The 55,033-nt window shown below is 69.7% G+C and carries 53 protein-coding genes (2 of these 53 only partly in view); 21 read left to right on the top strand and 32 right to left on the bottom strand.

Annotated elements, in window-relative coordinates; genetic code table 11:
* On the bottom strand, window positions 1-534 hold the 5' portion of the coding sequence (locus AC07NB_RS09460; RefSeq protein ID WP_291832224.1) for a LysR substrate-binding domain-containing protein. It extends 420 nt beyond the left edge of the window; only the first 534 of its 954 coding nucleotides appear in the window; the start codon lies at window positions 532-534; its stop codon lies beyond the left edge, outside the window.
* Between the two features lie 108 nt (window positions 535-642).
* On the opposite strand from AC07NB_RS09460, the gene AC07NB_RS09465 reads away from it, so the two are divergent.
* Window positions 643-765: a hypothetical protein gene (locus AC07NB_RS09465; RefSeq protein WP_291832223.1), complete on the top strand. Its 123-nt coding sequence runs from the start codon at window positions 643-645 to the stop codon at window positions 763-765.
* Between the two features lie 124 nt (window positions 766-889).
* Here the strand turns inward: AC07NB_RS09465 and AC07NB_RS09470 are convergent, their stop codons facing one another.
* A complete protein-coding gene (locus tag AC07NB_RS09470; protein ID WP_494570681.1) occupies window positions 890-1,801 on the bottom strand; it encodes an NAD(P)/FAD-dependent oxidoreductase in 912 nt (303 codons plus the stop codon).
* Window positions 1,798-2,952 carry a DUF1176 domain-containing protein gene (locus tag AC07NB_RS09475; protein ID WP_494570682.1) on the bottom strand — a complete coding sequence of 385 codons (1,155 nt, stop codon included), beginning with the start codon at window positions 2,950-2,952 and terminating at the stop codon, window positions 1,798-1,800. Before AC07NB_RS09475 ends, AC07NB_RS09470 begins: the two co-directional genes overlap by 4 nt.
* Window positions 2,953-3,183: 231 nt before the next feature.
* Between AC07NB_RS09475 and AC07NB_RS09480 the strand changes: the two genes are divergently transcribed.
* The 4 genes from AC07NB_RS09480 (at window position 3,184) to AC07NB_RS09495 (ending at window position 6,591) form a co-directional block, all read left to right on the top strand.
* Window positions 3,184-4,398: an NADP-dependent isocitrate dehydrogenase gene (locus AC07NB_RS09480; protein ID WP_494570683.1), complete on the top strand. Its 1,215-nt coding sequence runs from the start codon at window positions 3,184-3,186 to the stop codon at window positions 4,396-4,398.
* Between the two features lie 206 nt (window positions 4,399-4,604).
* Entirely contained in the window at window positions 4,605-5,219 is a 615-nt protein-coding gene (locus tag AC07NB_RS09485; protein ID WP_291839699.1) for a DUF2939 domain-containing protein, read from the top strand.
* A gap of 77 nt (window positions 5,220-5,296) precedes the next feature.
* Window positions 5,297-5,848: a DUF2939 domain-containing protein gene (locus tag AC07NB_RS09490; protein ID WP_494570684.1), complete on the top strand. Its 552-nt coding sequence runs from the start codon at window positions 5,297-5,299 to the stop codon at window positions 5,846-5,848.
* Between the two features lie 35 nt (window positions 5,849-5,883).
* Window positions 5,884-6,591 (top strand): hypothetical protein, encoded by a 708-nt coding sequence (locus AC07NB_RS09495; RefSeq protein ID WP_291839693.1) that lies wholly within the window; start codon window positions 5,884-5,886, stop codon window positions 6,589-6,591.
* Window positions 6,592-6,593: 2 nt separating this feature from the next.
* On the opposite strand, the gene alaS is transcribed toward AC07NB_RS09495, so the two are convergent.
* Window positions 6,594-9,245, bottom strand: a complete 2,652-nt coding sequence (gene alaS / locus AC07NB_RS09500) for an alanine--tRNA ligase (RefSeq protein WP_494570685.1) — start codon at window positions 9,243-9,245, stop codon at window positions 6,594-6,596.
* Window positions 9,246-9,472: 227 nt separating this feature from the next.
* Here alaS and AC07NB_RS09505 point away from each other — a divergent pair, with 227 nt between their 5' ends.
* Window positions 9,473-9,811 (top strand): hypothetical protein, encoded by a 339-nt coding sequence (locus AC07NB_RS09505; protein ID WP_291838410.1) that lies wholly within the window; start codon window positions 9,473-9,475, stop codon window positions 9,809-9,811.
* Between the two features lie 60 nt (window positions 9,812-9,871).
* Here the strand turns inward: AC07NB_RS09505 and AC07NB_RS09510 are convergent, their stop codons facing one another.
* The 6 genes from AC07NB_RS09510 to chpT form a co-directional block, all read right to left on the bottom strand.
* Window positions 9,872-10,333, bottom strand: coding sequence for a hypothetical protein (locus tag AC07NB_RS09510; RefSeq protein WP_494570686.1), 462 nt, complete (start codon window positions 10,331-10,333; stop codon window positions 9,872-9,874).
* A 316-nt stretch (window positions 10,334-10,649) separates the two neighbouring features.
* The gene (gene recA / locus AC07NB_RS09515) at window positions 10,650-11,750 is read right to left on the bottom strand and encodes a recombinase RecA (protein WP_291838405.1); all 1,101 of its coding nucleotides are present in this window, start codon (window positions 11,748-11,750) and stop codon (window positions 10,650-10,652) included.
* Between the two features lie 152 nt (window positions 11,751-11,902).
* Entirely contained in the window at window positions 11,903-13,798 is a 1,896-nt protein-coding gene (locus AC07NB_RS09520) for a M20/M25/M40 family metallo-hydrolase (protein ID WP_494570687.1), read from the bottom strand.
* A 62-nt stretch (window positions 13,799-13,860) separates the two neighbouring features.
* Window positions 13,861-14,676, bottom strand: coding sequence for a CheR family methyltransferase (locus AC07NB_RS09525; RefSeq protein ID WP_291838399.1), 816 nt, complete (start codon window positions 14,674-14,676; stop codon window positions 13,861-13,863).
* Window positions 14,677-14,680: 4 nt separating this feature from the next.
* Window positions 14,681-15,058: a response regulator gene (locus AC07NB_RS09530; RefSeq protein ID WP_291838395.1), complete on the bottom strand. Its 378-nt coding sequence runs from the start codon at window positions 15,056-15,058 to the stop codon at window positions 14,681-14,683.
* 98 nt (window positions 15,059-15,156) lie between these two features.
* Window positions 15,157-15,813 (bottom strand): histidine phosphotransferase ChpT, encoded by a 657-nt coding sequence (gene chpT / locus AC07NB_RS09535; protein ID WP_492312346.1) that lies wholly within the window; start codon window positions 15,811-15,813, stop codon window positions 15,157-15,159.
* Window positions 15,814-15,902: 89 nt separating this feature from the next.
* Here chpT and cysQ point away from each other — a divergent pair, with 89 nt between their 5' ends.
* On the top strand, window positions 15,903-16,688 hold the full coding sequence (cysQ, locus tag AC07NB_RS09540; protein ID WP_291838389.1) for a 3'(2'),5'-bisphosphate nucleotidase CysQ: 786 nt from the start codon (window positions 15,903-15,905) through the stop codon (window positions 16,686-16,688).
* 7 nt (window positions 16,689-16,695) lie between these two features.
* Here cysQ and AC07NB_RS09545 read toward each other — a convergent pair whose 3' ends face one another.
* The 3 genes from AC07NB_RS09545 to yczR all read right to left on the bottom strand — a co-directional run bounded on the left by AC07NB_RS09545 (window position 16,696) and on the right by yczR (window position 20,001).
* Window positions 16,696-17,937, bottom strand: a complete 1,242-nt coding sequence (locus AC07NB_RS09545; RefSeq protein WP_494570688.1) for a hypothetical protein — start codon at window positions 17,935-17,937, stop codon at window positions 16,696-16,698.
* A 115-nt stretch (window positions 17,938-18,052) separates the two neighbouring features.
* On the bottom strand, window positions 18,053-18,397 hold the full coding sequence (locus AC07NB_RS09550; RefSeq protein ID WP_492312348.1) for a hypothetical protein: 345 nt from the start codon (window positions 18,395-18,397) through the stop codon (window positions 18,053-18,055).
* Between the two features lie 167 nt (window positions 18,398-18,564).
* Window positions 18,565-20,001 (bottom strand): MocR-like transcription factor YczR, encoded by a 1,437-nt coding sequence (gene yczR, locus AC07NB_RS09555; protein ID WP_494570689.1) that lies wholly within the window; start codon window positions 19,999-20,001, stop codon window positions 18,565-18,567.
* Between the two features lie 59 nt (window positions 20,002-20,060).
* Here yczR and yczE point away from each other — a divergent pair, with 59 nt between their 5' ends.
* On the top strand, window positions 20,061-20,678 hold the full coding sequence (yczE, locus tag AC07NB_RS09560) for a membrane protein YczE (RefSeq protein WP_494570690.1): 618 nt from the start codon (window positions 20,061-20,063) through the stop codon (window positions 20,676-20,678).
* On the opposite strand, the gene AC07NB_RS09565 is transcribed toward yczE, so the two are convergent.
* Window positions 20,653-22,296, bottom strand: coding sequence for a peptide chain release factor 3 (locus tag AC07NB_RS09565; RefSeq protein ID WP_494570691.1), 1,644 nt, complete (start codon window positions 22,294-22,296; stop codon window positions 20,653-20,655). The genes yczE and AC07NB_RS09565 overlap by 26 nt on opposite strands.
* A 181-nt stretch (window positions 22,297-22,477) precedes the next feature.
* Here AC07NB_RS09565 and AC07NB_RS09570 point away from each other — a divergent pair, with 181 nt between their 5' ends.
* Entirely contained in the window at window positions 22,478-22,618 is a 141-nt protein-coding gene (locus AC07NB_RS09570; RefSeq protein WP_291840675.1) for a hypothetical protein, read from the top strand.
* 9 nt (window positions 22,619-22,627) lie between these two features.
* Here AC07NB_RS09570 and AC07NB_RS09575 read toward each other — a convergent pair whose 3' ends face one another.
* The 4 genes from AC07NB_RS09575 to AC07NB_RS09590 all read right to left on the bottom strand — a co-directional run bounded on the left by AC07NB_RS09575 (window position 22,628) and on the right by AC07NB_RS09590 (window position 25,562).
* Window positions 22,628-24,187: a DUF1570 domain-containing protein gene (locus AC07NB_RS09575; RefSeq protein ID WP_494570692.1), complete on the bottom strand. Its 1,560-nt coding sequence runs from the start codon at window positions 24,185-24,187 to the stop codon at window positions 22,628-22,630.
* Window positions 24,188-24,272: 85 nt separating this feature from the next.
* Window positions 24,273-24,653 carry a hypothetical protein gene (locus AC07NB_RS09580; RefSeq protein WP_492312353.1) on the bottom strand — a complete coding sequence of 127 codons (381 nt, stop codon included), beginning with the start codon at window positions 24,651-24,653 and terminating at the stop codon, window positions 24,273-24,275.
* Between the two features lie 160 nt (window positions 24,654-24,813).
* On the bottom strand, window positions 24,814-25,188 hold the full coding sequence (locus AC07NB_RS09585; RefSeq protein WP_494570693.1) for a four helix bundle protein: 375 nt from the start codon (window positions 25,186-25,188) through the stop codon (window positions 24,814-24,816).
* Between the two features lie 41 nt (window positions 25,189-25,229).
* A complete protein-coding gene (locus AC07NB_RS09590; RefSeq protein ID WP_494570694.1) occupies window positions 25,230-25,562 on the bottom strand; it encodes a DUF1491 family protein in 333 nt (110 codons plus the stop codon).
* 56 nt (window positions 25,563-25,618) lie between these two features.
* Between AC07NB_RS09590 and AC07NB_RS09595 the strand changes: the two genes are divergently transcribed.
* Window positions 25,619-26,491, top strand: coding sequence for a hypothetical protein (locus AC07NB_RS09595; protein ID WP_492312355.1), 873 nt, complete (start codon window positions 25,619-25,621; stop codon window positions 26,489-26,491).
* Between the two features lie 13 nt (window positions 26,492-26,504).
* Here the strand turns inward: AC07NB_RS09595 and AC07NB_RS09600 are convergent, their stop codons facing one another.
* The 3 genes from AC07NB_RS09600 to AC07NB_RS09610 form a co-directional block, all read right to left on the bottom strand.
* Window positions 26,505-26,900: a hypothetical protein gene (locus AC07NB_RS09600; protein WP_494570695.1), complete on the bottom strand. Its 396-nt coding sequence runs from the start codon at window positions 26,898-26,900 to the stop codon at window positions 26,505-26,507.
* 42 nt (window positions 26,901-26,942) lie between these two features.
* Window positions 26,943-28,466, bottom strand: coding sequence for a tyrosinase family protein (locus tag AC07NB_RS09605; RefSeq protein ID WP_494570696.1), 1,524 nt, complete (start codon window positions 28,464-28,466; stop codon window positions 26,943-26,945).
* Window positions 28,467-28,528: 62 nt separating this feature from the next.
* Window positions 28,529-30,223, bottom strand: a complete 1,695-nt coding sequence (locus tag AC07NB_RS09610; RefSeq protein ID WP_492312358.1) for a sensor histidine kinase — start codon at window positions 30,221-30,223, stop codon at window positions 28,529-28,531.
* A gap of 173 nt (window positions 30,224-30,396) precedes the next feature.
* Between AC07NB_RS09610 and AC07NB_RS09615 the strand changes: the two genes are divergently transcribed.
* Window positions 30,397-30,828, top strand: a complete 432-nt coding sequence (locus tag AC07NB_RS09615; protein ID WP_492312720.1) for a SufE family protein — start codon at window positions 30,397-30,399, stop codon at window positions 30,826-30,828.
* Here AC07NB_RS09615 and AC07NB_RS09620 read toward each other — a convergent pair.
* From AC07NB_RS09620 to AC07NB_RS09630, 3 genes are all read right to left on the bottom strand, one after another.
* A complete protein-coding gene (locus tag AC07NB_RS09620) occupies window positions 30,819-31,358 on the bottom strand; it encodes a hypothetical protein (RefSeq protein WP_494570697.1) in 540 nt (179 codons plus the stop codon). The two genes, AC07NB_RS09615 and AC07NB_RS09620, sit on opposite strands and share 10 nt — an antisense overlap.
* 156 nt (window positions 31,359-31,514) lie before the next feature.
* Window positions 31,515-32,240 carry a DUF6456 domain-containing protein gene (locus AC07NB_RS09625; protein WP_494570698.1) on the bottom strand — a complete coding sequence of 242 codons (726 nt, stop codon included), beginning with the start codon at window positions 32,238-32,240 and terminating at the stop codon, window positions 31,515-31,517.
* Window positions 32,222-32,578, bottom strand: a complete 357-nt coding sequence (locus tag AC07NB_RS09630) for a helix-turn-helix domain-containing protein (RefSeq protein ID WP_492312361.1) — start codon at window positions 32,576-32,578, stop codon at window positions 32,222-32,224. The genes AC07NB_RS09625 and AC07NB_RS09630 overlap by 19 nt, the downstream gene beginning before the upstream one ends.
* Before the next feature lie 279 nt (window positions 32,579-32,857).
* Here AC07NB_RS09630 and ctrA point away from each other — a divergent pair, with 279 nt between their 5' ends.
* The 3 genes from ctrA (at window position 32,858) to AC07NB_RS09645 (ending at window position 36,029) form a co-directional block, all read left to right on the top strand.
* The gene (gene ctrA / locus AC07NB_RS09635; protein ID WP_492312362.1) at window positions 32,858-33,565 is read left to right on the top strand and encodes a response regulator transcription factor CtrA; all 708 of its coding nucleotides are present in this window, start codon (window positions 32,858-32,860) and stop codon (window positions 33,563-33,565) included.
* Between the two features lie 242 nt (window positions 33,566-33,807).
* Window positions 33,808-35,103, top strand: coding sequence for an OmpP1/FadL family transporter (locus AC07NB_RS09640; protein ID WP_492312363.1), 1,296 nt, complete (start codon window positions 33,808-33,810; stop codon window positions 35,101-35,103).
* A 197-nt stretch (window positions 35,104-35,300) separates the two neighbouring features.
* Window positions 35,301-36,029: a hypothetical protein gene (locus AC07NB_RS09645; protein ID WP_494572575.1), complete on the top strand. Its 729-nt coding sequence runs from the start codon at window positions 35,301-35,303 to the stop codon at window positions 36,027-36,029.
* A gap of 85 nt (window positions 36,030-36,114) precedes the next feature.
* Here the strand turns inward: AC07NB_RS09645 and AC07NB_RS09650 are convergent, their stop codons facing one another.
* Both AC07NB_RS09650 and AC07NB_RS09655 read right to left on the bottom strand, forming a co-directional pair.
* The gene (locus AC07NB_RS09650) at window positions 36,115-37,617 is read right to left on the bottom strand and encodes a DEAD/DEAH box helicase (RefSeq protein ID WP_494570700.1); all 1,503 of its coding nucleotides are present in this window, start codon (window positions 37,615-37,617) and stop codon (window positions 36,115-36,117) included.
* Window positions 37,618-37,901: 284 nt separating this feature from the next.
* The gene (locus AC07NB_RS09655) at window positions 37,902-38,534 is read right to left on the bottom strand and encodes a DUF1345 domain-containing protein (protein WP_494570701.1); all 633 of its coding nucleotides are present in this window, start codon (window positions 38,532-38,534) and stop codon (window positions 37,902-37,904) included.
* Window positions 38,535-38,788: 254 nt separating this feature from the next.
* Here AC07NB_RS09655 and AC07NB_RS09660 point away from each other — a divergent pair, with 254 nt between their 5' ends.
* Window positions 38,789-40,903, top strand: coding sequence for a malate synthase G (locus AC07NB_RS09660; RefSeq protein ID WP_494570702.1), 2,115 nt, complete (start codon window positions 38,789-38,791; stop codon window positions 40,901-40,903).
* A 75-nt stretch (window positions 40,904-40,978) separates the two neighbouring features.
* On the opposite strand, the gene AC07NB_RS09665 is transcribed toward AC07NB_RS09660, so the two are convergent.
* Window positions 40,979-42,382 carry an HlyD family type I secretion periplasmic adaptor subunit gene (locus AC07NB_RS09665; RefSeq protein ID WP_494570703.1) on the bottom strand — a complete coding sequence of 468 codons (1,404 nt, stop codon included), beginning with the start codon at window positions 42,380-42,382 and terminating at the stop codon, window positions 40,979-40,981.
* Window positions 42,379-44,193: a type I secretion system permease/ATPase gene (locus tag AC07NB_RS09670; protein ID WP_494570704.1), complete on the bottom strand. Its 1,815-nt coding sequence runs from the start codon at window positions 44,191-44,193 to the stop codon at window positions 42,379-42,381. The genes AC07NB_RS09665 and AC07NB_RS09670 overlap by 4 nt, the downstream gene beginning before the upstream one ends.
* 165 nt (window positions 44,194-44,358) lie before the next feature.
* On the opposite strand from AC07NB_RS09670, the gene AC07NB_RS09675 reads away from it, so the two are divergent.
* Complete coding sequence (locus AC07NB_RS09675) at window positions 44,359-45,237, top strand: ABC transporter ATP-binding protein (protein ID WP_291836451.1); 879 nt, start codon at window positions 44,359-44,361, stop codon at window positions 45,235-45,237.
* Window positions 45,238-45,242: 5 nt separating this feature from the next.
* Entirely contained in the window at window positions 45,243-48,818 is a 3,576-nt protein-coding gene (locus tag AC07NB_RS09680) for a M1 family aminopeptidase (RefSeq protein ID WP_494570705.1), read from the top strand.
* Between the two features lie 31 nt (window positions 48,819-48,849).
* Here the strand turns inward: AC07NB_RS09680 and AC07NB_RS09685 are convergent, their stop codons facing one another.
* From AC07NB_RS09685 to AC07NB_RS09700, 4 genes are read right to left on the bottom strand one after another with little or no spacing between them, the layout of a single operon-like run.
* Complete coding sequence (locus tag AC07NB_RS09685) at window positions 48,850-49,458, bottom strand: hypothetical protein (RefSeq protein WP_494570706.1); 609 nt, start codon at window positions 49,456-49,458, stop codon at window positions 48,850-48,852.
* Window positions 49,458-50,087, bottom strand: a complete 630-nt coding sequence (gene upp, locus AC07NB_RS09690) for a uracil phosphoribosyltransferase (RefSeq protein ID WP_291832219.1) — start codon at window positions 50,085-50,087, stop codon at window positions 49,458-49,460. The genes AC07NB_RS09685 and upp overlap by 1 nt, the downstream gene beginning before the upstream one ends.
* Window positions 50,088-50,107: 20 nt before the next feature.
* A complete protein-coding gene (locus AC07NB_RS09695) occupies window positions 50,108-51,346 on the bottom strand; it encodes a DUF1688 family protein (RefSeq protein ID WP_494570707.1) in 1,239 nt (412 codons plus the stop codon).
* Window positions 51,333-52,586, bottom strand: coding sequence for a GTP cyclohydrolase II (locus AC07NB_RS09700; RefSeq protein ID WP_494570708.1), 1,254 nt, complete (start codon window positions 52,584-52,586; stop codon window positions 51,333-51,335). The genes AC07NB_RS09695 and AC07NB_RS09700 overlap by 14 nt, the downstream gene beginning before the upstream one ends.
* 134 nt (window positions 52,587-52,720) lie before the next feature.
* On the opposite strand from AC07NB_RS09700, the gene ku reads away from it, so the two are divergent.
* The 4 genes from ku to AC07NB_RS09720 form a co-directional block, all read left to right on the top strand.
* Window positions 52,721-53,593, top strand: coding sequence for a non-homologous end joining protein Ku (gene ku, locus AC07NB_RS09705; RefSeq protein WP_494570709.1), 873 nt, complete (start codon window positions 52,721-52,723; stop codon window positions 53,591-53,593).
* A 91-nt stretch (window positions 53,594-53,684) separates the two neighbouring features.
* Window positions 53,685-54,380 carry an SDR family NAD(P)-dependent oxidoreductase gene (locus AC07NB_RS09710; protein WP_494570710.1) on the top strand — a complete coding sequence of 232 codons (696 nt, stop codon included), beginning with the start codon at window positions 53,685-53,687 and terminating at the stop codon, window positions 54,378-54,380.
* Between the two features lie 109 nt (window positions 54,381-54,489).
* Window positions 54,490-54,819, top strand: coding sequence for a PadR family transcriptional regulator (locus tag AC07NB_RS09715; protein ID WP_291832190.1), 330 nt, complete (start codon window positions 54,490-54,492; stop codon window positions 54,817-54,819).
* 26 nt (window positions 54,820-54,845) lie between these two features.
* Window positions 54,846-55,033, top strand: partial view of an HAAS signaling domain-containing protein gene (locus AC07NB_RS09720; protein ID WP_494570711.1) — the 5' portion only. 910 nt of this gene lie beyond the right edge of the window; only the first 188 of its 1,098 coding nucleotides appear in the window; its start codon is at window positions 54,846-54,848; the stop codon falls past the right edge of the window.

The raw sequence follows: 55,033 nt of genomic DNA on the forward strand, positions 1-55,033 counted from the left end.
CAGCTTCTGCGCCATCGCCGGACCGCATACGGGGGTGAAGACGCTGGGCATCAGCATCTGGCTTTCCATGCCGGGCCAGTCGCCGTGCCCGGACCGGATGCCGACGTCGAAGCCCTCGCGCGCGAGGTCCAGCAGGGCGGGATTGGTGTCCATCCGCACCGCCAGCCCGGGGTTGGCCAGCTGGAAGGCCCCCAGCCGCGGGGCCAGCCACTGGGTCGCCAGCGTGGCCAGGGTGGTGATCGACAGGATGTGCTCGTCCGCCTCGGTCAGGTCGCTGATCGCGCGGCGCAGCAGGCTCATGGCCTCGGTGGCGGCGCGCGACAGCCGGTCGCCGGCTTCCGTCGGCTGCACCTCGCGCGGCAGGCGGCGGAATAGGCTCTGGCCCAGCCGGCCCTCCAGCGCCTTGATCTGCCAGCTGACCGCGGCCTGGGTCATGCCCAGCTCCTCGGCGGCGCGCGTGAAGCTCTTCAGCCGCGCGGCCGCCTCGAACACGCGGATCGAGGCCAGGGGGATGCCGGAAAGAGGGTCGGCCATAAGCGAACCTTATGTGGGGGTCGCACAATCTGGTTTGTCCGCTTCCCGTGTCAAGCCGATAGTGCCGCCTATCACCCACGCCGACCAGAGGAGGCCGAGATGGAAGAGATGCACCACACGCATAAGGAGCCCGCATGGGGCTGGGTTGCGGTCCTGGAAGAGTGGCGGCGTAGCCGCACGCGCCGCATCGTGCGCGCCCAGGCCGGTTCGCCCGCCGCAACCCGGCGCTGATTTCCCCCCGATCCGGTACGCTGCCGGGGCGCCTCCGCACCCCGTTCCTACCGTCGGCCCTTGCCTCCTCCAAGGGCCGTGGCCCGAACTCCGGACCCCACCCAATCCCGGAGTTCGGGCTGATTCAATTCGGCGGCACGACCAGGCCGTCGGCCTCGCGCAGCCGGTTGTGGATCGCGGTTGCGGCCACGGCGGCCTCGGCGCTCGCCACGGCGATCTGGTTCAGGCCGCGCACCACGTCCCCGGCGGCGTAGAGGCCGGGCGTGCCGGTCTGTTGGTGGGCGTCGACGAACAGACGTCCGTCATCGCCGGTGCGCGCGCCGACCCCTTCGGCCAGCGCCGCGTTCGGCGAGGTCCCCAAGGCCGAATAGACCAGATCGAAGCTGCGCAACGTCCCGCCCCAGCTCAGGGCCGTGACCCGGTCGCCTTCCAGGCGGACATCGTCGATCCGCGCACAGACCAGCTCGATGCCCAGCCGCGTCAGCGCGTCCCGGCAGGTCAGGTCCTCAGGGGCGCCCACATGGATCAGCGCCACCCGTTCCGAATAGGTGCGCAGGAAGGCGGCTTCGCGCGCGCCCCGGTCGTCCGTCCCGATCACCGCCACAGCCCGGTCGATGGCCTCGTAGCCGTCGCAGATCGGGCAGATGCGCACCAGCGAGCGTTCGATGGCCCGCTCCACGCCCGGCAGATCGGGATGATGGTCGGTGACGCCGGTGGCCAGGAGCACGGCCCGCACCCGGAGGGTCCTCCCGTTCAGTCGGGCTGCGAAGCCGTCGCCGTCCCGCGCCAGCGTCTCGACGCGGCCCGCCTCGATCCCGGCTCCATATTCGGTCGCCTGCTCGGTCATGCGCCGCAAGATGGCGTCGCCGGTGATCCCCTGCGGAAAGCCGGGCATGTTGTGGCTGACCGGAATCCAGCAGGCGCGCGACGCGCCCCCGTCGGCCACCAGCACCCGTCGGCGGAACCGCGCCAGATAGGTGGCGGCGGTCAGTCCGGCGGGGCCGGCTCCGACGACGAGGACCTCGGGGTCCGTCATCTCCGTGAACGCCATACGGTCGGCCAGAGGTCGGAGTTCATGCCCCAGCAATCCCCCATGCTGCGTTCCTCGGACAGGGCGAAGCCCTGCGCGGTCCACGTCCAGGTGGTGATGGTCCCGCAGTCGCCCAGGCCCCGTCCGCGCGGGAAGACCGTCAGGGTCTGGCGCCGGGGATCGTAGATCGGATTGACCAGCCACGGCCCCTCGCCGCCGATATCGCCCTCGGTGCGCGGGGTGTGTTCGGGCAGGACCGCGGGCCGGACCCCGGAGCCGTCCGGACGGGCCAGGTAGAAGACGTAGGTCGCGTTATAGGCTCCGCTGCCGCACGGGACGCCCCACAGCACCGTCGATGCGTCCAACCGCGCCGCCAGCACGGCCTTGTTCAGATATTCGTTGTTCTCCGCCCGGCAGGCCTTCACCGTCTTCAGCGCCTCGATCTCCGCCGGGACCGCCGGGGCGCGGGCCTCGTCCTCCATCGGATTTGCCGCGCCCTCGAAGCCGGCCTGCGAGACCGGCGGCGCGGGGATCACGCGGGGCAGGGCGGGGGCGGACGGCACCATCGCGTCCGGACGGTCCCCACGCCGGATCAGGGCGGTCGCCGTGTCCAGCCGTCCCTGACGTTCGTCGATCCACAGCAGGGCGGCCTTCAGGCCCGAGGCGGGGACCGCGCCCTTCTGCCCGCCGCCCTCCATCGTCAGGGCCTGGGCGTCCGCCGCCGCGATGAGCGCGGTCGCCGGGGAGCCGGCCAGCCCGTCCGCGCAATACAGGCCGTCGGTTCCCTGCATGCGCAGCAGCGGACGGCCGTCCGCCGAGAGGGTGACCGGGTTGGGCGTATCGTCCTGTCCGGTGAAGCCCAGGCCGAAGCCGACGCACGGACCGTCCGTGGACGCGCCGGCGGACCGGGTGATCCGGATCCAGCTGGTGGCGTCCGAGCCGCTGTAGGCCATGCACTGGTTGCCGTTGTCGCAGACGGCGCGCCAGTCGCGGAACGTCCGCGTCTCGCTGGGCATCGCCGCCGCGGCCGTGGCGGCCGGGTCCGGCGCCGTCGCGGGCGCCGGGGCCTGCGGCGCCCCGCCGGTTTGCGCCGGCTCGTCCCGCCCGCAGGCGGTCAGGCTGACGGCGGCCAGGGCCGTCACGATCAAGGCTCGCATCCTGTCTCTCCCCACAAGGTCGGTTTCGATCGCCATCCCGACCGTCGCCATATCCGCATTCCTAGTCAGCGGGCGTCCGGCGCATCGGTTCCGCATCATGCGAGGGCGTTTTTCGGGCCGGGGTGAACGGCGGTAATCTGTGTCGCGGCGTCCCGGGCTTTGCGCCCCGCCGCGCGGCGGCTATACCCCCGGCCAACCCATCCTATCTCCCAAGGCAAAGGCAGCACGCGCATGGCCAAGATCAAGGTCGCCAATCCCATCGTGGACATCGACGGCGACGAGATGACCCGGATCATCTGGCAGATGATCAAGGACAAGCTGGTCTTCCCCTACCTCGACCTCGAGCTGGACTACTACGACCTGGGCATGGAGCACCGCGACGCCACCGACGACCAGGTGACGATCGACGCGGCCCACGCGATCCAGAAGCACGGCGTCGGCGTGAAGTGCGCCACCATCACCCCGGACGAGGCCCGGGTGAAGGAGTTCGGCCTGAAGAAGATGTGGAAGTCGCCGAACGGCACCATCCGCAACATCCTGGGCGGCGTCGTCTTCCGCGAGCCGATCATCTGCTCGAACGTGCCGCGCCTGGTGCCGGGCTGGACCCAGCCCATCGTCGTCGGCCGTCACGCCTTCGGCGACCAGTACAAGGCCACCGACTTCCTGATGCCGGGACCGGGCGTCCTGACCATCAAGTTCGTCGGCGACGACGGCCAGGTGATCGAGCATGAGGTCTTCAAGTCGCCGGGCGCCGGCGTGGCCATGGGCATGTACAACCTGGACGACTCGATCCGCGACTTCGCCCACGCCTCGTTCAGCTACGGCCTGAACCGCAACTATCCGGTCTATCTTTCGACCAAGAACACGATCCTGAAAGCCTACGACGGCCGCTTCAAGGACATCTTCCAGGAGGTGTTCGACGCCGAGTACGCCGACAAGTTCAAGGCCGCCGGCCTGACCTATGAGCACCGCCTGATCGACGACATGGTGGCCGCGGCCATCAAGTGGTCGGGCGGCTTCGTCTGGGCGTGCAAGAACTACGACGGCGACGTGCAGTCGGACGTCGTGGCGCAGGGCTTCGGCTCGCTGGGTCTGATGACCTCGGTCCTGATGACCCCGGACGGCCGCGTGATGGAAACGGAAGCCGCCCACGGCACCGTGACCCGCCACTACCGCCAGCACCAGAAGGGCGAGGCCACCTCGACCAACTCGATCGCCTCGATCTTCGCCTGGACCCGCGGCTTCAAGCACCGCGCCAAGCTGGACGACAACGCCGAACTGGCCAAGTTCGCCGAGACCCTGGAAACCGTCGTCGTCGACACCGTCGAGGCCGGCTTCATGACCAAGGACCTGGCGCTGCTGGTCGGCGATCAGCAGGGCTGGCTGTCGACCGAAGGCTTCCTCGACAAGGTCGCCGAGAACCTCGACAAGGCCATGGCTTCCTAAGAAGGGGGCTATCGCTCGGCTCGCGAAGCCTCGCGGCTTGAGCGCGAGCCCTGCGCGAAGCGCCAGGCCGCGTCGGGTCGGGAGGTCCCGCAGGGCCGACGACCGCGGCCCAGAAACAAAGGCCCGCCGGATTCGCGTCCGGCGGGCCTTTCGTTTGAGCGGGCCGCGGGTTCGTGCATTGATAACGGCGTTGACGGAGGGCGGACGTGAAACTCATCGGCAGACTCATCCTGGCGGCGATCGTGATCGCGGCGATCAGCTTCTTCGCCGCGCCGGGGGTGGCCTTCTTCGCCATCCGGTCGGCGGCGGACGCCAATGACGCGGCGGCCCTGTCGCGGCTGATCGACTACACCGCCGTGCGTCAGTCGCTGCGGCCCCAGCTGAACGGCAACCCGGCCGCCCAGGCCCCGGCGGCGTCCTTCCTCGAAGACCCCATCGGCGCCGTCCGCCGCCAGTTCGAGCAGGCCGCGCCCGCGCTGGGTCCGCAGCCGGACATCTATCTGACCCCCGCCGCCGTCGCCGCCCTGACCCGGGGCGAAGGCCGCTACGCCGCCCAGCGCACCGCGCCCGCGCCGGAGGGCGAACGCCAGGACCTGTTCCCGGAGCCGGTCTTCTGGGGCGTCAACCGCGCCCGCATGGCGGTCACGGACGAGGGCGGCTCCAAGACGATCTTCACCTTCGAGCGCAAGGGGCCGTTCGAGTGGCGGCTGGTGCATATCGCCCTGCCTGACGGGGCCGTCCCGACGGTCCGTTCGCTGCGGACCACCCCGCCGCTGCTGGAGGAAGTCCCGGCCGGCAAGAGCGGCAAGACCGGCGGCTGATACCGGTCCCACTGGCGCGCCGCCTCGACTCGGGCAACCGTGAAGGTGGGAAGGCGTTACGACGCCAGAGGGATGACATGACCAAGAGACTGCTGACCGGCGCCGCGCTGGCGGCGGTGGCGTTGTTCGCCGCCGCCTGGGCCGCGGCGCCCATCTTCGCCGGGCAGGCGCTGATCCGCGCGGCCAAGGCTGGAGACGCCCGCACGCTGGAGCGGCTGGTCGATTTCCCGGCCCTGCGCGCCAGTATGAAGGATGAGCTCAACAAGGAGCTGGTGGCGCGCATGGGCCGTGACCCGCGCGTGGTCGAAAGCGGCCTGGGCGGGCTGGGCATGATGCTGGCGCCGATGATCCTGTCGGGCGCGATCGACACCGCCGTCACGCCCGAGGTGCTGGCGCAGATGGTCACCACGGCCGAGGCGCCGGATCCCAGCCGTCGCGCACCGTCGGACCCCGCGGACAGGAAGAGCGACAAGGACATCCATCAGGCCTGGGGCTACCGCGACCTGAACCATTTCGCCGTGACCCTGACCGACCGCGACCATCCGGATCAGCACCTGGCCCTGATCCTGGAACGCCGCGGTTTGTTCAGTTGGAAGCTGGCCGCCGTGGACCTGCAGAACGAGGCGTGAGTAGGAAGGAGGATCGTCCCGTTCGGAGTCCTCCCATGTCCCGCCGCCCGTCCTTCCTGGTCGTCTATTCCGCCATCGCCACCACCATCCTGGGCGCCTTCGTGGTCACCGAGGCCGTCAGCGGGCCCGAGCGCACCGCCTTCGAGGAGATCGACGTCAAGCGGATCAACATCCGCGAGGACGACGGCACCCTGCGGATGACCATCTCCAACACCGCCCGTTTCCCGGGACTGATCATCCGCGGGCAGGAGCATCCGCACCCGAACCGCACCACCGCGGGCATGCTGTTCTTCAATGACGAGGGCACCGAAAACGGCGGGCTGATCTTCGGCGGTGCGCGCAAGGCCGACGGGTCGGTCGAGGGATACGGCCACCTGAGCTTCGACCAGTTCGAGCAGGACCAGGTCGTCGCCCTGAACCAGATCGAGGAGGGCGGCGAGCGCACGGCCGGGCTGACGATCTCGGACCGGCCGGACCAGTCGATCGAGGTCGCCACAACCCGGCTGCAGGGCCTGACGGGGGACGCCCGGACGGCCGAGCTGGCGCGCCTGAGGGCCGAGGGCGCGTTTGGAAACCAGCGCGCCTACTTCGGCAAGGACGCGGAGCGGGCCTCGAAGATGGAGCTGCGCGACGCCCAGGGACGGACGCGGCTGCGCCTGCACGTGGCGGCCGACGGCCAGGCCTCGATCCAGTTCCTGGACGAGGCCGGCCGGGTGACGCGCACCGTCACGCCCGAGAGCTAGCCTTAGGCCTGCAGCGCGGCCCGGATCGCGGCCAGGCCGTCCTCGGCCTTGCCGCCTTCGGGAGCGCCGCCCTGGGCGAAGTCGGGCTTGCCGCCCGCGCCCTGGCCGCCCATCGCCAGCACCGCCGCGCGGGCGAGATCCGCCGCGTTGACCGTGCCGGTGATGTCCGAGGTCACGGCGACGGTGATCGCCGCCTTGCCCTCGGTCACGCCGATCAGGGCGACGACGCCCGAACCGACCTGTTTGCGGAAGTCTTCGGCCACGCCGCGCAGGCCCTTGCCGTCCACGCCGTCCAGCACGCGGGCGATCAGCTTGACGCCGTTGATCTCCTCCGGCGCGGCGTTGGCCGACGCCCCGCCGCCGCCCAGGGCCAGTTGCTTCTTCAGCTCGGCGACCTGCTTCTCCAGCGCCTTGACCGAACCACTCAGGGCCTCGACCCGCGCGGGCACGTCGCCCGTCTGGACCTTGAAGCTCTGGGCCAGACCCTTGGCCACGCCGGCCTGGGCCAGCAGGTACTGGCGCGCGGCCTCGCCGGTCAGGGCCTCGATGCGGCGCACGCCGGCGGCGATGCCGGTTTCCTGCACCACCTTGAACAGGGCGATGTCGCCGGTGCGGGCCACGTGGGTGCCGCCGCACAGCTCGACCGAATAGGGGGCGTTGTCGCCGGTCAGCGACCGGCCGAGCGTCAGCACCCGGACCTCGTCGCCGTACTTCTCGCCGAACAGGGCGATGGCCCCGGCCTCGATCGCCGCTTCGGGCGCCATCAGCTTCGTCTCCGTCGGGACGTTCTGGCGGATCACGGCGTTGACCTCGGTCTCGATGGCCGACAGCTCGGCATCGGTCAGCGGGGCGTTGTGGCTGAAGTCGAAGCGCGCGCGCTCGGCGTCGACCAGCTGGCCCTTCTGCGCCACCGCCGGGCCGAGGATGTTCTTCAGCGCCGTGTGCAGCAGGTGGGCGGCCGAGTGGTTGGCGCGCGTGGTGCGGCGCTTCTCGGCGTCGACCAGCTGGGCCGCGCGGGTTCCGATCTCCAGCTTGCCCGCCGTGACCTGGACCGACAGCACGTGCAGGTCGCCCGCGTGCTTCTTGACGTCGATGACCTCGGCCTCGCCGCCCGGCCACTCGAACGTGCCGTGGTCGCCCGCCTGGCCGCCGCTCTCGGCGTAGAAGGGGGTGGTGTCGAACAGGACCTCGACGATGTCGCCGGCCTCGGCAGACTCGACCGGCGCGCCGCCGCTCATGATGGCCAGGACCTCGCCCGAACCCTCGATGGCGTCATAGCCGGTGAAGACGGTCGGCCCCAGGCGGTCGCGGATGGTCAGCCACTCGCCGGCGTTGGCGGTCTGGCCCGAGCCCTTCCAGTGCTCGCGCGAGCGCTGGCGCTGCTCGGCCATGGCGGCCTCGAAGCCGTCGACATTGACCGAATAGCCGCGCCGGCGGGCCTCGTCCTGGGTCAGGTCCAGCGGGAAGCCGTAGGTGTCGGACAGGGTAAAGGCCGTCTGGCCGTCCAGCATATCGCCGGGCCGGAAGCCCTGCACCGCCGTGTCGAACAGAGCCATGCCCTTGGACAGGGTCGTGCGGAAGCGGACCTCTTCCTGCTTCAGCGTGTCCTCGATGAAGGGCTGGGCGCGTTTCAGCTCGGGATAGGCTTCGCCCATCTCGCTGACCAGCGTCGGCACCAGGCGGTGCATCAGGGGGTCGCTCGCGCCCAGCAGGTGGGCGTGGCGCATGGCGCGGCGCATGATGCGGCGCAGGACATAGCCCCGGCCCTCGTTCGAGGGCGTCACGCCGTCGGCGATCAGGAAGGACGACGAGCGCAGGTGGTCGGCGATGACCCGGTGGCTGGACGCCCGCTCACCCTCGGACCGGGTCGAGGTGGCCTCTTCCGAGGCGGCGATCAGGGTCTTGAACAGGTCGGTGTCGAACACCGAGTTGACGCCCTGCAGCACCGAGGCGATGCGCTCCAGGCCCATGCCGGTGTCCACCGAGGGCTTGGGGAGCTGGCGAACGATCTGGTCGTTCTCCTTCTCGAACTGCATGAAGACGTTGTTCCAGATCTCCACATAGCGGTCGCCGTCCTCGTCCGGCGAACCGGGAGGGCCGCCGGGGACGTGGTCGCCGTAGTCCCAGAAGATCTCGGTGCACGGACCGCAGGGACCGTTATCGCCCATGGCCCAGAAATTGTCCGAGCCGGCGATGCGGATGATCTTGTCGTCGCTGAAGCCGGTGACCTTCTTCCAGATGTCGAAGGCCTCGTCGTCGTCGATGTAGACGGTGACCAGCAGGCGCTTGGGGTCCAGGCCGAAGTCCTTGGTGACCAACTGCCAGGCGCGGTCGATCGCGTGTTCCTTGAAGTAGTCGCCGAACGAGAAATTGCCGAGCATCTCGAAGAAGGTGAGGTGCCGGGCGGTGTAGCCGACGTTGTCCAGGTCGTTGTGCTTGCCGCCCGCGCGGACGCATTTCTGCGAGCTGGTGGCGCGCGGCCAGGGCGGGGTCGCGGCGCCCGTGAAGTAGTCCTTGAACGGCACCATGCCCGCGTTGACGAACATCAGCGTCGGGTCGTTCTGCGGCACCAGCGGAGCCGAGTGGACCTTCTCGTGGCCGTCGGCCGCGAAGTAGTCGAGGAAGGTCGAACGAATCTGTTTCAGGCTGGTCATGGGACGCGCATTCGAGAAGGGGGATCGGGCGTCATATAGGGGTTTTGGCCCCTTTGCATCACCCGGACGTGATGTCGGAGCCGGGGTGGCGGGACGGGCGCGGTCGAAGCCGGCTCGCGAGAGCGCCGACGCGGATTCGCCTTACACACGAACTTGTCATTTAGGGTTGTGTGAGTGGCGCCGCTTACTACCCCCGCGCCGGAGGGGCGCGTGTGAAGGAGGGTATCATGTCGATCAAGATGCTTGGCGCCGCCGTGGCGGGCCTGACCCTGTCGATGTCGCTCGGAGCGGCGGCGCCGGCGCCCGCGGCGTCGGTCCAGCAGTACTACCCCGGGCCGGGGATCTACTGCTTCAGCGGCCATAGCGATTGTTTCCCGATCGCCTATTCCTATGAGGTCTATTCGGACGCGGAGCACACCAACCTGATCGGCAGCGGGTCCGACAGCTGCGTCCAGTCGGGCCAGATGATCTTCGTCACCTCGCCGTGGCTGCCGGCCGGCTACGAGGTGAAGACCCCGATGTACGTCTGTTCGGGCTTCGGCCCCTACCTGCCGCCGGAGTGGTAGGCGGAAGCGTCCGTCTGGAGAAGGAAGCGGGGCGGTCCGGAAGGGCCGCCCCGTTCTGCGTCAGCGCTCCGCGCGCAGCAGGCGGGCGGCGGTGAAGGCCAGGGCCAGGCCGAACAGGCCGTGGGCCAGGAGGCCCAGCCCGATCATCTCGGCGGGCGGCGCGCCGCGCGGCGGTGCGGCCGACAGGGGGACGACGATGGCGTTCATCACCCCGTAGACGACCACGCCGAAGCCCAGGCCGGACAGGATGGGACGGCGCAGGACCGCGGGCGCCTGGCCGGTGGCGAGGATGAAGATGACGCCCCAGATGACGGCGAGGGCGAAGTGGGCGGCCAGGCCGATCGCCGCGGCGCCCCATCCGCCCTGGAAGGCCGCGGGACCCAGCAGTCCGGAAGCCACCGACTGCAGGATCTTCTCCGGCGAGGCAGGGCGGTAGATGACGAAGGCGGTCAGAATGTCGGCCGCGCCCCCGGCGAGGCCGGCGACGAAGGCGGCGCGCGCGCCGGAATCCGTTTTGATCATGTGAAGTCCTCCCGGCGCCGACGATCACCCCCTCCGGTCCATCCGGCAATCCCGTCGTCGTTCTCTCATGGACGTCCGCCTTGGCGCGGCGCCCGATCCGCCGTCGAAGGGGGAGGCCCGGACGAAAAAAGGCCGCCCGACCCGGCGGGGGTCGAGCGGCCGCTCCGTCCGGCCCGGCCCGGCGGGGTCGGATGGCGGGTCGGCGAACCCGGCCGGAGAAGTGTCGTGTCTGGAGTGGAAGGGGGCGAAGCGGCCCCCTACGCCATCCTTCGCCGTCGGCTCAGGATGGTCCCCCTCCCCCGATGGGGGAGGATAATCAGCCCTCGAGGTCCTGGCCCTCGTCCGGCTCGGGCGTGCCCAGAAGTTCGTCGGCGATCTTGTTGGTCGAGGCGCGCACGGCCTTCTCGATCGAGTCGGCGACATCCGGATTGGCCTTGAGGAAGGCGCGCACATTCTCGCGGCCCTGGCCGATGCGCTGGCTGTCGTAGGAGAACCAGCTGCCCGACTTCTCGACGACGCCGGCCTTCACGCCCAGGTCGATGATCTCGCCCAGCTTGGAGATGCCTTCGCCGTACATGATGTCGAAGATGACCTCGCGGAACGGCGGGGCGACCTTGTTCTTGACCACCTTCACGCGGGTGGTGTTGCCGACGACTTCGTCGCGATCCTTGATCGCGCCGGTGCGGCGGATGTCGAGACGGACCGAGGCGTAGAATTTCAGCGCATTGCCGCCGGTCGTGGTTTCCGGCGAGCCGTACATGACGCCGATCTTGTGGCGGATCTGGTTGATGAACAGGACGATGCACTGCGACTTGTTGATCGAGGCGGTCAGCTTGCGCAGGGCCTGGCTCATCAGACGGGCCTGCAGGCCGGGCAGGCTGTCGCCCATCTCGCCCTCGATCTCGGCGCGCGGCGTCAGGGCGGCGACGGAGTCGACCACCACGATGTCCACGGCGCCCGAGCGCACCAGGGTGTCGACGATCTCCAGCGCCTGCTCGCCCGTGTCGGGCTGCGAGACCAGCAGGTCGTCCAGGTTCACGCCCAGCTTCTGGGCGTAGCCGGGGTCGAGCGCATGTTCGGCGTCGACGAAGGCGGCCACGCCGCCGGCCTTCTGGATTTCCGCCACGGTATGCAGGGCCAGGGTCGTCTTGCCCGAGCTTTCGGGACCGAACACCTCGATGACCCGGCCGCGCGGCAGGCCGCCGATGCCGAGCGCCATGTCGAGACCCAGCGAGCCGGTCGAGACGCTGGCGATCTCGGCGACGACGCCGCCCTTGCCCAGCTTCATCACCGAGCCCTTGCCGAAGGCGCGATCGATCTGCGCGATCGCGGCCTCAAGGGCGCGTTGCTTGTCGCCGTCTTCCTTGCCCACCAATTTCAAAGCCGCCTGTGACACTGCCTTCGTCTCCCTTGCCATGATTCCCATCTGGTTTCGGGAGAGACCCGCCATGGACCCGCCCCCTCGTTGTGTGAGGCGGACTATGTGCATGGTTTGTTCTGGTTCACAAGATGTTCTCTTTCTGTCCCCGTCCAGTTCCGGTTTCGTACGTCCAAATTTGACGTATGGGGTCAGCTCGTCTGCGACGACGCCAGCGGATCGCGAGCCATCGGCTCGGCGACCTGGGCATAGGCCGACAGGCCCGCGCCGAGGATCAGCACGCCCAGCGCGACCATCAGCAACGGCCGCTCGGCCGCTAGCTCGGGGCTGAACGGCCGAACCAGCATCAGGCCCAGCAAACCGAGCAGGGCCAGCACTCCGGGCAGGTCCATGCCGATGCCGAGGAAGACCGGGTGGGCCATGCCGATCAGCCAGGCCCCGCCCAGGACGGCGGCGACCCCGACGGCGGCCAGCGACTTCGGCCGGGTCAGGCCCGGATCGAGCGCGGCGGCGGCGACCGCCGCCAGCCCGGCCAGCAGGGCCGGCCACAGGAACAGGAAGGCCGTCTCGGGCGCCGCCGCCTGGGCGCCCGCCGCGAACACGAGGACCAGGGCGATCAGCCCGGTCCAGCCGCCCCAGGCGCTGCGCGCGGCCAGGCCCGGCGCCAGCGACAGGCCGATGGCCGCGCCGCCCGCCACGAGGATCAGCGGATTGAACCCGCCCAGGACCTGGGTCAGGAGGGTCAACGCCGTGAGAGCGCCGGCGGTCACGCGACGGTCGGACCGCGTCCGGCCGCCCAGCACCGCCAGCATCAGGGCCAACACCGCCAGAGCCGCGCCCGCCTCCAGCCAGGGCAGCCGGGCCAGCAGGGTATAGTAGGCCTCCGCGCTCTCGGCCCGCTCCGACAGAGGTCCGCCGGCCAGCCGCACCGCGTGGGTCAGCACCAGTCCGCTGCTCAGGAACCACAGGCCGTCGATCATGCCGCGCCCGACGTCGGCGAAGGTCAGGCCCGCGCGGCGTCGGGCCAGCGCGGCGGCGGCGGCCAGCAGAGCGGCGGCGATGGCCCACAGCCCCCATCCGATCACCGGCGGATAGTGGACCACGAACCGGCCGAAGAGGTCGGCGTAGACGGCGTTGGCGGTGGCGGCGGGCAGGACGGGCGCGCGCACCAGGGCGTCGGCCGTCTCCAGCGCCTGAGCGCCGATGTGCTGCACGCTGCCCTGGTCCAGGGTTTCCGGGGTCGAGGCGGGGGCGTGATACTGTTCCGGCCGGCCGATGAAGGCGAAATTCACCCCCTGCACGCCGCGCGCCTTGGGCACGGTGAAGTCGGTGCCGTTGGGCATGGTCTCATAGACGAAGACGGCCAGGGAGTTGGAGGTCACCCCGCCCGTGGCCTTGACCGCCGCCTGGCCGAACAGGGCGATGGTCTGGGCGTTGCCGCGTCCGGTCTCGAACATCATGGCCCGGCCGCCGCCGCCGCGCGCCTCCAGATTGACCACGGCGCCGATGTGGTCGCGCAGGGGGTGGCCGCCCCAGAACACGCGCGCGCCGTCCAGATCCAGCTCCTCGCCGTCGGTGAACAGGACCACCAGCGTCCGCTCCGCCGGGCCCCGCGCGCGGATCGCCCGCACCGTCTCCAGCACCGCCGCCAGACCCGTGGTGTCGTCCGCCGCTCCCGGGGAGTGCGGAACGGTGTCGTAGTGGGCCATCAGGGCCACGGCGGGCAGACCGGGGTTCCGTCCCGGCAGCACGCCGATCAGGTTGGTCGCGCTGAAATCGGCCGCCGCCGGATCGCCGCCCTGCTGGCTCAGCCGCCGCGCCGAGCCCGGCGAGATCGGTCCGGTCTGGGTCGAGGTCTGCAGGCCCAGCGCGCCCATCCGCTGCAGCAGGTAGGCCCGCACCCGCGCATGGTCCTGCGAGCCGATGGGGTGGGGACGCTGGGCGATCTGGCGCACATCGGCCATGGCTCGTCCGGCGGAGAAGGCTGTCGCCGGGGCGTCCGCCGCGACGGGACGCGGGACCTGCAGGGTCAGCACCCCGATGGCCAGCGCCAGCGCCAGCGATCCGATCAGCCAGAACAGACGCATGTCGACATTCCCCCGAAGACCGAAGGCGACGCTAGACGATTTTCAGGATTAGCGAAGGGGGATCAGGCGGCCCGGCGCACGGCCGTCGGCGACTTGACGAACAGGCCCCGGCGTCCGGCGACGGCGCGGAAGGCGACGCTGTCGCCCTCGATCCGCTCGTCTGGGCCGAGGAACAGCACGCCGTCGTCGACCAGCCGCCGCTCCAGGTTGTCCAGCACCTGGGTCCGGCGCGCCGGGTCCATGTCGTCCAGCACGTTGCGGCAGAAGATGACGTCGAAGCGGGCGTCGTCGGTCGGGGCGTCCAGCAGGTTGGCGCGGGCGAAATGCACCGTCGCGCGCAGCTGGGGCTTGGCGATCCAGGCGTCATCGGCCTGTTCGAACCAGCGCAGCATGGTCTCGGCCTTCAGGCCCCGCTGGATCTCGAAGCCGGTGTAGGCGCCGGTGCGGGCCTTCTCCAGCGCGCGCTGCGACAGGTCGGTGCCGACGATCTCGACCGGGGCGCCGGCGTCCAGCGCGGCCATGGCGATCGACCACGGCTCCTGCCCGGTCGAGCAGCCCGCAGACCAGACGCGCACCGGCTGGCCGGTTCGTGCGCGGCTGAGAGCCGGCAGCAGTTCGCCGCCCAGGGTGTCGAAGGTCGGACGGTCGCGGCGGAACCAGGTCTCGGGGTTGAGCAGGGCCTCGATGATCGACCAGCCCAGGGTCGCCACCGGCTTGGCCCACAGCGAGCCCAGCATGGCGTCGACGGTCTCGAACCCCTCGCGCCGGGCCACGGGACCCAGGCGGTGCTCGGCCAGCTTCATCCGGTCGCGCGTCAGCCTGAACCCCGCGCGCGAGGCCATCAGCGATTGCAGGCGATCGAAGTCCTCGGGCGACATGGGGTCAGACGGCTCCCACCTCGGCGAATTTCGATGTCAGGATCTCACCGTCGAACGGCTTCATCACATAGTCGTCGGCGCCGGCGGACAGGGCCTCGGCGATGCGTTCGGCGCGGGTCTCGATGGTGCAGAACAGCACCTTGGGGACGGCTCCGTCCGGCAGGGTGCGCAGGCGGCGCAGGAAGGTCAGGCCGTCCATCACCGGCATGGACCAGTCCAGCAGGATCACCTCGGGCATCACCCCCGCGCAGAAGGCCAGCGCCTCCGAGCCGTCGGCGGCCTCGTCGACCTCGAATCCGAGCCCCTCGACGATGCGGCGCGCGACCTTCCGGATGATCCGGCTGTCGTCGACGATCAGACAGGTTCTGGGGGTCAATTTCATATCCTGGAGGGCGAAACAGGACGCAACGCCCGCGTGTGTATCTAGGCCTATGATCGGCTTGAGCCGGTTAACGAGTCCTTGGGAAACCGCCTTAAGCGTCAGTTAGGCATGCGGGCGATCAGGGCGACGCGGCCTTCCTCGGCCGAGACATCCAGGGTTCCTCCCGCATCGTGGGCGGTCAGCCACAGCCAGTAGGGCTGGATCCACTGGCCCGGGAGGCCTTCGGACAGGGGGCGGCCGGCCAGGCCGGACACCGCCTCGGCCTTCAGCCGGGCGCGGGCGCCCTCGGCGATCCCCTCGATCACAAGGCCGTCACCCTCGGCGCGCGTGCGCACGGTGGCCACGCCGCCGGAGGGCAGGGCCGCCACGGTCAGATAGGCCAGGTTCACCAGCGCCCGCGACTGCGGCTTGGAATAGGTCCCCTCGGTCACCGCCCATTGCAGGGTCGCGCGGCCGCCTTCGGTCAGGCCGGACACCAGCTCGCCCAGCTCCGCGCCCGAGAAGCGCTCGGCCGAGGTCGCGGCGCCGAAGGCGACGCGGGCGAAACTGACCAGGGCGATCATCTTCTTCGCGCTGGCCTCGATCAGGCCCATGGCGTCGTCGCGCATGTCCTGGGCCGACGGGTCCTTCAGCAGGTCCAGCCCCGAGCTGATCGCGCCCGCCGGGCTGATGAAGTCGTGGCAAAGCTTGCCCGCGACCAGGGTGGCGAGAGCCTGCCCGTCGGGCAGGGCGGGAGTCAGCACGGTGTCGGTCATCGGGTCCGGAGGCGGTTGGGCGGAGTATCCCCAAGGCTGACCTGATTTGCCGGTTCTTCAAACCGCGCGGATGCTCTATCGGATCGGCCATGAGCAACCGACTGATCGCCGACCTCGCGTCGGGCGCCCTGGCCGAGGCGCTGGCCGACATCACCGAGGAGGCCGCGCGGGTCATCCTTCCGTACTGGCGTTCGGGCGTCGTGGCCGAGAGCAAGAAGGACGACAGCCCCGTCACCCAGGCGGACCGCGAGGCCGAGGCCCTGATCCTCGACCGCCTCGCCGCCCTTTATCCCGAGGTGCAGGCCGTGGCCGAGGAGCAGGTCGCGGCGAACGGCGTCTCCGAGATCCTGGGCGAATGGTTCTGGCTGATCGATCCGCTGGACGGCACCCGCGGCTTCATCGAGGGCCGCGAGAGCTACACCGTCAACATCGCCCTCATTCACAAAGACACGCCGGTCGCCGGCGTGGTCACCGCCCCCGCGACCCAGGTCACCTGGCGCAGCGGGGCGCCGGGCAAGGGCGCCTTCCGCCGCCGCTTCGGCGAGGCGTGGACCACGATCAAGGTGCGCGAGCGCCCGGCCTCGCCGACCGCCCTGCTGAGCCACAGCATGACCGACGACGAGGCGGCGCGCCTCGCCTCGCGCCACGGCTGCGTCCAGTGGCAGGGCACGGACTCCTCGCTGAAATTCTGCCTGATCGCCGAGGGCCGTTTCGACGCCTATCCGCGCACCGGCCCGACGTCCGAATGGGACACCGCGGCGGGGCAGGCGGTGCTCGAGGCCGCGGGCGGGCGGGTCATGGCCGAAGACGGCCAGCCGCTGCGCTACGGCAAGCCGTGCCACGCCAACGGCGGCTTCGTCGCCCTGGGCGGCTGAGGCCTCTCTAGATCTCGACGGCTTCCGGCATCGCCAGCACGGCGCGGTCGGCCAGAGCCGGGGCGCCCATCTCGCGCGCGGTCTCCATCGCCTCGGCCAGCATCAGGCCGACGGACCGCGCCTCCACGCCGGTCAGGCGGGCGCGGGCGCGGAACAGCTGCGCCATGCCGATCTGGTCGGCCGCCCAGTCCAGCGGCTGCACCCGCAGGGGCTCCGACAGACGGCGGCGAACCACGGCTTCCAGTCCGTTCAGGGCGGTCACATCGCCCAGGGCCTCGGCCAGCGCGACCTCCGCGGACAGGCGCCGCTCACGCACCAGGGCGCCCAGCAGCAGGCCCGGCTCGCGGGTCAGGGCCTCGGCCTGCGCCAGCGTCAGCAGCGGGGTGTCCTTGCTGGTCCCGGCCAGCAGCACGGCGGCCCAGTCGAGCGGGCTGTGGTCGGGGGTGAACTGATCGGCGGCGGCGTCGAACAGGGCCCGGCCCTGGGCGGCCGCGGAGTCATCCCGGGCCAATACGGCCAGGGCGGCCATGCCGGCGCCGGCCAGCGCCAGGGCGCGGGCGCGGGTCAGGGGGCGGTGATCGGGCGAGGCCGCCTCCACCAGCGCGCGCAGGTCGCGCCCGGCCTGATCCAGCATGCGCGGATCGCGGCGCGTCACCCCGGCCTCCAGCGACAGGGCGGCGCGGTCCAGCCGCAGCTCGTCGGCCACGGTCGGCGGCAAGGCGCGGGCGTCGTGCACGGCGGCGTCCAGCAGGGCGCCGGCGTCGAGCAGGGCGTGGGTGTCGCCGCTCAACCGGGCGCGCCGGGCGCACAGGCGGGCGTGAAGGGCGGCGGCGGACGACCGGGTCGCCGGCCGCTCGCAGGTCAGGCTCTGGACGTCCGACAGGGCAGCGGTCAGGGCCGCCGGGCCGCCGAACAGGTCGAAGCGCAGAAGATGGATGGCCGCGGACTCGATCGCGGCGGCGGCGGTCTGGTCCGGGCTGGTGGTGTGACGGGCGGCGTCCGACGCGGCGGCGCCGGCGCGCTCCAGGCTGATCCGGCTGCCGGTGCGGCGCGCGTGCTCGCGCCAGAGGGTGGACGAGCGCATCCAGCCGTCGAACGGCCGGGCCGCCGACACCCGTCCCGCGTCGACGCCCTCGCGCCGGGCCTCGACCTGAACCAGATCCGCGCCGACCAGCTCCAGCCAGCCGAGGTCCTCGCTTTCGCGAGCCTTCTCGAACAGCTTTCTCAGATCGCGGCCGAATTCAAACATGCACGCAGCTCCGGTTCCGTCCCGCTTCGGGACGGACGAATGGTCCCCGGGCCGCACTCAAGCAAACGCAGCGCCGCGCCGGTGGTTCGGTCGAAAAAACTTCAACCCGGAAGCGTTAGCCGAGCCGGGGCGTTCGGGCGCGGCAGCGCTGCAGGCCAGCGCGGGCCTCGGCGTTGTTGGTGCTGAGTTCGCGCACGGCGCGGATCCGGGCCCGGGTCTGCTCGGCCTCGGCCACGGCGGTAGTGCGGCCCGCGGCGTTGGCGGACTGGGTCGCGTTCAACGACCAGTACAGGGCGGCGTCGTACAGGGTCCGGCCCTCGCCGGTCTCCCCGCCCTCGAGTTCGGACGCCGCCTGGGTCAGTCCCGCACAGCGCACCACCTCGTCATAAGGCAGGGGCTGTTCGGGCGCGCTTTGCGCACCCGTCAGGGACAGCACGGCCAGGAAGGCCATCGCGAACATCAGATCCTCCACGGCACGCCCGGGCCGTTTTGCCGGAACAGAGAACCACGCGGGAGTGACAGAAGAAAGTCCGTGATTCACCCCAGATGCGCCTGTCCACCGGTGGCTGGAGCCTGATTCACGCTTCAGCCGGAACCGCGACGCGGTCCTCCTCGCCGGATCAGGCTCTAGAGCACAACGCCCTCGTCGCGCCGCGCCGCGCGGGGCCGTTTCCGGTCCAGCGTCGCCCAGGCCTCGGCCAGCCGGTCCACCGCCTGCTCCAGATCGGCTTCCGGCAGGGTGAAGGGCAGGCGCACGAAGCGCTGGAAGGCCCCGCCGACGCCGAACCGCGTGCCCGGCGCGATCCGCACGCCCAGCCGCCCCGCCGCCTCGGCCAGGGCTTCACTGGCGGGGCGGGGCAGCCCCACCCACAGCGACAGGCCTCCGGCCGGCCGATGCGCCTCCCAGTCGGGAGATACGGCCGCCAGCCGGGTCCGCAAATGGGCTTCGCGCGCCGCCAGCTGCCCGCGCCGCTCGGCCAGCGGCGCCCGATCCCCGCTCAGCAGCGTCGCCGCCGCCAGCTGTTCGATGATGGGCACGCCCAGGTCCATGGAGGCCCGGCTGCGGACCACCGCCTCGACCACCGTCGGCGCGGCCCGAAGCCAGCCGATCCGCAGGCCGCCCCACCAGCTCTTGCTGGCCGAACCCAGCCGGATCACGTGGTCCCCGAGGTCACGCGGCGGGGGCGGCGGCGCGTCGAAGCCCAACTCCCGCAGCGTCTCGTCCAGGATCAGGGTCGAACCGGCGCGCCGCGCGGCGGCGGCGATGGCCGCCTCCTGCTCCGCCGTCATGACCCGGCCCGTCGGATTGTGGTGGGTCCCGATCAGATAGATGAGGCGCGGCCTCGCCCGCTCGATCGCCGCGGTCAGGGCGTCGATGTCCCACCCTTCCGCCGGCAGGGCGACCGGCGCGGGCCGCAGCCCGGCCCGGACGATGGCGTCGATCGCGTGATGGAAGGTCGGATGGTCGATCAGCACCGCGTCTCCGGGCCGCGCCAGCGACCGCAGCAGCAGCGCCAGCGCGTTCTGGGCGCCCGCCGTGACCACGATCTGGTCCGCCGTCGTCTGAAGCCCCATCCGCTCATAGTCCCGCGCCACGGCGTCGCGCAGGGACCGGACGCCGACCGGGCCGTAGCCGTGGCCGGGCAGATGGAGGGGCAGGGACGCCAGCGCCTGGGCGTAGGCGGCGTGCAGGTGGGCGCCCGCGGGCATCACCGCCGTGGCCATGTCGATCAGGCCCGAGGCCTCGCGGTGGTGCAACGGGTCGCGACGGCCGGCCGGTCCCGGCGGCAGTGCGGTGAAGCTGCCCGACCCGACCCGGCTGACCACGAAGCCGTCGGCCCGCAGGCGGTCCAGGGCGGCGCTGATCGTGATCCGGCTCAGCCCCAGGGCCTCGGCCAGCCGCCGCTCGCCGGGCAGTTTGGCGTCGAGTGGCAGGCGGCCGTCCAGCACCAGCCGCTTCAGCGCCTCGGCCAGGCTGCGGTAGGCGGCGTCGTCGCCATGCGCGGCGCGCCATTCGTTCAGCTGGCGGGTCAGGGCGACGGGATTGACGATGGGGGCGTTCACAGGGCCACACTCGAACAAGTGGCTCTATAAAACAAGGCCGGTTGAGCTAGGTCTGCGGGATGTTCCTGCGCCGCTTCATCCAGCTTCAGATCGGTCTGTTCGTGTACGGACTGTCGCTCGCCCTCATGGTCCGGGCCGATCTCGGCCTGAATCCGTGGAGCGTGTTCCATCAGGGCCTGTCGGACGTGACGGGCCTGAGCCTGGGCATGATCGTCAACGGCGTCGGCCTTTTGGTGCTGCTGCTGTGGATCCCGCTGCGCCAGAAGCCGGGGATCGGCACCATCTGCAACGTCCTGCTGATCGGGACGGCGGCGGATCTCTGCCTGTGGCTGCTGCCGCCCCTTGAGGGGCTGTGGCTTCGGGCCGCGTGCATGGTCGTCGCGGTGGTGCTGAACGCCGCCGCCACCGGGGCCTATATCGGCGCCGGCCTGGGCCCGGGTCCGCGCGACGGCATCACCACCGGCCTGCTCAAGGTCACGGATTGGCCCATTCGCTGGATCCGCACGGGCGTCGAGGCCACGGTGCTGGGGCTGGGCTGGCTGATGGGCGGCACGGTCGGGGTCGGCACGATCCTGTTCGTGCTGACCACCGGTCCGCTGCTTCAGATCTTCCTGCCGATGTTCACCCGGCCCGAAGCGGCCGCGCCCCGGGTCAGCCCCGTTCCTTCGTCTTCGTGAAGGCCACTTTCGGGAAGCGTTCGCCGACGTAGCCGGTCTCCCAGCTCGACTTGGCCAGGAAGACCGGATCGCTGTCGATGTCCGTGGCCATCTGGCCGCGGTACTTGCCCATGAAGTCCTCGAGGTCGGCCTTGGCTCCCCCCTCGACTTGGGCGATCCAGCGCGCCTCGGCGTAGGGGCTCGGTTCGAAGATGACCTCCAGCCCGTATTCCTCGCCCAGACGGTCGGCCATGACCTCGAACTGCAGCTGGCCGACGGCGCCGACGATGAAGTCCGAGCCCAGTTCCGGGCGGAACAACTGAGTCACGCCTTCCTCGGCCAGACCCTCCAGCGCCTTCTTCAGGTGCTTGGCCTTCAGCGGATCCTTGACCCGGACGCGCTGCAGGATTTCCGGGGCGAAGTTCGGCAGCCCGGCGAAGCGGATCATGCCGCTTTCCGACAGGCTGTCCCCCACACGGAGCACGCCGTGGTTCGGGATGCCGATCACATCGCCGGCGAAGGCGTCCTCGGCCAGTTCGCGGTCCGATGCGAAGAACATGATAGGGGCGTTCACGCTCAGCTGCTTGCCGGTGTTCTGGACCTTCAGCTTCATGCCGCGCTTGAAGCTGCCCGACGCCATACGGAACATCGCGATCCGGTCGCGGTGGTTGGGGTCCATGTTGGCCTGGACCTTGAAGACGAAGCCGGTGACCTCGGCCGAGCCGGGCTCGACGGTCAGATCGACCGGGGCGGGGGCGTTGCGGGTCTCGGGCGGGGCGGCCTTCTGGGCCTTCATCACCTTGGGCGCGGGCGCCCACTCGCCGATGGCCTTCAGCAGTTCGTCGATGCCGAAGTGGCGCAGGGCCGAGCCCCACAGCACCGGGGTCATGTGGCCTTCCAGGAAGGACTGTCGGTCGAAGGCGGGATAGCCGGCCTCGACCAGTTCCTGCGCCTCCAGCAGGGCCTCATGCTCGCCCGCCTCGAAATACCGGGCGGCGTCCGCCAGCGGCAGGGCCTCGGGGTGGGGCACGTCCTCGGTCGAACCGGCGGGCTTGCGGGCGTAGGGCTGGAACCGGCCGGTGCCCATCTCGACCATGCCGCGCAGGCGGTTGCCGCTCTCGGCCGGCCACCAGATCGGCGCGGGGTCCAGCTGCAGGCGGCTGGCGATTTCGTCCAGCAGGGCCATCGGGTCCTGGGCCTCGCGGTCCAGCTTGTTGATGAAGGTGATGATCGGGATGTCGCGCAGGCGGCAGACCTCGAACAGCTTCAGCGTCTGCGGCTCGATGCCCTTGGCGGCGTCCAGCACCATGATGGCGCAGTCGGCGGCGGTCAGGGTGCGATAGGTGTCTTCCGAAAAGTCCTCGTGCCCGGGGGTGTCGAGCAGGTTGAACATCTTGCCGTCGTGCTCGAACGTCATGACCGAGGCGGAGACGGAGATGCCGCGTTCCTTCTCGATCTTCATCCAGTCGGATTGCGTCCGCCGGTTCTCGCCCCGCGCCCGCACGGCGCCCGCCGCGCGGATGGCGCCGCCCGACAGCAGGATGTGCTCGGTCAGCGTCGTCTTGCCGGCGTCAGGGTGGGCGATGATGGCGAAGGTCCGGCGGCGGCCGGCTTCTTCGGGGAGAGTGAGCTTTGACATTGGACGCGCGACCTAGCGCGGACCGGGCCGAAAGTCACCCGATGCGGGGCTTTCCGCGGGTCTGGTCTGTCACCGAAAGTGATTATCCCTTGGCAACGAAGGGATATTGGGATCATTGTCCTGTCAGGCGAGACGTCCGGTCACGCAATCGGGCGCCGCCTTTGGAAACGAAGGAACGGACATGGCCCTGCATCACCCCCTCGACGACCGTCCCGCCGCTCGCGAAGGCGGCCCGCATCCCGCCCTCTGCCTGACGCTCGGCTTCGCGGTCATCGTCGTCGGCGCGATCGTGGTGCACATCGTCTTCAACACCCTGGTCTGAGACCGGGCGTCAGTCTTCCGAAGCCGGCGGCGCCTCGGGGGCTTCCGGCTCGCCCGCGTCCGGCAGAGCATCGGTCGAGATGACCGAGAGGCCTGCCTTTTCCCGCGCCTCGGCCAACAGCTGGCGGACCGCCACGAGACTCTCGCCGCCGTGCGGATTGTTGGCCAACGGGCCCAGCACATAGGCCGCGTCCAGATACCGCCCCTTGGACATCAGCGCCTGGCCCGCCTCGAAAGCGGTCGTTCCCAGCTGAGGAGCCAGACGGAAGGCGGATTCGGCGGTCACGACATCATTGTCCGTTGGGAAGTTGGGCGCCGCCCGCCGATTTTTCAGCATGGCGAGATAGATCCGGTAGTCGAGCGGATCAGCCTGATAACCCGCGGCCAGATGGACCATCGACTGACGGGTCAGTTGCCGCCGGGCCTCGTCGTCTGAGCTGGCGTCCGCCAGTTCCGTCAGCACGGCCCCCATCAACCAGCGCGCTTCGGCGTCTTCGGGCCAGGCCTCGACGACCCGCTCCAGCGTCGCGCGGGCGCCCTGCAGGTCCTGCGTCTCGCGCTGCAGCTTCGCCAGGGCCACCAGGGGCAGACGATCCGTCGGGTATCGCTCGGCGGCGGCTCGGGCCTGCGCCACGAGAGCGGGTCCATCCTCTTCGTCCAGCGCGCGGGCCGACCTGAGGTCGAGCCACACGGCTGCGGCCGTGCTGCGCGGCAGGGCGACTACGGTCACCGACGCCTCAGGCAGAGCCTCCTGCAGCGTGTACACGGTGATCCCACGGCTGAGGTAGGATCGCAGGTCGGCACCCAGTTGATCGGGTGTCCGGCCAATATGGGTTTCCAACGCCACCGCCGGGTCTTCACCCCGTGCGACCGCCGCCAGGTACCCTTGCAGTTGCCGGTGCCGCTCGGGCGCGCCGAGCATGTAGTGGGTCAGCAGCCAGGCCTGGGCGTAGTAGGCGGCCGCGCGCCGCTCGGAGCTGAGGGTCAGGCGCAATCTCAGCAGATCGTCCATCGGAACCCAGTCGTTCCGCTGGTTCAGCGCATAGACGCGGCCCGGATTGTGAAGGCCGTATCGGATGCGGCCCATTCGCATGTCGGAGGGTGCGAAGTATTCGGCGAAGCCCTCCACAAACCAGCCCGGATAGACCGCGTTGTGGTACTGGAACATGTAGTGGTGGGCGTACTCGTGGAAGAGAATCTGGTCGCTGCCCTCGCTGGTGTTGTCGACGACGGCGAAGATGCGGTCGTCATGCCGGCTGTAGAAGCCGCCGACGCCTTTGCTGATGGTCGGCCAGATCTCCCGCATGTCGTCGCGGCCGTCGGCCAGATAGATCCAGAGCTTGGGGGCGATGACGTCGTCGTTTTCCGGCGGCAGGAACCTCGCCAGCATGGAATGGAAGCGCTCGACCTTGCGGGCGTATTCGGAGATCGCCCGATTGCTGGTGTCGCCGACGATGACGAAATGCTCGGTCTCGGCCTTCAGCCACTCCGCGCGCGCCGGCGCGGCGGCGAACATCGCGAGCGCGGCGACGGCCATGGCGACCGTTCTCAGCAGTGTCGTGAATGTCATGGCCTCACCCCCCGTTCAGCGTCCGGATATTGATACCGGCGGACGGGAGAGAGTCGACCCTTGCGATGTTCGGTTGAGCGCGGCCCTACGCCGCCAGGCGCATCCAGACCGCGCGGTCGGCGGCGACAGCGTCCAGCTTGCCCTTGGTGGCGCGGGTCTTCAGCTGGCGCATGACCGGCTCGGGCAGGGCGCAGAACTGCGGCTCGACCAGGTCGGGATCGCAGCCGGCCGCCGGCGCGGCGAACAGGGCGGCGTTCACGTCCGGCGAGCGGTCGTGGATCAGCCAGGCCAGGCGGCGCGCGCGCTGCGGGTCGGTGTGGTGCAGCAGCGGGTCCTCGGCGAACAGCTCGCAGCCCAGCTCCAGCACATAGTCCAGATCCAGCGCTTCGAACCGGCGCGCGTCGACGGCCGTGACCGGGCAGGCCTCGTCCAGGTCAAACACGACGTCGTTCAGAAGAAACAGCATCCGGAAACACCCACCATCACGCCGGGCTCATGCGGCCCGTTGAAGGTGACCATAGGCGCCCCGGCTTGCGGTTCCGTGTGCGAACGCGGTTAAGGATTTCGCACCGGCGGCGGGGGCGTGAAGGAGTGGTTAGGGATGAGGGGAAGGGAGGGGCTAGGGGTTAGGGGTTAGGCCCTAGGGGAGGAAGGTCCAGCTTCTGTTTGAGCCCGGTCAACATGCGCCCGACCTCCTCAGCGGTGTTGAGGCTTGATCGCGCCTCCGCTGTTTTAAGATGGCCGACCCGGACAGCGAGCAGCAGGAACGTTTCAACCTCGGCTAGCGAACCGCGTGCGATCCCGATGAACCGTGCATAGTCCTTGCGGCTGCCGCGCTGATACCCCTCGGCGATATTGGCCGGTACGGATGCGGCTGCGCGCTGCATCTGGCTGATCATTCCGTACAGCTCGCTCTTCGGCATCTGCTTGCACAGATCGTAGACCATGGCGGCGAGATCCATCGCCTTGGCCCAGACTCTCAACTCGACATACCCCCGCATTTCCAGCTCCTCCCTAGCCCCTAGCCCCTAGCCCCTAGCCCCTACTCCCCCGCCACCTTCTCCGTAATGAAATGCCGTCCCTGCCGGTCCTCGATCTCGACGATCCAGAGGTCGGGATCGTATCGGATCTGGCGCTGCAGATACGCGTCCAGCTCGCTCTCGAACTCGCTCTCGACCGGTTGCATCCACAGCCGTTCGCCGTCGGGGCCGAAGGCTTCACTATAGAGTCTGGCGCGGCGGCTGGAGGTGTCGAACACCTTGACGATCACCGTACCGGCGCGCGCGTCGCCCTTGCGCGCGACGGTGGCGTAGCCCCCGCCGATCTCGGCGCGGCGGACCAGGGCGGACACCCAGACATCGCTTGAAAGAAGCAAATCGCTAACCCTGCTCGGACACCGGACCTGAACGCTCGATGCGTAGGGTGCGGAGCATGACGATACGGCAGAACGCCCCGAAGACCCAGCCGCGCATCGTGGCGGCCATGCTGGCCGCGGCGACCCTGTTCGCGCCGGGCGCCGCCTTCGCCGGTCCGGCCGACACCTATTACGAGCGCGCCTTCGTGGTCGCCGCCGACGCCCGCTGCGACCTGTTCCAGCCCCATATCGGACGCGCCCTGGTCGCCGCCACCGCCCAGGCGCGCGGCGCGGCCCTGCGGTCCGGCGCGGTCGCCGCAGACCTGACCGACGTCGCCGCCCGGGCCCGGGCCCGCGCCGGCGCCGTCTCCTGCCGCGATCCCCAGCTGACGGTGGTGAAGAGCCGCGTCGACGGCGCGTTCGAGGGCTGGGCCCGCACGCCGCGCATGACCTTCCCCGGCGACCGGCTGGACTGGATCGCCAACCGCACCGGCTACGCCCGTCCGACCTGGCGGCTGCAGCAGGCCTCGGTGGTCGGCGCCTCGCCGGTCACCTTCGGCTATGCGGGCAAGGGCGACGAGGCCGCCCTGACCGCCGTGGTCAGCTGGTACGGCCGTCCGCGCCCCACCGCCGCCCGGCTGGTCTTCCGCGACCCGGCCAAGGCGCCGCGGCCGTGGCTGGCCGGAAACAACCTGATCCCGGCCTCGGCCCGGGCCAGCCTGTGGGCGTCAGAGGTTTCCGCCGCCGATCCGATGCTGCTGCCGGCGGGCAAGCGCGCGGGCGAGGCCTGGCGGTTCGCGCCCTTCGCCGCCGACGCCCTGGACCGGCTGGACCCGCGCGAGGCCTTCGCCATCGAATTCCACTTCCGCGACGGCAGCGTGGCCACCGTGCCGTTCGAGGCCGGCGACTTCGCCGCGGGCCGCGCCTTCCTGGCGATGGGCAGCCTCTAGGAGTTCTGGCGGCCTAGTCGGGGCGAGTGTGAACGATGGCCGTCCCGACCTGAAGGTCGGTCGCCCGTACGCCTTCCGACGGCTGCACGCGCACGGACCGAAGGCTGTCCCCGTCGACGCCGGGCGGGAGGGCGAGGGTGTAGGTCACGGGCGCGGCGGCCTGCGAATCCTCGACGTAGCGGGCCAGATAGCCGATCACCTGGCCGGCGGGAGTCGAGACCTCGATCTGGGCGCCCGGCGGCACGCGGATCGTCAGTTCAAGGGTTTCCGGTGCGTCGGGGGCGAGCGCGGGCGCGGGCGTGGCCGTGACGGCCACGACGCGCGCGGGCGCTCGTGTCTGGACGCCCGCGCACGCGGAACCGCCGACCAGGATCGCGGCGGCGGCGGCGACGGGAAGCGAGAGCTTCATGACCATTCCCTCAGCCTGCGCCCGCAACACGTCCAGAACATGTCACCGAACGGCGATCGAAACTTCCTCGAGAACGCCGCCCAGCACGCCGGCGTCGGCTTCGCTGTCGGGGATGAGCTGCACCCGGATGGCCGATACCGGCAGCCGTCCGTCCTCGCCGAGCGCGGTCAACGCCGGTCCCAGCGCCAGCGTGAAGGTCTGGGACATCGAGTGCTCTTCATGGTGCTGGGCGCCGAAGAAGGACAGGGTGCCCACATAGTGAGGGTCGTCCACCGGCGTGTACTGGCTCAGATACGGGCAGTTCACATAGACCCGGATGCGGGCGTCGGCGGCGTTGGCGGGCGGGGTCAGCTGGATCTCGGTGACCAGTTCGCCGGTCTCGGTCGGGCTCAGCACGGGCGCGAAGCTGGCCCTCGGCACGGCCAGAACCAGCGCGCTCTCCAGTCCCCGGCGCAGCTGCACTTCTCGGCCGACCGAGGAGGCGAGCAGCCGGGAATTGAAATTGCGCAGGGGCGAAGGCGTTGACGCCAGCCCTTCCAGGCTCCCGGCCTCGTAGGCATAGCCCAGGGCGGCGGTCGAAAGGCAGCCGCCCGCCTGAGCCGGCGCGGGCTGGCCCTTGCCGTCGCAGAAGGTCAGGAAGGGTTCGGCTTCGAACCGCGTCCGCTCCGATCCCGTCGGAAGGGGATCGGTCCCGCCGTTGGCCTGGCGGCGCTGCCAGATGTCCCACAGGCGATCGAGATTGGCGTGGTGGAGCCAGAACAACGGATCGACCGGCGACATGAAGGCCCCCATGAAGCCGCCCGTGCCGATGTGGATGTTGTCGTGAGGAGCGCTTTCCAGCAGGCCGGAGCGCACCATCTGATGGTGATCGCCCGCCGCCGCGCTGGCGAAGCTGGTGAAGGTGGGGGTCCGGATCGCGGCGGACACGGTCTCTGTGCTGACCATCCGGGCCGTGCTCCGGTCGAGCGCGGGAGCGGCGCGCGTGGGCGTCCGTCCCTGTCCGCGCCAGGCCCGGGTGGCGCGCGCCACCACGTCCTCAGGCCGGTTCAGGGAGCGCTTGGCCAGTTCAGCCTTGGTCTCGGCGCTGGCGGCGTTCCACCACGGCGTGAGACCGGCCAGAAGCTCCGCCATCAGCGCGGCCTGATCGGTCCGGAACGGTGCGCCCAACGGGTCCAGCCCGGCGTCGAAGAAGGCGTCCGGAACGGTCGCGCTCTCGGTATAGTCCCAGTACGGCAGGCGGAATTGGGGATTGCCGCACAGCTCCGCGCAGATCTGCTCGAACCGGGCCAGATATCCCCTGTGCCACGGCAGGAACCACCAGTTCTGGTGGGGACAGTCCATGATGTGGATCAGCGCCTGCCGATACCAGTTGCGAGGGTCGCTGAGCGGCAGGGCCAGCATGGCCGCGATGGCGCGCTTGTAGTCCTCGAGCGCCGCGGGCCGTGCGCTTCCCGAGACTTTCGGTCGGGTTCCGATCGCCGGCTGGCGCGTCAGGCCCGGTCCGGCCAGGGCCAGCAGCGGCGCCGCCGCCCCCGCGGCCAGAAGAGTTCTGCGTTGGATATTCATGGTTGCCCCCAGTTTTCCAAGGCACAACCTAAAATAATAACGCCGTTACGTCACTCGCCTTTTTAACCCCCGTTCGCCACCGGCAGCGGGATGATCTCCGCCCCGCCCTCCGGCGCGGGGGCTCGCGCCACCAGCGCCACCGGCATCCGCACCGTCACCGCCGTGCCTTCGCCCAGGGTGCTCTCGATGCTCATCCGGCCGCCGTGCAGTTCGGTGAAGGCGCGAACCAGCGATAGGCCCAGGCCGGTGCCCTGGCGTCGTTGCTCCGGCGCGCCGGCCTGTTCGAACGGGCGGCCCAGGCGTTTGACGTCTTCCGGGGCGATGCCGACGCCGGTGTCGGCGACGATGATCTCCAGATAGGGGCCGACCGCCTCGACCGTGACGGTGACGGCGCCGCCCTCGGGCGTGAACTTCACCGCATTGGACAGCAGGTTCAGCGCGATCTGCTTCAGGGCGCGGCGGTCGGCCGAGACCTCGACCGCGTCGGCGGGCAGGACGCCCGACAGGCTGACGCCCTTGTCCTCGGCGTTGACCCGGACCAGGGCCATCGCGTCCGACACCACCTCGCGGGCGTCGAACTTCTCCACCGTCAGGGTGTAGCGCTCGGCCTCGATCTTGGAGACGTCCAGCAGGTCGTTGATCAGGTCCAGCAGATGGCCGCCGGCCTGGTGGATGTTGTCGGCGTATTCGGCGTAGCGGTCGGGGATCGGCCCGAACAGCCGCTGGCGCATGATGTCCGAGAAGCCCAGCACGGCGTTCAGCGGCGTGCGCAGTTCATGGCTCATATTGGCCAGGAAGCGGGTCTTGCCCTGCTCGCGCGCCTCGGCCTCGTTGCGCGCCACCTCCAACCCCAGTTCGCGGGCGTACTGGGCCGTGGCGTCGAACACCTGGGCGATCACGCGCGGGCCCGTCGAGGGATCGTCCAGCCGGCGGATGACCAGCTGGATCCGGCGGTCCAGCGCCATGCGCGGGGCCAGGGTGGCGGAGCCTTCCAGTCCCGCCGCCGCCCGGGCCAGCGCGGCCAGCAGGCGGGGACGGTCGGGGGCGTGGATCGCGGCCACCAGCCCCTGCTCGAACAGCGGGTCGACCGGCAGGGAGGGCGGTGGCGCGCCGTAGGCGGCGACCACCCGGCCCGAGGGCTCCAGGATCAGGGTCAGGCCGGGCTGGGCCGCCATCAGGGCCTCGACCCGGCGCACCTCGGCCTCGGCCGCGGCCATGCGCTGCTCGCGCTGCCGCCACGACAGGCGCACGGCCAGCGCCGCCGCCGCCGCGGTCAGCACCGCCGACAGGGCCGCCAGCGCGGGCAGGTGAGGGCCGGGACCGCCCAGCATCCAGCTGGTCGCCAGTCCGGCCAGGGCCGCGACGCCGACGCCCAGGGCGCCGACCTGCACCGGGCGCGGACCGCCCAGGGCGATGCCCGCCGTCAGCGGCAGAAAGACGAAGCCCGCCAGCGGACCGGTCAGGCCGCCCGACAACGCCGCCGTGGTCGCCGCGGCCATGCCCCAGACGCCCAGCAGAATCATCCGCTCGCGCATGCCGTCGCGCTGCAGCAGGTTCAGGCCGATCAGGCCTGGCACGATCATGGCCAGGACGCTGTAGAAGACCGGGCCCTCGACACCGCCGATCCAGCGCGCGCCCAGCGCCAGCAGGGCCGCGGCCACGGCCCAGCCCGCGTGCCACGCGGCCAGGGCCGCGCGGTCGCCGGCCCCGGCGCGAGGGGCGCTTTCGATCGGCTCGGGTCTGGAGCTGTTGTTCAAGGGCGGACGAAACGGGAGGAATGGCGACAATACCGACGGCCAGCCTAGCCGCCCGCCTGAGTCGTCCAAAGTCCGCACCCTCATGAGGCGACTGCCGAAAAGCCCGCCCGGGTCGATTTCGGGGGATGACCGGCGTGGTTGTCGTTAACGCGGCATCGGCCTATCTGGCCCCAATGACCACCCCGCCGCCCGCCATCGACGCCGTCCTCGCCGAACTGATCGAGGAATTCGACCTGCTCGGCGACTGGGAGGGCCGCATCGAATACGTGATCGACCTGGGCAAGGACCTGGCCCCCCTGCCGGACGCGGACCGGATCGAGGCCAACAAGGTGCCGGGCTGCGCCGCCCAGGTCTGGCTGGCCGTGCGTCCTGAGGGGGATCGGCTGACCTTCCTCGCCGACAGCGACAGCGCCATCAGCAAGGGCAACATCGCCCTGCTGCTGAAGCTCTATTCGAACCGCACGCCGGACGAGATCCTGGGCTTCGACGCCCGCGCGGCGCTGGACCGTCTCGGCCTGCCTTCAGCCCTGACGCGTCAGCGCGCCAACGGGCTGAACAGCATGGTCGGCCGCATCAGGGACGCAGCGGCCTCGGCTCAGAAATAGAGGCCGCGGATCGTCAGGGCGGGGCGTTGGCCGTTGTCCTCGACGACACGGACTTCCAGCCGGCGCTCGTCGGGGTTCCGGACGCGCCGATCCCACTGGTTCGGAGCGGTCTGGTCGGTGGTCCAGTATTGTTCGTTGCGGAACGCCCGGCGGCCCAGCTCGCCCAGCTCGCGCGCGCTGGCGCGGGTCGACGACAGGGTGCAGGTCACGGCGTAGACCTCGGTGTCGCCGAGCGGGACGGAGCCTTCCTCGAGACGCACCCGCCAGGTGCCGTCCCGCGACACCAGATTGATCTCGGACGCATACTCCTCGAGCACCTGGTCCCGCTCGTTCGCGGGGCGGCGGAACTCCAGCTCGCGGGCGGCGCGGATGGCCTTTTCGAAGCTCTTGGACCGGTTGGCGTACGGCAGGCAGACGTCCGTCAGGATTTGAGCCGTCAGGTGCTGTTGGGCCATCGCCGGCGTCGCCGGTGCGGCGGCCATGCCGAGAACCAACCCCGCCGCGAGGCCGTATGCCAGTACTGTCTTCACGCCACTTCCCCCGACAAGCCCGGCGTCGGTGAGAGCGACGCCTTAAAAACGCGGACGCGCCCCTTTCGGAGCGCGCCACGGCGGCACCCTAGGACCGATGTTCGTCGGACAAAAGTTACCAGCTTGTAAGGTAGCGCTTCTGTCGCAGGCTGGTGGTCACGCCAGTCGGTAGTGGCGGGCCAGCGCGGCCAGACCCTGCTTCAGCATCGCCTTGCCCGTGCGGCGGCGCAGGCCCAGCGCCTGTTCGGCGGCCTGCAACGGGGTCGCCTCGATGCAGATGGTCCGCACCATCGCCCGGGCCGGGCCGCAGGCGGCCAGCGCCGCCTCCACCCGCCGGGCCGCCGCCAGCGCCGCGTCGCCCGGTTCATGCCGCCGCGCGCCGCCGCCCGACCGGGCCCGGGGCGGGGCGTCCCATCGCATGGTCAGGCCGGGCCCGCGCAGCGCCGCCTCGGCCTCCAGTCCCAGCTGCTCCGCCGCCGCGATCTCGGCCCGGCTCAGCCACGGCCGTCCGTCCGCGTCGGCCCGGCCGGCCAGCCAGGCGACGGGCGAGACTGTCAGATTGGCCCGCAGCGCGGTCGGACCGCCGGGCTCCATGACCGTGCGCAGCCCCTCGGTCACGCCCGGGCGGCCGGCGGTCGGAGCGGGCAGGGCGGTCGGCGGGCGCGCCGTCCAGCCGCCGCCCTCGCGGGTCTTCAGTCCCGGCGTTTCGGCCAGGGCGCCGAACTCGACCGCGTCGAGCGTCAGCATCACCCGCGCCCGCCGATCCCGCCCCGTCCGCAGGACGTAGCCGCCGGGCGCGGCCTCCAGCCACCCGCCCGGCAGGGCCAGCAGCCGCCGCGCCCGTTCCAGCCGGTGTCCGCCGCTCATACGGGCAGCTCGCATCGCGGCGCGTCCAGCAGGTCGCGGACCGCCCGTTCCAGCCGGTTCAACAGATCGTCCAGCCAGGGGCGGTCCCGCTCGTCCTCGGCCCAGCGGCAGGCCTGCGCCGCGGTCGCCCGGTTCATGCCGAAGGCGTGGCCGACCCGCTCGATCGGCCAGCCGAAGGCGACGTGGGCCAGGTACATGGCCAGCCAGCGCGCCCGGCACGCCTGCCCGCTGCGGCGCACTCCGCCGCTCATCGTGTCCACCGGCACGCCGGTGGCGGCGGCCACCATCTGCAGCGCCAGCCCCGCCCTCAGCCGATCCCCGCCCGTCGCCGGGGTTCGATAAAGGTCCTCCATATCCCATCTCCTTACGCGTCATGGACCGGTCTGATCGCCGGCCTCGGAGTAGGATTATATTCCTTGGATACGTCGGGAATGGACGTATGGGCGGCGCTTTCGAAAAAAGTCCGGTCGCTTGACTCCGGACTCTCGACGGCGATTCGCAAATCAGCCTAGATTCGCCGTTAACCACTCGTGTTAACCCTTCTTAAGGTTTTGAAGGATTAACGTTCGAACAAGGTTACCCGGAAACGGTACCAATATCTTTACGGCCAAGCTCTGCCTGGAGGGGCACTCATGCGCGTCCTGCTAATCGAAGATGATCACGCGACGGCGCAAAGCATCGAGCTGATGCTGAAGTCGGAGGGCTTCAACGTCTACACGACGGACCTCGGCGAAGAAGGCATCGATCTGGGCAAGATCTATGACTACGACCTGATCCTGCTCGACCTGAACCTCCCGGACATGAACGGCCTGGAAGTGCTGCGCCAGCTGCGCGTCGGCAAGGTCAACACGCCGGTGATGATCCTGTCGGGCACCTCGGAAATCGAGACCAAGGTGAAGACCTTCGGCGGCGGCGCCGACGACTACATGACCAAGCCCTTCCACAAGGACGAGCTGATCGCGCGCACCCACGCCGTGGTCCGTCGTTCCAAGGGCCACGCCCAGGCGATCATCCACACCGGCGAGATCGCCGTGAACCTGGACGCCAAGACGGTCGAGGTGAACGGTCACCGCGTCCACCTGACGGGCAAGGAATACCAGATGCTGGAGCTCCTCTCCCTGCGTAAGGGCACGACCCTGACCAAGGAGATGTTCCTGAACCACCTGTACGGCGGCATGGACGAGCCCGAGCTGAAGATCATCGACGTCTTCATCTGCAAGCTGCGCAAGAAGCTGGCCACGGCCGCCGGCGGCAAGCACTACATCGAAACCGTCTGGGGCCGCGGCTACGTCCTGCGCGACCCGGCCGAAGGCATCCAGCCGGCGTCCGCCGCCGCCTGATCCCTTCCAGGGAAGACGTGCCGGAAAATCAGACGCCCGCCGGATCGCTCCGGCGGGCGTTCTGCTGTCCGCCGCGGGCCTGTAAAAGACACCGTTCACCGACCAAGTGAACATTGATCACATTGCTGCGACAAAACCTTCAATCCGTTGCAGCCAAAGGACTGGACGCGCATTCCCACGGTGCCTCCCCGGCATAGTTTGGAAACGCCGCCCTCCCCCCGGGCCTCCGAAAGTAAAAAGTAATGACCTCCTCCAAGTCGCTGTTCACCGGCGTGGCTCTGGCCGCGTTGGTTTTCGCCGTCGCCACGCCGTCGTTCGCCGGCTCCTTCTATCTCCAGGAACAATCCGCCCGCGCCGCCGGCCGCGCCTATTCGGGCGAGGGCGCCGACCGCGGCGTCGGTTCGCTGTGGTGGAACCCCGCCGCCATCGCGCGCAGCGGCCGTGAAGTCACCTTCAGCGTCCACGGCCTGGCCCTGAACTCGACCATCAACAACGCCGGATCGTCGATCGTCTATCCGGGCGGAACCACGGTGCCGGTCCAGGGACAGTCGACCAGCAATAACCCGATCGAAAGCGGCATCGTGCCGAACTTCGCCGTCGCCGTGCCGGTCGGCGATCGCTTCGCCGTCGGCCTCAGCCTCTCGGCCCCGTACAATTTCACCACCAAGTATCAGGGCAATTCCTTCGCCCGCTACGACGCCCTGACCTCGGAGCTGCGCTCGGTCAACGTCGGCCTGACCGGCGCCATGCAGGTCACCGACTGGCTGGACATCGGCGTCGGCGTGGACGCCCAGTATGTGAAGGCCAAGCTGACCTCGTCCCTGCCCAATCTGTCGCCGGCCCTGCCGGACGGCACGTCGTCCCTGGAAGGCGACGGCTGGGACTACGGCTGGAACGCCGGCGCCCAGGCCCATTTCGGCCGTCTGGACCTCGGCCTCAGCTACCGCTCCAAGATCGAGCATGAGCTGGACGGCGAGGTGAACGTGACCGGCCTGCTGGGCCCCATCGCGGCGGGCAATGTCTCGACGGACGGCGTGGCCAGCTTCAACACCCCGTGGTTCGCCACCGCCTCGGTCCGCTATGCGGTCAACGACAAGCTGACCCTGAACGCCCAGGTCAACCGCATCGGCTGGTCCGAGTTCGACGCCATCCGCGTCGCCTACGGCGCGGGCGGCGACGTGATCGTGCAGGACTACAAGGACGTCACCACGGGCGCGGTCGGCTTCGACTATGTGGCCAGCGACCGCCTGACCCTGCGCGGCGGCATCGGCTACGATCCGACCCCGACCCGGGACAGCGAGCGCACCACCCGCATCCCCGACGCCGACCGCTGGCTGATCTCGGCCGGCGCCTCGGTCAAGGCGGCGGACAAGGTCACCGTCGACATGGGTCTGACCTACATCGCCTTCTCGGACAGCGACATCCACAGCGACCGGACCTTCTACCCGGGCACGCCCGCGGCCACGACCTCGCAGCTGCGCGGCACGGCCGAAGGCGGCGGCGTCGTCGCCTCGGCGGGCATCCGCTACGCCTTCTAATTCGCTCTGAAGCTTTCCGGCGGGCGTCCTCGTTCGTCCGCCGGAAAGCGCCCAGGGCGATGGACGGACGCCCGACTCCGGCGCCGTTCCGACACGTTGCGTCCTCAGCGGTTCAGATATCGCTGCAACCCCGGACTTGAACTTTCTCCCGGAACCCGATCACTTTCCGACAGGCCGTGCGCAAACGGAGGGGTATCATGACGCGACCATCGAAAATCGAGGCGATCGAGAACGCCCGTGTCACCGTGCGGACCGGGACCGTGCTCGACAGCCAGACCTCGCAGCGCACCCACATCAATTCCCGCACGACGACCCGGGGCGACGTCGCGACAGGTCACGTTCACAGTGACACGACCGTCTCCTCCACCGCGTCGGAACTGATCCGGCTCTTCGTGCAGGAGGACGGCGGTCGCGAATTCGAGGCGACCGTCACCAACGCCGGCTTCGGCTTCCGCCAGGGGCACCGGGTTTCGGTCTTCTATGTCGGCACACGGGCCAACGACCATCCGGCGCCGGTCGGCGTGATCAATCATTCGACGGGCGCGGGACGGATCTTTGATAACGATGTGAAGCGACAGGTGCGTGAGCCGGGCAGCCTGCTCGATGCGCTTCGTCTCGTTCTGGGGCTCGTCCTCATCGTGGTCGGACCGATCCTGGTCTGGAACATCTGGAGCGGCGTCGCCGACGGCCTGCGATCCGGGGGGCAGGAAGCCAATCTGGGTGAGCTGTTTTTCAAGGCCATGACGGCGCTGGTGGTGGGCGTCTTCGGCGGCATGTTCGCCTGCTCCCTGCTTCTGGCGCTGGGCGTAAGGGTCGGGCTGCTGCCCAGGCCGAAGCCGTCGATTTCCGGTCAGGTGCTCGAGCAGGTCGAGCAGGCCCGCGCGGCGGCGATTGCGACCGAGGAACGCCGGGCCGTCGTGGCCTAGGGACCCCGCATCCCGCCCGGACCAAACGAAAACGCCCGCCGGATCACTCCGGCGGGCGTCTTTGTATTCAGCTTAGACCTCAGGCTTACGCCTTGGCGGCGTAGCCCTTGCCGCCGTTCGACGGCTTCCGGCGACGCGGACGGCGCTTCATTTCACCGACCGGCTTCGGCTCGTGGGCCGGAGCGCTGGTGTGGCGCGGGTCGTTGTTGGTGGTGCGCGGCCGGTCGCGGGCCATCGGATCGAAGGCGCGTTCCGGGGTCGGACGGGCGTCGCGGCCCGGGCCGGGCTTGCGGACGCGGTGCGGTTGCCCGCCGCCTTCCAGCTTGACGCCGTCGCGGCGCGGGTTGCGCGGGCCGCGCTGCTGCTGGCGGTCGCCGCGGCCGTCGTCGGGCATCGTCGCCTTGGACTTCACGCCCGACGCCATGATCGACTGGTCCAGCAGGGCCAGCGACTTGTCATTGCGGCGGTCGCTCGACGGGATCTTCTGGCGGGTCACCTTCTCGATGTCGCGCAGCAGCTTCATCTCGTCGCCGGCGACGAAGCTGATGGCCGAGCCGTCCTTGCCCGCGCGGGCCGTCCGGCCGATGCGGTGCACATAGGCCTCCGGCACGTGCGGCAGTTCGAAGTTCAGCACGTGCGAGACGCCGTCCACGTCGATGCCGCGCGCGGCGATGTCGGTGGCGACCAGAACGCGCAGCTTGCCGGCCTTGAAGGCGGCCAGGGTGCGCTCACGCTGCGGCTGGGACTTGTTGCCGTGGATGGCGCCGGACTCGACGCCGCCGGCTTCCAGATAGGCCGCGACCTTGTCGGCGCCGTGCTTGGTCTTGGTGAAGACCAGGCAGCGCGTGTACTCGGGATCGCTGAACATCTCGGTCAGCAGGGCGCGCTTGCGGCCTTGCTCGATATGGATGACCGACTGGTTGATCCGCTCCACGGTCGTGGCTTGCGGGGTCACCTGGACCTTGACCGGATCCTTCAGCAGCTCGCCGGCCAGCTTGCCGATCTCCGACGGCATGGTGGCCGAGAAGAACAGGTTCTGACGCTTGGCCGGGATGCGGCTGACGATCTGGCGGATCGGCTTGATGAAGCCCAGGTCCAGCATCTGGTCGGCTTCGTCCAGGACGAAGATCTCGGTGGCCGACAGGTCCAGGTTCTTTTGCTGGATGTGGTCCAGCAGACGGCCCGGGGCGGCGACCAGGATGTCGAGGCCCTGGTTCAGCGAGCGTTCCTGCCCGCCGTACTTCACGCCGCCGAAGATCACGGCGACGCGGAAGCCCAGGTGCTTGCCGTAGGCCTTGAAGCTCTCGCCGATCTGGGTGGCCAGTTCGCGCGTCGGCGACAGCACCAGGCAGCGCGTGGTGCGGGGCAGGGGGGCGACGCGGTTGGCCGCCAGGCGGTGCAGGATCGGCAGGGCGAAGGCGGCGGTCTTGCCGGTGCCCGTCTGGGCGATGCCCAGCAGATCCTTGCCGGCCATGACGTCCGGGATGGCCTTCTGCTGGATCGGGGTCGGCGTGGTGTAGCCTTCCGCGGTCAGCGCCTGCAGCAGGGCCGGATTCAGGCCCATGGATTCAAAGGTATTGTTGCTCACGGAGCGGTTTCTTTCGCATGCGGCGACGCGCATCAGCCATGGCTCGTAAGCCGTCAGGGCCGCGCACCGCCAGTCCCGATAAGGGCCTCAAGCGTGAGACCTTCGGGGTGGATCGGGCGCCGCCCCGCGTGTCCGGGCAGCGAATGAATCTTGAGGAGCCGGCGGCTGCTACAGTCAGATCTTCGGGGAGGAAGACCCACACGCGCTGGAGACGCCGGAGACCGCAAATGGTGCGGTGCAGCGGGCAAATGGCCTGCAAAGGTGTTCAAGTCAAGGCGTGAGGCTCAGGATCCGCCCAGCAGCCCCACCGCCATATTGACCGTCAGGGCCACCACCACGGTGTTGAAGACGAAGGCCGCCAGGCTGTGCACGGTCGAGGTCCGGCGCACGCCCCGGTCGGTGATCTGCACGTCCGCCGTCTGCGAGGCGACGCCGATGATCAGCGAGAAATGCAGGAAGTCCCAGTAGTCGGGCTCCGGATCGTCGCCGGGAAACACTAGCCCGCCCCGGTCGCCCTTGTCGCCCGCCGCATAGAAGACGTGGGCGTAGTGAAAGGCGAAGATCACGTGCACGAACAGCCACGACAGCACGACCGTCGTCAGGGCCAGCACCGCCGAGCCGCCGCCGCCCTGCGCCGCTTCCCCGACCACCACGACCACGCTGGCCACCGCCGCGATCAGGGCCAGCGGCAGGATGGCGGGGCCCGCTTCGTCCAGCGCCGAGGCGCGCTTGCGGATCGCATCGGCCGAGCGGGTGCGGATCACCTTCACGGCGCTCTCGATCAAGAACAGGCCGACGCCGATGTCCCACGCCAGCGCGATCCGCGACAGCCAGCCTCCGGACACCGGCCACAGCACGCCCGACGCGGCGATCAGGATCAGTACGGCGAGAGGCCAGTGGAGGCGGAGCCAGGTCATGGGGACACTGCATCACCTCTCCATCGCCCGTTCAAGGCGATGGGGCGGTGAGACGCGTCCGTTCCTGACGTACCGGCGTGCGAAGATGGACGATCTTGCACCGCATCCCGTTTTCGTTGTTTCCGATCCGCACGACTTTGGCGCTCTTCGCATCCGTTTTTTCCCAGTGCGGAATCCCTTCGCATCCGCGAAATGGCCCTCGACTTCCCCCGCGTCATCACGGAATGTTACAGCCTCGCCCACGGGAGACGCCCATGTCGATGACGCCGCGCGCCGGACTTCAGGTCGCACAGGAACTGGCCGACTTCATCGAGGCCGAAGTGCTTGCGGGCCTCGACATCACCGCCGAGCGCTTCTGGACCGGCGCCGCCGACCTGTTCGCCCACGCCGCCGTCCGCAACCGCGCCCTGCTGGACGTGCGCGACGACCTGCAGGCCAGGATCGACCAGTGGTCCATCGACCGCGCGGGTCGGCCGCAGGACCCGGCGGCCGCCGCCGCCTTCCTGCGCGAGATCGGCTACCTGGTCCCCGAGCCCGAGCCCTTCGCCATCGCGACCACCCGGGTCGACGCCGAGGTGGCCACCCTGGCCGGGCCGCAGCTGGTCGTGCCGGCGCTCAACGCCCGCTTCGTCCTCAACGCCGCCAACGCCCGCTGGGGCAGCCTCTACGACGCCCTCTACGGCACGGACGCCCTGGGCGATCTGCCGCCACCCGGCCCCTATGACGCCGCCCGCGGCGCCCGCGTGGTCGCCCGCGCCAAGGCCTTCCTCGATGAGGCCGTGCCGCTGGCGCAGGGATCGTGGGCCGACCTCGGCGATCCTTCGGGCGGCATCGCCCTGAAGGACCCCGGCCAGTATGTCGGCCAGACGGGGGCGGGCCGTGTCTTCAGGCACAATGGTCTGCACATCGAGGTGGTCTTCGACCCCGCCCATCCCATCGGCGCGACCGACCCGTCCGGGATTTCCGACGTGATGCTGGAAGCCGCGCTCTCGACCATCGTCGATCTCGAGGACTCGATCGCCGCCGTCGACGCCGCCGACAAGGTCGCCGCCTACCGCAACTGGCTGGGCCTGATGCAGGGCGATCTGGTCGAGACCTTCCAGAAGGGCGGCCAGACCCTGACCCGCGCCCTGAACCCGGACAAGGTCGTGACCGCGCCGGACGGCTCGACCGTGACCCTGCCGGGCCGGTCGCTGCTGTTCGTGCGCAACGTCGGCCACCTGATGACCACCCCCGCCGTCCGTCTGGCGGATGGGTCCGAGGTGTTCGAGGGCGTGCTGGACGCCCTGGTCACCGCCGCCGCCGCCATCCACGACCTCAAGGGACGGGGCCGGTTCCGCAACAGCCGTGAAGGCTCGATCTATATCGTGAAGCCCAAGATGCACGGGCCGGACGAGGTCGCCTTCACCAATGACCTGTTCGGGCGGGTCGAGGACATTCTCGGCCTCGACCGCTGGACCCTGAAGGTCGGCGTCATGGACGAGGAGCGCCGCACCTCGGCCAACCTCGCCGCCTGCCTGAAGCAGGTCGCCAACCGGCTGGTCTTCATCAACACCGGCTTCCTGGACCGCACCGGCGACGAGATCCACACCGCCATGCGGGCCGGTCCGGTGGTGCGCAAGGCGGAGATGAAGTCCTCCGCCTGGATCAGCGCCTACGAGGCCCGCAACGTGGCCATCGGCCTGGCCTGCGGCCTGTCGGGCAAGGCCCAGATCGGCAAGGGCATGTGGGCCGCGCCCGACCGCATGGCCGACATGCTGGAGCAGAAGGCGGCGCATCCGAAGACCGGCGCCAACACCGCCTGGGTCCCGTCGCCGACGGCGGCCACCCTGCACGCCCTCCATTATCACCAGACCGACGTCTTCGCCCTGCGCGAGGCCATCGCGGCGCAGCCGGTTCCCGGTCTCGAACCCCTGCTCACCGCCCCGCTGGCCGAGGGCCGCAACTGGTCGGGGGAAGAGGTCGCCGAGGAGCTGGAGAACAACGCCCAGGGCCTGCTCGGCTATGTCGTGCGCTGGATCGACCAGGGCGTCGGCTGTTCCAAGGTGCCGGACATCCACGACGTCGGCCTGATGGAGGACCGCGCCACCCTGCGCATCTCCTCCCAGCATATGGCCAACTGGCTGCTGCATGGCGTCTGCACCGCCGATCAGGTCGAGGCCGCCCTGCTGAAGATGGCCGCCAAGGTCGACGCCCAGAACGCGGGCGACCCGCTCTATGAGCCCATGGCCCCGAACCCCGACGCCAGCCTCGCCTTCCAGGCCGCGCGGGCCCTGGTGTTCGAGGGAACCGAACAGCCCAACGGCTACACCGAGCCGCTGCTGCACCGGTTCAGGGCGGAGAAGAAGGATCTAGGGTCTAGGGTCTAGGCTGGGGCCGTGGGAGCATTTGGCGAGTGAGCTGGAACAGCATCTCCCTAGCCCCTAGCCCCTAGCCCCTAACCCCTACTGCTCGCTGCCCGAGCGCCACAGGTTGTTCGTCAGCGGCTCCAGCAGATAGGCCAGGGCCGTCCGCTTGCGCAGCAGGATGACCACCTGCACCGGCGCGCCCGGACGCAGGACCTCGGCGCCCCGGCCCAGCTTGGCCAGCTCGTTGGCGGGGACGACGATCTCGGCGCGGTAGAAGCTGGCGCCGGTCTCCTCGACCGTGAAGCTGTCGGCCGAGATGCTCTTCACCGTGCCGTGGATGATCGGCGGGTTGCGCTCGCGCAGGCCGGGGAACTTGACCTCGGTGGTCTGGCCGATGCGCAGGTTGTCGATGTCGGTGGGGGTGACCTTGGCCACGATCACCTGCGAGGCGTCGTTGGGCACGATCTCCATCAGGGTCTGGCCCGGCTGGATGACCCCGCCCTGGGTGAAGATGGTCAGGCCGACGACCTGGCCGGTGGCCGGGGCGCGAACCTCGTTGCGGGCGATCTGGGCCCGGAGCTCGATCATGCGCGGACGCAGCTCGTTCAGCTGCACGTCGATCTGGCGCAGCTGGTCGGCGACGTCCTCGCCCATCTTGGTGTTCACGCCGGCCATCTGCAGCCGGGTCTCGCCCACCGCCTCGCGCGAGCGGGCGATCTGGGCGCGCAGGGAGCCCAGCTCGCCGTCCAGCTGGGCGGCGGTGCGCTCCAGCGCCCGGACGCGGGTCTGCGGCGCATAGCCCTTCTCGGCCAGGCCGCGCATGCCGGTCAGCTCCTCCTGGATCAGGCGTTGCTGCTCCTGGTTGGACTCGATCTGGCGCTGATAGCCGTCGATCTGGTCGTTCAGCTGGGCGATCCGCTGGCTCAGCACGCCCGTCTCGGTCGAGCGGCCGGTGCGGCGGGCCCCGAACTGCAGCTGCTGGATGCGGAGCGACTCCTGGGCCAGGGCCGCGTCCTCGGGCGCCAGGTCCGCGAACTCCGGCGGCGTGGGGATCGAGCCCATCCGGTCGCGCTCGGCCACCAGCCGGGAGCGCTGGGCGATCAGGGCGTAGACCTGGCTGGCCACGCCGCGCTCGGTGGCCTTCAGCTCGCCGCTGGACAGCTGCAGCAGGATCTGGCCGCGCTGGACGGTGTCGCCCTCGGCCACGAGCAGGGCGCTGACGACGCCGCCCTCGCGGTGCTGCACCGCCTGGCGGTTGCCCGAGACGGCGACCTGGCCGTCCGCATAGGCGCCGGCGTCCAGCGGCGCGATGGCGGCCCAGCCCAGGCCGATGATGAAGAAGACGAGGATGATGATCCCGCCGATCCACAGCTCAAGCCGCGGCGTGTCGGCGACGACCGTCGGACCGGACGGCGCTTCGGGCAGGGCGACAGGTGGCGGCGCGGCGGCGGTCTCCGGCGCGGGGGCGGCCGGGTCCTGGGGCGCTGTGGCGTCGGTCATTGGCTGCGTCGCGGCGGTTGGGCGGAGCTGGAGATCCGGCCCTGGGTTTGCTGAGGTTGACCCGGCGCCTGTTGCGGCGCGGTCGGGGCGGGGCCGCGCGGCGTGGTGGCGCGCATCTTCTCGAGCACCTCCTCGCGGGGGCCTTCCAGCTGGACCATGCCGTCGCGCATCATCAGCAGCCGGTCGACCCGGGCCAGGACTCCGGCGCGGTGGGCGATGATGACCACGGCCGCGCCGCGCGCGGCGGCGCCGAGGATGGCCTGCATCAGCGCCGCCTCGCCTTCCTGGTCGAGGTTGGAGTTGGGCTCGTCCAGCACCAGCAGGACGGGTTCGTTGTACAGCGCCCGCGCCAGCGCCACGCGCTGCGCCTGACCGGCGGACAGGCCCTGGCCGAACGGGCCCAGCAGGGTGTCGTAGCCGTTGGGCAGGCGCAGGATCAGCTCATGCGCGCCGGCCTGCATGGCGGCCTTCACCGCCCCGCGGTCGGCGGTGTCCTGATCGACGCCCGTGGCGGTGGCGAAGCGCGAGATGTTGTCCTTGATGGTCCCGGCGAACAGGCTGGGGACCTGCGGCAGATAGCCGATCCAGCGGGCCAGTTCGTCGCCCTCGCGCGCCTCATACTCGGCGCCGTCCAGGCGGACCGCGCCGGCCTGCGGCTTCAGCGCGCCGGCGACGACCCGGGCCAGGGTGGTCTTGCCCGAGCCGCTGGCGCCCACGACGCCCAGGGTCTCGCCGGGCTTCAGCGCGAAGGCGACGCCGCGCAGTTGCGGGTTCTCGGTCTCCGGGAACTTCACCGACACGGCCTCGACCTGCAGCCGGCCCTTGGGGTCGGGCAGGGCGGTGCGCTCGCGCTCCACCGAGGCGGTGGCGCCGAACAGTTCGGTCAGGGTCTTCCAGCTGGCCACGGCCTGGACCAGGTTGGGCCACACCCCGACCAGCAGCTCCACCGGCGCGACGGCGCGGCTCAGCAGCACCGAGGAGGCGATGATGGAGCCCTGCGAGATCTCGCCCTTCACCGCCAGATAGGCGGCCAGGCCCAGGGCGGCGGACTGCATCACCAGGCGCAGGAATTTGATCGCGCCGGAGTAGCGGCCCCCGGCCAGCTGGGCGTCGGCCTGGGCGGCCGTCGCGTGGCGGCGCTGCTCGACCTGACGGGCGATGGAGGACTGGCGCATGCCCAGGGCGCGGACCACCTCGGCCTGGCCGGCGATCCCTTCCTGGGCGGCGTAGGCGTGGTTCTGCGACTGGATGGCCCGGTTCAGGCGCGGGCGGGTGTCGCGCTCGTTCAGCCAGGCGAGGGTGAACAGGGTGAGGCCGCCGACCAGCGTCAGCACGCCGATGGCCGGGTGCAGCAGGAAGCAGCACAGCAGGTAGATCGGGGTCCAGGGCGCGTCGAACAGGGCCAGCATGCCCTGGCCGCCGATGGCGCCGCGCACGTTGTCGAACTCGCGCAGAGCCTGGGTGTTGGGCGCCTTGGCCTGCAGGTCCATGACCCGCTGCAGCACCTTGCCCGACAGCATGCGGTCCAACCGCAGCCCGGCGCGCAGCATCAGCCGTCCGCGCAGCCAGTCCAGTCCGGCCAGGGCACCGAGGGCCAGCACGGCCACGCAGGTGATCAGGGTCAGGGTCAGGATGCCGCCTGTCGGCACCACCCGGTCGTACACCTGCATCATGTACAGGGTCGGCGTCAGATAGAGCAGGTTGACGAGCGCGGAGAACACCGCCGCCCAGACGAAGTGCGAGCGGCACGCGATGAGCGCCTCGGCGAGGGGCTCCGTTCCCGGTTTGCTGGGCAGCAGGTTTTTCAGCACGTGTCGGGTCGGGTCCTGCGGGAAGTACGACGCTACTCTAACCTGTGGAACGCCAATCCCATAGCGGCGCCGCGCATAGGTTGAGCGAACGCATTTCTGACCCATGTTTAACTTGCCGCCAAAGGGTTGGCGCGACAGGGTGCCGCCCTTCACGGAGGGCGTGGCATGCTGACGATCGAGAACCTGACCCATATCTACGGCAACGGGACTCGCGCACTGGATGACGTCAGCCTGACCATTCCCAAGGGGATGTTCGGGCTGCTGGGACCCAACGGCGCCGGCAAATCCACCCTGATGCGGTCGATCGCGACCCTGCAGACCCCGACCTCGGGCTCGATCCGTTTCGGCGACATCGACGTCATCAGCGAGCCGGAGAAGCTGCGCCGCGTCCTCGGCTACCTGCCCCAGGATTTCGGCGTCTATCCGCGGGTCTCGGCCTACGACATGCTCGATCACATGGCGGTGCTGAAGGGCATCGCCAACGGCAGGGAGCGCAAGGCCACGGTCGAGGCGCTGCTGAACCAGGTCAACCTGTGGCCCGTGCGCGGCAAGGCGCTGGCCGGCTTCTCGGGCGGCATGCGCCAGCGCTTCGGCATCGCCCAGGCCCTGATCGGCAACCCCGAACTGATCATCGTCGACGAGCCCACCGCCGGTCTGGACCCTGAGGAGCGCAACCGCTTCCTCAACCTGCTGGCCGAGGTGGGCGAGAACGTCGTCGTCATCCTGTCGACCCATATCGTCGGCGACGTGACCGACCTGTGCCCCCGCATGGCGGTGCTGGCCGGCGGCAAGATCCAGCTGGAAGGCGTCCCCGCCGACCTGCAGCACACGCTGGAGGGGCGGATCTGGAAGCGGATCATCGACAAGGCCGAGCTGCCCGATTTCAAGAAGCGCTACGAGGTCATCTCGACCCGTCTGCTGGCGGGCCGGACCGTGATCCACGTCCTCGCCGACAACCACCCGGGAGACGGCTTCGAAGGCGCGCCCGGCGGCCTTGAGGATGTCTATCTGGCGACCGTCGCCAAGACCCGCCGCGCGGCCTGATCCCCATGTTCGGCAAAATCGCGAGCTTCGAGTTCCGCTACCAGCTGCGCCAGCCGGCGTTCTGGGTCATCGCCATCGTCTTCGGCCTGCTGGCCTTCGGCGCGGTCGCCAGCGACAACGTCTCGCTGGGATCGGGCGGCAACGTTCACAAGAATGCGCCCTACGCGCTGTCCGTCGCCCACATCATCTTCAACGTCTTCTTCATGCTGGCCACGACGGCCATCGTGGCCAACGTCGTGGCGCGGGACACCCAGACCGGCTTCGGGCCGATGATCCAGAGCACCCGGATCACCAAGGGCGCCTATCTGTACGGCCGCTTCTTCGGCGCGTTCGCGGCGGTGTCGCTCTGCTATTTCAGCATCTCCATCGGCACCCTGCTGGGCACGATGATGCCCTGGGTCGATCCCGAGACGGTGGGCGCGTTCCGGCCACAGGACTATCTCTACGCCTATGGCGTCTTCGGCCTGACGGGCCTGTTCCTGACCTCGGCCCTGTTCTTCACTCTCGCGACCCTCACCCGGTCGATGATGGCCACCTATGTCGGCGTGGTCGCGGTCCTGATCGTCTACCTGGGCACCACCGGAGCCCTGGGCACGAAACCCGAGTTCGAAACCGCCCTGGCCTGGGCCGAGCCCTTCGGCAGCGGCGCCTATTCGCTGGTCACCAAATACTGGACGGCGGCCGAGCGGAACACGCTGAACCCGCCGCTGGAAGGCGTGCTGCTCTGGAACCGGGTCATCTGGGTCGCGGTCGGCGCGGCCCTGCTGGCCGGCGCCTATCTGCTCTACCGTCCCGCCGCCAAGGGCGCGAAGCCGAAGAAGCAGGAGCGCCTGCGCGCGCTGGCCGAGGCCGCCGCGCCCGTGTCCGCGCCCCTGGGCGACCTGCCGGCTCCGAGCCATGGCTTCGCCAGCGGCGTGGCGCGGCTGGTCTCGCGCACGGCTTTCGAGACGGCCCTGATCTTCAAGAGCCCCGCCTATGTCGTCCTGATCCTGCTGGGCTTCGCCTTCGCCGTGGCGACCCTGTTCTTCATGGGCGAGATCTACGGCGCGCCGCTGCTGCTGGTCACCCGCGTGGCGATCACCGGCCTGACCGGCGCCTTCGGCCTGATCTCCATCGTCATCGCGATCTATTATTCGGGCGAGCTGGTCTGGCGCGATCGTGACCGCAAGGTGCACGAGATCATCGACGCCACCTCGACCCCGGACTGGACCTTCCTGGTTCCCAAGACCCTGGCGCTGGCGCTGGTGCTCATCTCCACCGCCCTGATCGGCGTGGTGGCGGGCGTCGTCGTTCAGACCATCAAGGGCTACACCGACTTCGAGCTGGGCAAATACCTGTTCTGGTATGTCATCCCGCAGGCCGTGAGCTTCGGCTTGCTGGCCGTGCTGGCGATCTTCGTCCAGGCGCTGTCGCCCAACAAGTTCGTCGGCTGGGCGATCATGGTCGTCTACATGATCTCGACGATCGTGCTGTCCAACCTCGGCTTCGACCACGTGCTCTACGCCTACGGCCGGGGCATCGGGGTGCCGCTGTCGGACATGAACGGCACGGGCGACTACGCCGGGTTCAACGCCTGGCTGGACGCCTACTGGACCGCCTTCGCGGTGGTGCTGCTGGTCATCGCCTACGGTCTGTGGCGTCGCGGTACGGAGACCCGGCTGTGGCCGCGTCTCAAGCGCTTCCCGCGCCGTTTGATGGGCCCGGCGGGCGCGATCGGCGGCGTGGCGCTGGCGGCCTTCGTCGGCCTGGGCGTTTTCATCTACACGAACACCAACGTCTGGAACGAGTACCGCACCGACAGCCAGACCGAGCGGCTTCAGGCCGACGCCGAGAAGACCCTGCTGCGCTACGAGACCCAGCCGCAGCCGTCGGTCTCGGACGTGCGTCTGGTCATGGACCTGCATCCCCATGCGCCCAAGCTGACCACGCGCGGGAGCTATGTGCTGGAGAACAAGACCGACCAGCCCCTGCGCGAAGTTCACCTGCGCTGGAGCGACGACCTGGAGATGAAGCAACTGCTCGTGCAGGGCGCGACGGTCGCCCGCGAGTGGCCGGAGTTCGACTACCGCATCTATCGCTTCGACACCCCGATGCAGCCGGGCGAGCGCCGCACCGTGCAGTTCGAGACCGTGCTGGAGCAGCGCGGCTTCAAGAACAGCGGCAACACCACCCGCCTGGTCGACAACGGCACCTTCGTCACCAACGGCGAGTTCACGCCGACGGTCGGCATGGATCGCCGCGGCCTGCTGACCGACCGCGCCAAGCGCCGCAAGCTGGGCCTGCCCGCCGAGCTGCGTCCGGCCAAGCTGGAAGACGAAAGCGCCCGCGCCCACAACTACATCGGCGCCGACTGGGTGACGGCGGACATCACCGTCACGACCGACGCCGACCAGACCGTGGTCGCGCCCGGCGACAAGCGCTCGGACGTCACGGCCAACGGTCGCCGCACGGCGCGCTTCGTCACCGAGTCTCCGGTGCTGAACTTCTTCTCGATCCAGTCGGCCCGCTACGCCCAGACCCGGCGCGAGCACAACGGGGTCGAGCTGGTGGTCTTCCACGACCCCGCCCACACCCGCAACGTGGGCCGGATGCTGGATGCGCTGGAGTCGTCGCTGGACTACTTCCAGGCCAATTTCAGCCCCTACCAGTTCCGTCAGGCCCGGATCGTGGAGTTCCCGGACTACGCGTCCTACGCCCAGTCCTTCCCCAACACCTTCGCCTGGTCTGAAGGGCTCGGCTTCATCGCCGACCTCAGCGACCCGACCAAGATCGACTACGTCACCTATGTCGCCGCGCACGAGTTCGGCCACCAGTGGTGGGCGCACCAGGTCGTCGGCTCCAACCAGCAGGGCATGACCACCCTGTCGGAAACCCTGGCGCAGTACTCGGCGCTGATGGTGATGGAGAAGAAGTACGGCCGGGATCAGATCCGCCGCTTCCTGAAGTTCGAGCTGGACCGCTACCTGCGCTCGCGCGGCACCGAGCGGCTGGAAGAGATGCCGTTGTTCCGCAACGAGAACCAGCAGTACATCCACTACCAGAAGGGCGGGCTGGTCATGTACCTGCTGCGCGATCAGATCGGCGAGGACGCGGTCAATCGCGCCCTGCGCCGGGTGCTGGCGCAATACGCCTTCAAGGGCGCGCCCTATCCCCGCTCCCTGGACCTCGTGGCCGCCCTCCGGGCCGAGGCGCCGGCGGACAAGCAGGCCCTGATCACCGACCTGTTCGAAAAGATCACCCTGTATGACGTCAAGACCACCGGCTCGACGGCGACCCGCCGCGCCGACGGCCGCTGGGACGTCACCATCACCGTCGACGCCCGCAAGCTGTACGCGGACGGGCAGGGCAAGGAGACCGACGCGCCGCTGAACGAAAGCTTCGACGTGGGCCTGTTCGGCGCCGAGCCGGGCAAGGGCCGCTTCAACGAGGGCGACGTCATCCTGCTGGAGCGCCGCCCCATCCGGACCGGGGTGCAGACCCTGCGCTTCATCACGACGAAGAAGCCGTCGTTCGTGGGCGTTGATCCCTACAACAAGTGGATCGACCGCAACTCGGACGACAACGTCAGGCCGGTGGACTAGGGCGAAACGGTTGAGCTGGACGTGGTCCGGCTCAACTCGGGTTTCGCTCCTGGGCGGGCGATCCCGGGGCCGGGCTGTTCGCCAGGTCGGAGAGACAGCCTCGCCATTCGGCGAGCAGTTCCGGTCGACCGCTGACATCGATCCGGAAGCGTTCCAGCGCGGCGCCCGGGCTGGATTGGTAGGCGACTTCGGCGATCCCGAGATCCGCCAGGCCGCTGAAGAAGGCCGAGGTCTGCGGGCCCATCCGGTAGACGAACATCTCGACCCCCGTGCCGTCGGACTCCTCGCGCCGGATGAACTCGCGCGAGGTCTCCGCGCCGTCTCCGACCAGGACGCCGTGAGCCAGGGGCTGCAGTCGCCTGTCCGGTCCGGAGATGCCGAGACGCAGCACGGCGGCCTGTTCTCCGCTCATGTGATTCAGCACCATCGCGGATCCCGCGAAGGCCTGGGTCGGGGGTTGCTCCGGCCCCGCCCGGCGCAGGACGAGGATGTTCAACTCGCACCCGAAGAGCAGTCCCTCCCTGCGATGGGGGGTGACCCGAGCGGCGCGGATCGCGTCCTCGGGCGCGGCCGCGACGGAACCCGGGACGCTCGCGGCGAGCATCCCGATCAGGCTGGTCAGGGCGATGGCGCGCCGCATCACCGCGTCCCGAACAGCCGGTCGCCGGCGTCGCCCAGGCCCGGCACGATGTAGCCGTGGTCGTTCAGCCGCTCGTCCACGGCGGCGACCCAGACGGGCACGTCGGGATGCCAGCCGCGTAGCCGCTCCAGCCCCTCGGGCGAGGCGACCAGGCAGACGAAGCGCAGATTGGTGACGCCGCGCTCCTTCAGCCGTTCGATGGCCGCGACCGCCGTATTGGCCGTGGCCAGCATGGGGTCGATGACGATGCACAGGCGATCGCCGACGTCCTCCGGGGCGCGGAAATAGTACTCCACCGCGTCCAGGGTCTCGGGCTCGCGGTACAGGCCGACATGGCCGACGCGGGCGGAGGGGACGAGGTCCAGCATCCCTTCGACCAGACCCAGGCCGGCGCGCAGGATGGGCACGAAGACCAGCTTCTTGCCCTCGATGCGGGAGCCGGTGGTGGGCCCGACCGGGGTCTCGACCGGATAGTCCTCCAGCGGCAGGTCGCGCGTGACCTCGTAGCAGAGCAGGGTCGAGATCTCCCGCAGCAGGGCCCGGAACCGCGCGGTCGAGGTGTCCTTCGAACGCATGATCGACAGCTTGTGGGCGACCAGCGGGTGACCGACGATGGTGACCCCGTCCATCTTGAAGGCGGCTTTCGGCATCAGAAGACGGTCCCGTCGGAGAGGATGGTCAGGGGCGGTCCGCCGCCCGGTCGGCGTTCGGCGGCGGCGCGGCGTCCGGCGGCCCAGGTGCCGCCCTCCAGCACGCTGGCCAGCGGCATGGCCTCGGCGGTGACGCCCAGTTCGGCCCGCACCAGCGGCGCGATCTGGTCCAGCAGGGCCACGGTCATGGCGCGCCAGCCGACCACCAGCGGGTCGGACACCGGCCAGGCCTTGTCCGCGTCCGCCGGGTCCTTGAGCGTCAGCACGCCCAGGTCGGTGAACAGGCCGCCGTTGCGGTATTCCGCCAGCCCGGTGAGGCCGTCCAGATCGACCACCTTGAGGCCCGCGGTCTGCAGCGGTTCGACCAGCGAATAGCTGAGCCACTGGGACAGCTTGTGGATCGGCACGAGACCATCGGTGGCGTCGTCGCGCTTCATCGCTGGATGCTTCCAGCAGTCGCCTAGATCGACGCCGCCAAGCGTCAGCCGGTCCTGCCAGACCGGACCGAAGGCCTCGAGCAGCAGTTCGAGGATGGCCGGGGCGGGCAGGGCGCCTTCGGTCGCCTGGGCGATCAGGACATCGGCCAAGCCGCCTGGGCGGGGCGTGTCGGCCGTGGCGAACAGGTCGGGCCGGGCGAGGCATTGCGTGCCCAGCCGCCGCAGCAGGGCTGCCCGGCCCTCCAGCCCGGCCAGGGGATTGGCGCCCGAGACCTGGAAGCCCTCCGCCAGCGCCTCGGTGGTCAGGGCGGCCAGGGCCTGGGCGTCGACCCGCCAGGGGTCGCGCTCGGTGATCGAGAAGACCCCCGCCTCGAACATCCGCAGGGAGGCGATGCCCAGGCCCTCGGAGCGGGTCAGGATCACGCCGGTGCGGGCGTCGCGATAGGCCCAACCGGGTCCCGAGCCGGCGTCCAGCAGCACCGAGACGATGGCCAGGTCGAACTCGGTCCGCGCCCGGTTTGCGGCGTCCGGCCAGGCGCGAGAGTCCGCGACCGGCCCCCAGAAGTCCTGGCCCTGGATGGCGAAATGGCGCCATCGAGCGTGGAAGGGCACGGCCAGGGTCGGATACTGGTCGCGGATGACGGCGGCGACATAGCGCGCCGTCTCCGGCAAGCGGTCCAGATCGACGCGCCAGTGCTCAAGGCCGTCGGCGACACCGATGGCCAGCATCTCATGGGCCCGCTCGCGGACAGCGGCGGGGGTCAGCAGGCTGCGCGCCTGCCCGGCGTCAGAACTGCTCAAGATCGCGGCCCACCACGCGGGTCAGCTCGTCGGCGGACTTGGCGCCTTCGGGCGTGAAGTAGCCGGCCGCCTTCTTGGCCTCCATCTCGACGGAGGCGTCGGGCGGGATCAGGTAGTCTGGGATCGGCACGCGCTCGCCGATCTCGATGCCCGAGCCGGTGAGGGCGTCGTGCTTCATGTTCGACATGGAGACGAAGCGGTCGATCCTGGTGATCCCAAGCCAGTGCAGGATGTCCGGCATCAGCTGCTGGAAGCGGGCGTCCTGGACGCCGGCGACGCATTCGGTGCGCTCGAAATAGGTGGCCGCCTGGTCGCCGCCCGGCTGACGCTTGCGGGCGTTGTAGACGAGGAATTTCGTGACCTCGCCCAGCGCCCGGCCTTCCTTGCGATTGTAGACGATCAGGCCCGCGCCGCCGTTCTGGGCCTCGTGCACGCATTCCTCGATGCCGTGGGTCAGATAGGGGCGGCAGGTGCATATGTCGGAGCCGAAGACGTCGGAACCGTTGCACTCGTCGTGGACCCGGCAGGTCAGTCGGCGCGCCGGGTCGGCGATCGCGGCCGGATCGCCGAAGATGTACAGGGTGATGCCGCCGATGGGGGGCAGGAAGACCTTGATGTCGGGGCGGGTGACCAGGTCGGCGTACATGCCGCCGGTCTGTTCGAACAGGGTGCGGCGCAGGGCGGTTTCGGTGACGCCGAAGCGTTCGGCGATGCCCGGCAGATACCAGACCGGGTCGATGGCGGCCTTGGTGACGGCCACGTCGCCGGTGTCGTGCACCACGGTCCCGTCGACCTTGATCCGGCCGGCGGCGATGGCTTCGTTGATCTCGCTCAGCTGGAGCCGGGCGCGGGTCACGGCGATGGTCGGGCGGATGTCGACGCCATCCTGGATCTCGGCGGCGAAGTCCTCGGCGACGCGGGCGCCCCAGGGGTCCAGCGAGACGATCTTGCCGCCGTCCGTCCACTGCGGGAACGGCCCCATGGGGGTGGTCGGCGAGGTGTTGGTCAGGTCGGGCCGGTTGTTGGCGCTCATGGCGCCCGACGACACGGCCAAGGCGCGATAGACCGAATAGGCGCCGCCGTGGGCGCCGATGGCGTTGCGGTCGCTACCCGAATTGACGGTGCCGATGACGGGGCCGCGTTCCCGCGCGGTCGGCGCGCCCCAGTTCAGCGGGAAGCGGCTGACGGTTCCCGCACCAGGGTGGGAGTTGAGCCGGATGTGGCTCGGTCGGTTGGACATGTTTCCTCGCTCGATCCGGCTTGTTGTTTTTCTTGCGCCGGACTCATCAGGACACACCCGATCAGACGTGCTGTCCAGTGGGTTGAACGAGTCCCGGCGACCGGCGTTCTCAGCAGGCATCAAGGGAGTTCATCATGGCGGCCCGCCCCACCTGGCAGGGACATCTGAAGCTGTCGCTCGTGACCTGCCCGGTCGCGCTGTACACGGCGACGTCGAGCGCCGGGCATGTCAGCTTCCACCTGATCAACCCGGACACCAACAACCGCATCCGCATGGCGCCGGTCGATTCCGGCACGGGCGAGCCGGTGGAACGCGCCGACCTGGTGAAGGGCTTTGAGGTGTCCAAGGACGAGTACGTCCTGATGGACGACGCCGACTTCGAGAAGGTGAAGCTGGAAAGCACCCGCACCATCGACATCGGCCAGTTCGTCGACGAGGACGACATCGACCGGCTGTACTGGGACGATCCCTTCTATGTCGTGCCCGAGAAGGGCGTGGGCGCCGAAGCCTTCGCCGTCATCCGCGACGCCATGAAGGCGGCGGGCAAGATCGCCATCGGCACGCTGGTTCTGCGCAATCGCGAGCGGCAGATCGCGCTGGAAGTGCGGGGCAAGGGGCTGGTAGCCTGGTCCCTGCGGCCCCATGACGAGGTGCGCGACGCGGGCGACTTCTTCGACGACATCCCGGCGGTGAAGGCCGACAAGGACATGGTCGAGATCGCCACCCGCATCATCGACCAGAAGCAGGCGGACTTCGATCCCTCTGAATTCAAGGACCGTTACGACGACGCCCTGAAGGCCCTGATCAAGGCCAAGCAGAAGGGCGGCAAGAAGGCCCTCGTCGCGGCGCCCGAGCCCGACGACACCAACGTCATCGACCTGATGGCGGCGTTGAGGAACAGTTTGAAGGGGTCGGCGACGGGGGCGAAGAAGGCCCCGGCGAAGGCCAGGGCGCCCGCGAAAAAGAGCGCGGCGAAGAAGCCTGCGGCCAAGACCAAGGCGGCCTAGGGCGATCAGCGAGCGGCAGTTGGGGGCGTTTCAACGCCCGCTCCCGCGCGATGCGCTTGACCGCGCGGGCCCGTCAGGCCCTGATCGGGTCATGACGGACATCCCAGCTCCCTCGGCGGTCGTGGTCGGCGCATCGGGCGGTCTGGGGGCCGCACTGGTGACAGCGCTCAACGGCACAGAGCGCTTCGGCCGCGTCCACGCATTGTCGCGGGCGACCGGACTGGATCTGGAAGACGAGGCGTCGATCGCAGCGGCGGCCACAGGGATAGACGGCGGGGGTCACCCGGGTCTGGTGCTGGTTGCGTCAGGCGTCCTGCATGGCGGGTTCGAGCCCGAGCGAAGCTACCGCGCGATTGACCCTGTCCACATGGCTCGGGACTACCGGATCAACACGATCGGACCCGCCTTGGTCGCCAAACATTTCCTGCCGCTGCTGCCCCGCGAGGGGCGCTCGGTGTTCGCGGTCCTTTCCGCGCGGGTCGGATCGATCGGCGATAACCGGCTCGGCGGTTGGCACAGCTATCGGGCGTCGAAGGCGGCGCTGAACATGATGCTGCGTAATCTGGCGATCGAGATGGCCCGCACCCATCCGCAGGCGGTGGTGGCGGGCCTGCATCCGGGCACGGTCGACACCGCCCTGAGCGCGCCGTTCCAGCGCGGGGTCAAGCCGGGCAAGCTGTTCAGTCCCGCTCAGTCCGCCGGCTATCTGCTGGATGTCATCGACGGGCTGCGGCCGACCGACAGCGGCGGCGTGTTCGCCTGGGACGGCGTCCGGATACCTGAATAGACGAGGCGACAAGGCCGGGAGGCTGATCGAGCCACCCGCTTGACTCCCTCATACAGTATGCCGCATACACTGTGTGTCACACACTATGTGACGCAACAGGAGGGATGGCATGGACGCCGATCCGGACCTTTTTGAAAGCATGCGGCTGGAGTTGCGCCGCGGGTCGCTGGTGCTGGCGGTGCTCGCCTGCCTCAGGACCGAGCGGTACGGCTACACCCTGCGCCAGGCGCTGGCCGCCGACGGGCTGGAGATGGAGGAATCGACCCTCTATCCGCTGCTGCGCCGGCTGGAGAGCCAAGGCCTGCTGGAGAGCGAGTGGCGCGAGGAGGAGAAGCGCAAGAAGCGCTTCTACCGCCTGTCGCCGGGGGGCGTCTCGATGCTCGCCGCGCTCACCGACGAATGGCGGGGCATCAACGCCTCGCTCGATAAGATTCTTTGAAATTCCAGGGACGAAGGGAAAGTCTGATGGACCTGATTGATCGCTATCTGAACGCTGTCGCCGCCCAGCTGCCGCAGGACCAGCGGGCCGATATCGTCGCCGAGTTGCGCGACATGATCCTGAGCCGCTTCGAGGAGAAGGAGGAGGCCCTGGGCCGTCCCCTGACCGAGGCCGAACAGGAAGAAATCCTGCGCGATGTCGGCCATCCGCTGTC

The sequence above is a fragment of the Brevundimonas sp. GW821-FHT09G01 genome, assembly GCF_059416065.1.

What these genes read in the sequence shown, in the direction of transcription:
- AC07NB_RS09570 (WP_291840675.1), top strand. Translation starts at nt 22,478, where the DNA reads ATGGCCCTGCATCACCCCCTCGACGACCGTCCCGCCGCTCGCGAAGGC.
- AC07NB_RS09700 (WP_494570708.1), bottom strand. Translation starts at nt 52,586, where the DNA reads ATGTCCAACCGACCGAGCCACATCCGGCTCAACTCCCACCCTGGTGCG.
- ctrA (WP_492312362.1), top strand. Translation starts at nt 32,858, where the DNA reads ATGCGCGTCCTGCTAATCGAAGATGATCACGCGACGGCGCAAAGCATC.
- AC07NB_RS09615 (WP_492312720.1), top strand. Translation starts at nt 30,397, where the DNA reads ATGACCACCCCGCCGCCCGCCATCGACGCCGTCCTCGCCGAACTGATC.
- upp (WP_291832219.1), bottom strand. Translation starts at nt 50,087, where the DNA reads ATGGACGGGGTCACCATCGTCGGTCACCCGCTGGTCGCCCACAAGCTG.
- AC07NB_RS09525 (WP_291838399.1), bottom strand. Translation starts at nt 14,676, where the DNA reads ATGTCGCCCGAGGACTTCGATCGCCTGCAATCGCTGATGGCCTCGCGC.
- AC07NB_RS09495 (WP_291839693.1), top strand. Translation starts at nt 5,884, where the DNA reads ATGTCCCGCCGCCCGTCCTTCCTGGTCGTCTATTCCGCCATCGCCACC.
- AC07NB_RS09665 (WP_494570703.1), bottom strand. Translation starts at nt 42,382, where the DNA reads ATGACCGACGCCACAGCGCCCCAGGACCCGGCCGCCCCCGCGCCGGAG.
- AC07NB_RS09505 (WP_291838410.1), top strand. Translation starts at nt 9,473, where the DNA reads ATGTCGATCAAGATGCTTGGCGCCGCCGTGGCGGGCCTGACCCTGTCG.
- AC07NB_RS09490 (WP_494570684.1), top strand. Translation starts at nt 5,297, where the DNA reads ATGACCAAGAGACTGCTGACCGGCGCCGCGCTGGCGGCGGTGGCGTTG.
- AC07NB_RS09585 (WP_494570693.1), bottom strand. Translation starts at nt 25,188, where the DNA reads ATGCGGGGGTATGTCGAGTTGAGAGTCTGGGCCAAGGCGATGGATCTC.
- yczE (WP_494570690.1), top strand. Translation starts at nt 20,061, where the DNA reads ATGTTCCTGCGCCGCTTCATCCAGCTTCAGATCGGTCTGTTCGTGTAC.
- AC07NB_RS09470 (WP_494570681.1), bottom strand. Translation starts at nt 1,801, where the DNA reads ATGACGGACCCCGAGGTCCTCGTCGTCGGAGCCGGCCCCGCCGGACTG.
- alaS (WP_494570685.1), bottom strand. Translation starts at nt 9,245, where the DNA reads ATGACCAGCCTGAAACAGATTCGTTCGACCTTCCTCGACTACTTCGCG.
- AC07NB_RS09530 (WP_291838395.1), bottom strand. Translation starts at nt 15,058, where the DNA reads ATGAAATTGACCCCCAGAACCTGTCTGATCGTCGACGACAGCCGGATC.
- AC07NB_RS09480 (WP_494570683.1), top strand. Translation starts at nt 3,184, where the DNA reads ATGGCCAAGATCAAGGTCGCCAATCCCATCGTGGACATCGACGGCGAC.
- AC07NB_RS09510 (WP_494570686.1), bottom strand. Translation starts at nt 10,333, where the DNA reads ATGATCAAAACGGATTCCGGCGCGCGCGCCGCCTTCGTCGCCGGCCTC.
- AC07NB_RS09715 (WP_291832190.1), top strand. Translation starts at nt 54,490, where the DNA reads ATGGACGCCGATCCGGACCTTTTTGAAAGCATGCGGCTGGAGTTGCGC.
- AC07NB_RS09605 (WP_494570696.1), bottom strand. Translation starts at nt 28,466, where the DNA reads ATGAATATCCAACGCAGAACTCTTCTGGCCGCGGGGGCGGCGGCGCCG.
- AC07NB_RS09600 (WP_494570695.1), bottom strand. Translation starts at nt 26,900, where the DNA reads ATGAAGCTCTCGCTTCCCGTCGCCGCCGCCGCCGCGATCCTGGTCGGC.
- AC07NB_RS09660 (WP_494570702.1), top strand. Translation starts at nt 38,789, where the DNA reads ATGTCGATGACGCCGCGCGCCGGACTTCAGGTCGCACAGGAACTGGCC.
- AC07NB_RS09545 (WP_494570688.1), bottom strand. Translation starts at nt 17,937, where the DNA reads ATGTTTGAATTCGGCCGCGATCTGAGAAAGCTGTTCGAGAAGGCTCGC.
- ku (WP_494570709.1), top strand. Translation starts at nt 52,721, where the DNA reads ATGGCGGCCCGCCCCACCTGGCAGGGACATCTGAAGCTGTCGCTCGTG.
- AC07NB_RS09565 (WP_494570691.1), bottom strand. Translation starts at nt 22,296, where the DNA reads ATGTCAAAGCTCACTCTCCCCGAAGAAGCCGGCCGCCGCCGGACCTTC.
- AC07NB_RS09680 (WP_494570705.1), top strand. Translation starts at nt 45,243, where the DNA reads ATGTTCGGCAAAATCGCGAGCTTCGAGTTCCGCTACCAGCTGCGCCAG.
- AC07NB_RS09625 (WP_494570698.1), bottom strand. Translation starts at nt 32,240, where the DNA reads ATGCGAGCTGCCCGTATGAGCGGCGGACACCGGCTGGAACGGGCGCGG.
- AC07NB_RS09575 (WP_494570692.1), bottom strand. Translation starts at nt 24,187, where the DNA reads ATGACATTCACGACACTGCTGAGAACGGTCGCCATGGCCGTCGCCGCG.
- AC07NB_RS09580 (WP_492312353.1), bottom strand. Translation starts at nt 24,653, where the DNA reads ATGCTGTTTCTTCTGAACGACGTCGTGTTTGACCTGGACGAGGCCTGC.
- AC07NB_RS09595 (WP_492312355.1), top strand. Translation starts at nt 25,619, where the DNA reads ATGACGATACGGCAGAACGCCCCGAAGACCCAGCCGCGCATCGTGGCG.
- AC07NB_RS09685 (WP_494570706.1), bottom strand. Translation starts at nt 49,458, where the DNA reads ATGCGGCGCGCCATCGCCCTGACCAGCCTGATCGGGATGCTCGCCGCG.
- recA (WP_291838405.1), bottom strand. Translation starts at nt 11,750, where the DNA reads ATGGCAAGGGAGACGAAGGCAGTGTCACAGGCGGCTTTGAAATTGGTG.
- cysQ (WP_291838389.1), top strand. Translation starts at nt 15,903, where the DNA reads ATGAGCAACCGACTGATCGCCGACCTCGCGTCGGGCGCCCTGGCCGAG.
- AC07NB_RS09655 (WP_494570701.1), bottom strand. Translation starts at nt 38,534, where the DNA reads ATGACCTGGCTCCGCCTCCACTGGCCTCTCGCCGTACTGATCCTGATC.
- chpT (WP_492312346.1), bottom strand. Translation starts at nt 15,813, where the DNA reads ATGACCGACACCGTGCTGACTCCCGCCCTGCCCGACGGGCAGGCTCTC.
- AC07NB_RS09640 (WP_492312363.1), top strand. Translation starts at nt 33,808, where the DNA reads ATGACCTCCTCCAAGTCGCTGTTCACCGGCGTGGCTCTGGCCGCGTTG.
- AC07NB_RS09550 (WP_492312348.1), bottom strand. Translation starts at nt 18,397, where the DNA reads ATGTTCGCGATGGCCTTCCTGGCCGTGCTGTCCCTGACGGGTGCGCAA.
- AC07NB_RS09630 (WP_492312361.1), bottom strand. Translation starts at nt 32,578, where the DNA reads ATGGAGGACCTTTATCGAACCCCGGCGACGGGCGGGGATCGGCTGAGG.
- AC07NB_RS09520 (WP_494570687.1), bottom strand. Translation starts at nt 13,798, where the DNA reads ATGCGTCTGTTCTGGCTGATCGGATCGCTGGCGCTGGCGCTGGCCATC.
- AC07NB_RS09465 (WP_291832223.1), top strand. Translation starts at nt 643, where the DNA reads ATGCACCACACGCATAAGGAGCCCGCATGGGGCTGGGTTGCGGTCCTG.
- AC07NB_RS09475 (WP_494570682.1), bottom strand. Translation starts at nt 2,952, where the DNA reads ATGCGAGCCTTGATCGTGACGGCCCTGGCCGCCGTCAGCCTGACCGCC.
- AC07NB_RS09710 (WP_494570710.1), top strand. Translation starts at nt 53,685, where the DNA reads ATGACGGACATCCCAGCTCCCTCGGCGGTCGTGGTCGGCGCATCGGGC.
- AC07NB_RS09675 (WP_291836451.1), top strand. Translation starts at nt 44,359, where the DNA reads ATGCTGACGATCGAGAACCTGACCCATATCTACGGCAACGGGACTCGC.
- AC07NB_RS09645 (WP_494572575.1), top strand. Translation starts at nt 35,301, where the DNA reads ATGACGCGACCATCGAAAATCGAGGCGATCGAGAACGCCCGTGTCACC.